Origin of the sequence: Streptomyces sp. NPDC058291 (genome assembly GCF_042880855.1) — a bacterium.
Classification (GTDB): domain Bacteria; phylum Actinomycetota; class Actinomycetes; order Streptomycetales; family Streptomycetaceae; genus Streptomyces.
Genome location: NZ_JBHVYK010000042.1, coordinates 8,111 through 63,059, shown reverse-complemented (window position 1 = coordinate 63,059; position 54,949 = coordinate 8,111). Strand labels below are relative to the sequence as shown.

The following is a 54,949-nucleotide window of genomic DNA, read 5'->3' as shown; positions in this document are numbered from 1 at the left end:
GGACGACGGCTCAGGACGCCCCAGGACGGCGGACGACGGCCGGGGACGGGCCGCGGCGCGGACGCCGGACTCGCCCCTTCGTCGGACGCGCCCCTCCGTCGGACGACTCTTCCGGCGGACGCACTCTTTCGGCGGCCGCGACCTCCCGGCGGCCGCGACCTCCCGCCGGACGCGCCGGGACGTCTCCGTACCCGGGCACGCCGAACCGCCGTACGCGCAGGTGCGTACGGCGGCGGGGGTTACGGGGTCACGCCTTGACGGGCGCCGGAGCCGCGTCCACGGTCCGGCCGGCGAGCTCGTGACTGATCTTCCGCTCGACGAAGAAGGCGGCCGTCGGGATCGTCCCGGCCAGCAGCACCCAGAGCTGCTTGCCGACCGGCCACTTCGCCTTGGAGCCCAGGTCGAAGGCGAAGATCAGGTAGACGACGTAGAGCCAGCCGTGCGCGATGGCGACGACGCGGGTGAAGTCCGCGGCGCCGTCCACGTCCAGGCCGTACTTGGCGATCATGCTCAGGCACAGCAGCACCAGCAGGACACCGGTGACGTAGGCCAGAACGCGGTAGCGGGTCAGCACGCTCTTTTTCATGAGGACGAGCGTAACCACCGGTTTTGGGGCGATCTTGCCCGGGTGGGCCCGTCGCGCGGCGGTCAGTCCTCGAAGTCGTGCGCCGCCACCCGCAGCGGCCGCAGCATCGCGAAGATCTCCCCGCACTCCTCCGCGTCGTACACCCCGAGCCCGAAGTCCATCGCCATCAGGTCGCGGGTGGCCGCCTCCACGACCTCACGCCCCTTGTCCGTGATGACGGCGAGGGTGCCGCGTCCGTCATGGGGGTTGGGGCGCTTGTCGACCAGGCCCGAGCGCACCAGCCGGTCGACGGTGTTCGTCACCGAGGTGGGGTGTACTTGGAGCCGCTCGCCGATCTTCGACATGGTCAGCTCGCCCTCCTTGGAGAAGGTGAGCAGCACCAGCGCCTCGTACCGTGCGAACGTCAGGCCGTACGGCTTGACCACGGCGTCCACCTCGGCGAGCAAAATCTGGTGCGCGCGCATGATCGAGGTGATCGCGGACATGGACGGCACGTTCCCCCAGCGCTGCTTCCAGAGCTCATCGGCGCGGGCGATGGGGTCGAAGGGGAGACTGAGCGGTTTCGGCACGCCTCCAGACCTTACCGGCCGGTCACATCGCGGTCAGCCCCGTCTCGCCCTTCGGTCCGCCGGACCGCCCGGGCCGACAGCACGCAGCACACCGCCCCGACCGCGCCCGCCCCGCTGACCGCGGCCGCCACGCCCACGAGCTCCGCGGCCACCCCCGCCAGCGCCATGCCCACGCCCTGGAACGTCATGAGACCGGCGGTGAGCAGTGTCATGGCCCGGCCGCGCAGCTCGTCGGGCACGTCCCGGACGATCCACTGGTCGAGACCCAGGGTGTACGCCGAGCCGGCGCCCGAGACCACCAGCAGGAGCAGCGAGACGGCGAGACCGGGGTGGAAGGCGTAGCCGAGGTAGGGCAGCAGGGTCACACGGACGAGCGGCAGGGCGACGCGCTCGCGGCTGACGGGACGCAGCCGGGCCCCCGCGAACAGCTCGCCGGCGACCGTGCCGACCGGCAGCGCGCACATCAGCAGGCCGAGGCCGGCGGATCCGGCGCCGGTCGGCGAAGGTCTCGGCGGAAGCGTCGCCGGAGGGCACCTCCGTCAGTAGAGGCTGCGCAGGCCGAGGACGTCGCCCTTGCCGAGGGTGCGGGCGGCGGTGGAGCAGGCGAACGAGCTCGCGTACATGGTGAGGTTCTCGTGCCCGGCGCCGGAGTGCCCCAGGCCGAAGACGTGTCCGGCCTCGTGCGTGGCGACGCTGCGCAGGTCGTAGGCGTCCGTGCACGCGCCGGACGGGTCGTCGGTGAACGCGTAGTCGTGGGTGTTGAAGCGGACGTCGGCCTCCAGCAGCTCGTCGGGGCCGTGGGACGCCGGCCGGCTCCACGAGCAGGTCGTGGCGACGGCTTCGGGACCGATGTCGCCCGCGTCCCACACGCTCAGACCGTCCCGGCGCACGCAGCGGGCCTCGTGGTCGATGCCCGCCTCCTTGGCGGTGGTCGACAGGTACCTGACCCTGGCGTCGACGGTGTCCTCGTAGCCGCAGTCGTTTCGGACGGCGGTGATGGCGGCGAGGCCGGCCGCGATGGCGCGCCGGGCCTCACCGCGGGAGAGGTGGGCGGGCAGGGGGCCGTCGCCGAGGAACCACTCGTACGTGCCGTACTCCTTGCGCCCGGCGGTGGAGTACGCGACGTCGGCGCAGGGCGCGGGGGCGTCGGCCCGGCGGCGCGGGCGGGCGGCCGCGTGCTCCGCCTCGTAGGCGTAGGAGACCGTGCCGTCGGCGGCGACCGCCAGGGTGAAGCCGTGCGCCGAACCGTCCGCGGTGAGCGCGTCGACGCTGACCGTGGTGCCGGGTTCGGGGACCGCCAGGCCCGCGCCGTCGTGGGTGACCACGCGGCCGACGGCGAGGCAGTCCCGTACGGACGAGCCCGCGGGCAGGTCCGCGACGGTCAGCTCGCCGCGGGCCAGGGCGCAGGGGGGCGTGCGGGGCGCCTCCCCCACGCAGACCGCCGACAGCGATGCCGTCAGCGCGAACGCCGTGATCGCCCTGCCGAAAGACCCCGGCCCGCGCCGCCCTGCCACCGCACACTCCCCTTCAGGCGCCGCGCCGCCGCGCGGAACATGATCGACCAGGGAGACACTAGCCACGCGGCGCGGGCGGCAATCCCGCCTCTCCGCATCCGTTCGGGTGACCGGCCGGACGGGCTGTCCGGGGCGGCTACGGCGCCAGGTGCCGTTCCACGGTCGTCACCTTGGAGGTCAGGCCGTCGGTCACGCCGGGGCGGATGTCCGCCTTCAGGACCAGGGAGACCCGGGGGGCGCGTTCCTCGACGGCGGCCACGGCACGCCTGACGACGTCCATCACCTCGTCCCACTCGCCCTCGACGGAGGTGAACATGGCGTCGGTGCGGTTCGGGAGGCCCGACTCGCGGACGACGCGGACGGCTTCGGCGACGTAAGCGCCGACGTCCTCGCCGACGCCCAGCGGGGTGACCGAGAAGGCGACGATCACGCGTTCACCACGCCTTCCTTGCGGGCGCGGGCGACGATGACCGCGTCCTCCGCCTCCCGGCGCAGCCTGCGCTCGGCGACGAGACCGCCGCCGGGGACGACCGAGTACGCGAAGTAGCGCGCGGCCGTCTTCTTGTCCCACTTGGCGCGGTTCCAGGCGTCCAGCCAGAAGAGCACGTACAGGATGAACAGCACGCCGTGGATCGGGCCGAGGATCCGGGCCACGTCCACGCTGGACGTGATCGTGTACTTGATGATCGTGCAGACCGCGAGAATGATCCAGGAGATGCCTTCCGGCACGGAGATCAGGCGCAGTCGGCGGATGGCGGAGGCGGTCTTCAGGTCCACGGGTCACCTTCGGGGAGGTACGAGGCGGGGCGTCGGGCAGGGCCGTTTGTGAATGCACGCACAAGCGTTCGTCCATTGTGGCAAACAGTCCCCCTAAGGGTGCGATCAGGGTCGCTGTCCACCCCTGGGTGCTGTTGTGCGCACCCGGGTGGCGGATACCTTTCGCAGCGTGGCGATGTTTCGACTCCAAGGCAGCAAGGTGCTCGCCGTCGACATGACCGGGGACGCCGTGAAGGCGAAGAACGGCTCGATGGTCGCGTACGACGGGCAGATGGCCTTCAAGAAGCTCAGCGGCGGCGGTGAGGGCATCCGGGGCATGGTGACCCGGCGGCTCACCGGCGAGCAGATGACCGTGATGGAGGTGAGGGGGCAGGGGACGTGCTGGTTCGCCGACCGCGCTTCCGAGATCAACCTCGTCCAGCTCCAGGGCGACAAGCTGTACGTCGAGTCGAGCAACCTGCTCGCGACCGACGCCGGCCTGCGGACGGGCACGAGTTTCACCGGATTGCGCGGCGCGACCCAGGGCAACGGACTGTTCACGACGACCGTCGAGGGGCACGGCCAGGCCGCGATCACCTCGGACGGGCCGGCGGTGGTGCTGCGCGTCAGCTCGCAGTACCCGCTGACCGTCGACCCCGGGGCGTACATCGCGCACCAGGGCGACGTCCGGCAGTCCTTCCAGTCGGGTGTGACGTTCCGCACCTTCATGGGCGAGGGCGGCGGCGAGGCCTTCCAGATCCGGTTCGAGGGGAACGGCCTGGTGTACGTCCAGCCGAGCGAGCGCAACACGATCGCGGGAGATGTGTGACATGACCTTCCGCGAGATCAACTCCAAGATCGTCGAGGCGACGGTCGTCCCCGGTCAGCGCCTCTTCAGCCAGCGCGGCGCGATGCTCGCGTACCGCGGCGAGGTGTCCTTCACGCCCAACGTCCAGGGCGGCCAGGGCGGGGTGATGTCCATGATCGGGCGGCGGCTCGCCAACGAGGACACCCCGCTGATGACCGTCGAGGGCAGCGGGACGGTCCTCTTCGGGCACGGCGGCCACCACGTCCAGGTCATCCGGCTCACCGGCGACACGCTGTACGTCGAGGCGGACCGGCTGCTCGCCTTCGAGGGGACGCTCCAGCAGGGCACGATGTTCCTGGGCTCGCAGGGCGGGGTCATGGGCATGGTCCGCGGCCAGGTCAGCGGGCAGGGGCTGTTCACCACCACGCTGAAGGGGCAGGGGGCCGTCGCCGTGATGGCCCACGGCGGGGTCTTCGAGGTCCCGATCACCCCGCAGCGCCCGGTCCACGTCGACCCCCAGGCCTACGTCGCCCACCACGGCGACGTCCGCAACAAGCTGTCGACCGCGCTCGGCTGGCGGGACATGGTGGGCCGCGGCTCCGGCGAGGCGTTCCAGCTGGAGCTCAGCGGCAGCGGTGCGGTGTTCGTCCAGGCGTCGGAGGAGAAGCTGTGAGCATGTACGGGGCTCCGGGCGGCGGCCCGACGGTCTACGACCCCATGACCCTGCCGGTCGACGACAACGTGAACAGCTACACCTTCTGCGTGGAGCTCAAGGGGAGCCAGTGGTTCCTGCAGAAGGGGAAGATGATCGCCTACTACGGGTCGATCGACTTCAACGGCGTCGGACACGGCCGGCTGGACCGTCTGGTGCGCACTTCCTTCCATTCGCCACTGCACGCGAGCGACTGGGTCGTGGCGGAGGGCTCGGGGAAGATGCTCCTCGCCGACCGGGCCTTCGACGTGAACTCGTACGACCTCGACGACGGCAATCTGACCATTCGCTCGGGCAATCTGCTCGCTTTTCAGCCAAGTCTGTCGCTCAAGCAGTCGATCGTGCCGGGATTCCTGACGCTGATCGGAACCGGAAAGTTCGTGGCCGCGTCCAACGGTCCGGTGGTGTTCATGGAACCTCCCCTCCGGGTGGACCCCCAGGCGCTCGTCGGGTGGGCCGACTGCCCCTCCCCGTGCCATCACTACGACCACGGGTACATGACGGGCGTGATGGGCGGCCTACGTGCACTGACGGGCCTGGGCGGGGCCTCCGGCGAGGAGCACCAGTTCGAGTTCGTGGGCGCGGGGACGGTCCTGCTGCAGTCGACCGAGATCCTGATGGCGGAGCAGGCGACCGGGGCGGTTCCGCACGAGCCGGGAGTGCCCGGCTCGGGTGGGCACGGCGGGCCCGGAGCGCAAGCCGGCGCACCGCGCCTTCCCGGACAGCTGGGGGACCTCCAGCGTCGCTTCGGGCTGTGAGCGGTAGTCTGCGGAGTGTGACATCGAACGCGTGCGCACCGTCACACCGCCCTCACTAGTTCACCTTTCAACATTTTAGGTAGACTTCATTTATGGAGACCGAAACGGCCACTCGGTGGCTGACCGACGCGGAGCAGTGCGCCTGGCGCACCCATCTGGAGGTCAACAGGCTGTTGACGTACCAGCTCGAAAAGGATCTGCAGCCGTTCGGCCTGACCATGAACGACTACGAGATCCTCGTGAACCTCTCCGAGTCGGAGGGCTTGCGGATGCGGATGAGCGATCTCGCGTCCGCCACCCTCCAGTCCAAGAGCCGCCTCTCGCACCAGATCACCCGCATGGAGAGCGCCGATCTGGTGCGCCGTGAGAACTGCGAGTCGGACCGCCGTGGCCTGTACGCGGTCCTGACGGAGCACGGCATGGAGACGATGCAGAAGGTCTCGCCGCACCACGTGGACTCGGTGCGGCGGCACTTCATCGACCTGCTCTCCCCCGAGGCCCTGGCGGAACTCTCCAAGGCCCTGAAGCCCGTCGCGGAACACCTCCGCGGGCACCGGGGACGTCCCTAGACAGCCCCCTGGCCGACGGCGGCCCGGCCAAGCGGTCGGGTGGTGCGGTCGGGCCGAGCGGCCGGGTGGTGCGGCCGGGTGGTGCGGCCGAACAGGGGACACGGCCGGGCGGTCAGGGCCGGCGATCGGAAGGCGGAACCCGAACAGGGCTCCGCCTTCCGGCGTCACTCCGCCGGCCGCACGAGGGCGCCGCTGCGGCGTGGTCGGGCAGGTTGGCCGACGTCCGCCCCCAGGCGCTGCCGTGATCCGGCCACCGCCACGGACTCCGGCCCGCACGAGGTCCTCGCCCGCGCCCGCCGGGACGAGCGGCTCGGGGGCGGACGCGATAGCGACCCCTTGCGCGGGCCCGGGACCTCCCCTGCGGCGCCCCGGCGACGCCTGGCGTCCTGCGCCGGGACCGCGCTGCGCTCACCCCTCCGTGAGGCCCGCCACCAGTTCGTCCGCCGCGCGGTAAGGGTCCAGGGACCCGCTGACGATGCGTTCGGCGAGGGCGCTCAGCCGGCGGTCGCCGTGCAGGTCGCCGATGCGCTCCCGCAGGGCGGTGACGGCGATGGTCTCGACCTCGCGGGCCGCCCGGGAGCGGCGCCGTTCGGCGAGGACGCCGCGCTCCTCCATCCAGGCGCGGTGCTTCTCCAGCGCCTGGACGACCTCGTCGACGCCCTCGGCTCGGGAGGCGACCGTCTTCACGATGGGCGGCCGCCAGTCGCCGGGGGCGCGGGCCTCGCCGAGCCCGAGCATGTGGTTCAGCTCGCGCGCGGTGGCGTCCGCGCCGTCCCGGTCGGCCTTGTTGACGACGTAGACGTCGCCGATCTCCAGGATCCCGGCCTTGGCGGCCTGGATGCCGTCGCCCATGCCGGGGGCGAGCAGCACGACGCTGGTGTCCGCCTGGGAGGCGATCTCGACCTCCGACTGGCCGACGCCGACCGTCTCGACCAGGATCACGTCGCACCCCGCCGCGTCCAGCACACGGATCGCCTGCGGGGCCGCCCAGGCGAGGCCGCCCAGGTGGCCGCGGGTGGCCATGGAGCGGATGTAGACGCCCGGGTCCGAGGCGTGCTCGGACATCCGGACGCGGTCGCCGAGCAGCGCGCCGCCGGAGAACGGCGAGGACGGGTCGACGGCCAGCACGCCGACCCGCCTGCCCTGCTTGCGGTAGGCGGTGACCAGCGCGGAGGTCGTGGTGGACTTGCCCACGCCCGGCGAACCGGTCAGACCCACCACGTAGGCGTTCCCGGTGAGCGGGGCCAGCGTCGCCATGACCTCCCTGAGCTGCGGGGACGCCCCCTCGACCAGGGAGATCAGCCGGGCCACGGCCCGGGGGCGGCCTTCCCTGGCCTGGGCGGCCAGCGAGGAGACGTCCTGCATCACAGCTCCGTTCAGCTCCGTTCAGCTCCGCCCGTCTCCGGCCGGATTCGTTCAGCTCCGGCCGGATCCGGTCGTCCGGTCCGACCATGGCCGTCCGGTCCGACCATGGCCGTCCGGCTCGACGACGGCTCAGGCCTTGGCCACCCGCACGATGAGCGCGTCCCCCTGACCGCCGCCGCCGCACAGCGCGGCCGCGCCGACGCCGCCGCCCCGGCGCTTGAGCTCCAGCGCCAGGTGCAGGACGAGACGGGCGCCGGACATGCCGATCGGGTGGCCCAGGGCGATGGCGCCGCCGTTGACGTTCACCTTTTCCGTGGACACGCCGAGGTCCTTCATTGACTGGACCGCGACGGCGGCGAAGGCCTCGTTGATCTCGATGAGGTCGAGGTCGGCGACCTCCAGGCCCTCCTTCTTCAGCGCGTGCAGGATGGCGTTGGAGGGCTGGGACTGCAGCGAGTTGTCCGGCCCGGCCACGTTGCCGTGGGCGCCGATCTCCGCGATCCACTCCAGGCCGAGTTCCTGCGCCTTGGCCTTGCTCATGACGACCACGGCCGCCGCGCCGTCGGAGATCTGCGAGGCGGAGCCCGCGGTGATCGTGCCGTCGCGGGTGAACGCCGGACGCAGCTTGCCCAGCGACTCCGCCGTGGTGTCGGCGCGGATGCCCTCGTCCTTGCTGAAGACGACCGGCTCGCCCTTGCGCTGCGGGATCTCGACCGGGGTGATCTCGGCCTCGAAGACACCGTTCTTCTGCGCCGCGGCGGCCCTCTGATGGCTCAGCGCGGCGATCTCGTCCTGCTCGGGACGCGCGATCCCGAGCCGGGCGTTGTGCTTCTCCGTGGACTCGCCCATCGCGATGTTCTCGAAGGCGTCGGTCAGCCCGTCGTGCGCCATCGCGTCGAGCATCTCGATGGCGCCGTACTTGAAGCCCTCGCGGGACTTGGGCAGCAGGTGCGGGGCGTTGGTCATGGACTCCTGGCCGCCCGCCACCACGATGTCGAACTCGCCCGCGCGGATCAGCTGGTCCGCGAGCGCGATCGCGTCGAGGCCCGACAGACACACCTTGTTGACGGTGAGCGCCGGGACGTTCATCGGGATGCCGGCCTTGACGGCGGCCTGCCGGGCCGGGATCTGGCCCGCGCCGGCCTGCAGCACCTGGCCCATGATCACGTACTGCACCTGGTCGCCGCCGATCCCCGCGCGGTCGAGGGCCGCCTTGATCGCGAAGCCGCCGAGGTCGGCGCCGGAGAAGGACTTGAGGGAGCCCAGCAGTCGTCCCATGGGCGTGCGCGCGCCCGCGACGATCACCGAGGTCGTGCCGTTGGAGCCAGTCGATCCAGTCATGAGCTGCGATTCCCCTTACCGGCCCTGCACAGGCCGAGGAGTGAACGAGGGTTTACTTCGAATGTACTGAGTGGCACTCCGTGCCGTCATCGGGCCGTCAGTGTGATCGCGCGCACGTTGCGTAACCACCTCCGGCGCGCTGCACTGACACCATGCTGACGCGAATCGACCACATCGGGATCGCCTGCCACGACCTCGACGCGACCGTCGAGTTCTACCGTTCCACCTATGGCTTCGAGGTGTACCACTCCGAGGTCAACGAGGAGCAGGGCGTGCGCGAGGCCATGCTCAAGATCAACGAAACGTCCGACGGGGGCGCCTCCTACCTGCAGCTCCTCGAGCCGACGCGGGAGGACTCCGCCGTCGGCAAGTGGCTCGCCAAGAACGGCGAGGGCGTCCACCACATCGCCTTCGGTACGGCGGATGTGGACGGCGACGCCGCGGACATCCGCTCCAAGGGCGTACGCGTTCTGTACGAAGAGCCCCGACGCGGCTCCATGGGGTCACGAATCACCTTCCTGCACCCCAAGGATTGCCACGGAGTACTGACAGAACTGGTCACATCGGCCCCGGTTGAGTCACCTGAGCACTGACCCTCGTACATATGGGCCGGTAGGGTTGGGCTCGGTCGCCGCTCACACCGGGGCGACCCGGTCCTGCCGCACGGCGGCGGGACGCAGCCGGGGTCCGGGTGTCGGGGGACGAGCGTCGGGGCAGCAGCCCATGCTCCGTCGTTGATCTGACACCATTCCCCGGGAGCCCCGTTCGGCGGATGGACGGAGCTCGTTCGGGAAGCTTGCGACCAGGGACGGATGGGACCGCGCAGTGCGGGGCTACGAGAGCCAGGAGCGGGAACCGGCGGCTGACGTCGACCACCTGACTCGGTTCGAAGCCGAGATGAAGCGGCTGAAGACCGAGCGGGAAAAGGCGATTCAGCACGCCGAGGACCTCGGCTACCAGGTCGAGGTGCTGCGCGCCAAGTTGCACGAGGCGCGTCGCACCATCATGTCCCGGCCCGCCTTCGACGGCGGCGACCTCGGGTACCAGGCCGAACAGCTGCTGCGCAACGCGCAGATGCAGGCCGACCAGTTGCGCCAGGACGCCGAGCGCGAGCTCAGCCAGGTGCGGGCGCAGACCCAGCGGATCCTGCAGGAGCACGCCGAGCAGGCGGCCCGGCTGCAGGCGGAGCTGCACCAGGAGGCGGTCACCCGCCGCCAGCAGCTCGATCAGGAGCTCGCCGAGCGCCGGCAGAACGTCGAGTCGCACGTTAACGAGAACGTGGCCTGGGCCGAACAGCTGCGCGCCCGCAGCGAGGCGCAGGCCCGCCGGCTGCTCGACGAGTCGCGGGCGGAGGCCGAGCAGGCCCTGGCCACGGCCCGCGCCGAGGCCGAGCGGGTCGCCTCGGAGGCGCGCCAGCGGCTCCAGGCCGACGCCGAGGCGGCCCGCGCGGAGGCCGAGCAGCTGCTGCTGCGCGCCCGCACCGACGCCGAGCGGCTGCTGAACGCCGCCTCCGCCCAGGCCCAGGAGGCCAGCGACCACGCGGAGCAGCTGCGCACCTCCACGGTCACGGAGTCCGACGCCGCCCGCCGCCAGGCCGGCGAGCTCAGCCGCGCCGCCGAGCAGCGCATGTCCGAGGCCGAGGAGGCGCTGCGCAAGGCGCAGGCCGAGGCGGACAAGGTGCTCGCGGAGGCGAAGGCCGCCGCCGAGAAGGCGCTGGCCGGCGCGGAGGCGGCCAAGGAGCAGCGCACCCGTACGGCCAAGGAGCAGGTCGCCCGGCTGGTCAGCGAGGCCACCAAGGAGGCCGAGACCACCAAGGCGGACGCCGAGCAGCTCGTCGCCGACGCCCGCGCCGAGGCCGAGAAGATCGTCGCGGAGGCCTCGGAGAAGGCCCGCACGCTCACCGCCGAGGAGAGCGCCACCCAGCTGTCGAAGGCGGCGAAGACCGCCGAGGACGTCCTCAACAAGGCGCAGGAGGACGCCCAGCGCACCACGAAGGCCGCCGCCGAGGAGGCCGAGCGGATCCGCCGCGAGGCGGAGACCGAGGCCGACCGGCTGCGCGCCGAGGCGCACGACATCGCCGAGCAGCTCAAGGGCTCGGCGAAGGACGACACCAAGGAGTACCGCGCCAAGACGGTCGAGCTGCAGGAGGAGGCCCGCCGGCTGCGCGGCGAGGCCGAGCAGCTGCGCGCCGACGCGGTCGCCGAGGGCGAGAAGATCCGCGGCGAGGCCCGCAGGGAGGCCGTCCAGCAGATCGAGGAGGCGGCCCGGTCCGCCGAGGAGCTGCTGTCCAAGGCGAAGGCCGACGCGGACGAGCTGCGCCAGAAGGCCACCTCGGACAGCGAGAAGGTGCGCACCGAGGCCATCGAGCGCGCCACCGCCCTGCGCCGGCAGGCCGCCGAGGTCCTGGAGCGCACTCGCGCGGAGGCCGAGCGCTCCCGCGAGGAGGCGGTGGAGCTCGCCGAGACCATCACCTCCAACGCCGAGCAGGCCGCGCGCGAGCTGCGCGAGGAGACCGAGCGGGCGATCGAGGCGCGGCAGGCGGAGGCCGCCGAGGAGCTGACCCGGCTGCAGACGGAGGCGGAGGCCCGCCTCGCCTCCGCCGAGCAGGCGCTGACGGACGCCCGGGAGGAGGCCGCGCGGATCCGCCGCGAGGCCGCCGAGGAGACCGACCGGCTGCGCTCGGAGGCCGCGGAGCGGATCCGTTCCCTGCAGCAGCAGGCCGACGCGGAGGCCGACCGGCTGCGCAACGAGGCCGCGGCCGACGCGTCCGCCTCGCGCGCCGAGGGCGAGGCCGTCGCCGTACGGCTGCGTTCCGAGGCCGCCGCCGAGGCGGAGCGGCTGAAGTCGGAGGCGCAGGACACCGCGGACCGGGTGCGCGCGGAGGCGCAGGCCGCCGCCGAGCGGCTGGCCGCGGAGGCGTCCGAGACACTGGCCGCCGCGCAGGAGGAGGCCGTCCGGCGCCGGCGCGAGGCCGAGGACCTCCTCGGCTCCGCCCGCCAGGAGGCCGGCCAGGAACGCGAGCGGGCCCGCGAGCAGAGCGAGGAGCTGCTGGCCTCCGCCCGCAAGCGCGTGGAGGAGGCGCAGACCGAGGCCGTCCGCCTGGTCGAGGAGGCGGACCGGCGTGCCACCGAGATGGTGTCGGCGGCCGAGCAGCACGCGCAGCAGGTGCGCGACTCGGTGGCCGGGCTGCACGAGCAGGCCCAGGAGGAGATCACCGGGCTGCGCTCCGCCGCCGAGCACGCGGCGGACCGCTCCCGGCGCGAGGCCGAGGAGGAGGCGGACCGGGTCCGCGCCGACGCCTACGCCGAGCGGGAGCGGGCCGCCGAGGACGCGGGCCGGGTCCGGCGCGAGGCGAACGAGGCGTCTCAGGCCGCTCAGGAGCTGGCCGAGCGGACCGTCGGCGAGGCGATCGCCGAGGCGGAGCGGCTGCGCTCGGAGGCGTCCGCGCACGCCCAGCGGGTACGCACCGAGGTCTCGGACGCCATCGCGCAGGCCGACCAGGACGCGTCGCGCACCCGGGCGGACGCCCGCGACGACGCCAACCGCATCCGTTCGGACGCGGCGACGCAGGCGGACACCCTCATCACCGAGGCGCGCAACGAGGCGGAGCGCCTGCAGAACGAGACGGTCGCCGAGGCCGAGCGGCTGCAGTCCGAGACGGTCGCGGAGGCCGAGCGGCTGCGGGCGGAGTCGATCGCGAAGGCGGAGAAGCTGATCTCGGACGCGTCCGGCGACGCCGAGCGGCTGCGGGCGGAGGCAGCCGAGACGGTCGGGTCCGCGCAGCAGCACGCGGAGCGGATCCGGGCCGAGGCGGAGCGCGTCAAGGCGGAGGCGGCCGCGGAGGCCGACCGCCTGATGAGCGTGGCCCGCGAGGAGGCCGACTCGACGCTGGACGAGGCCCGCAAGGAGGCCAACAAGCGGCGTTCCGAGGCGGCCGAGCAGGTCGACACCCTCATCACGGAGACCGCGGCCGAGGCGGACAAGCTGCTCACCGAGGCGCAGCAGCAGGCGCAGAAGACCACCGCGGACGCGGAGGCGCAGGCCGACTCGATGGTCGGTGCGGCCCGCAGCGAGGCGGAGCGGCTGGTCTCCGAGGCGACCGTCGAGGGCAACTCCCGGGTGGAGAAGGCGCGTACGGACGCCGACGAGCTGCTGGTCGGCGCCCGTCGGGACGCCACCGCGATAAGGGAGCGGGCGGAGGAACTGCGCGACCGCATCACCAGCGAGATCGAGGCGCTGCACGAGCGGGCCCGCCGCGAGGCCGCCGAGACGATGAGGTCGACCGGGGACCGCTGCGACGCGCTCATCAAGGCGGCCGAGGAGCAGCTCGCCAAGGCGCAGGCCAAGGCGAGGGAGCTGGTGTCGGACGCCAACTCCGAGGCCGGCAAGGTCCGTATCGCCGCAGTGAAGAAGGCCGAGGGGCTGCTCAAGGAGGCCGAGCAGAAGAAGTCGACGCTGGTGCGCGAGGCCGAGGAGCTCAAGGCCGAGGCGATCCGCGAGGCGCGGCGCACGGTCGAGGAGGGCAAGCGCGAGCTGGAGGTCCTGGTGCGCCGGCGCGAGGACATCAACGCCGAGATCTCACGGGTCCAGGACGTGCTGGAGGCGCTGGAGTCGTTCGAGGCGCCGGCCGGGGGCAAGGACGGCGGTGTCAAGGCGGGTGCCGCCATCGGAGCCCCCCGATCGGGTGGGAAGTCCTCGGACGGCTAGCGAAATGTGTGAAGTGCGTTAAAGTCTTGGGCCTTTGAGTGGACCGTTGGCAAGCGGTCCGCCGCCGAGCCACCCAAAAGGGGTGTCATTCTCCAGATCAAACACGCATACGCTCGATGACACACCGCAAAGGCCCCTAGGATTCCACCTATCACCTCACCGGTCTCATTCGACAGGAACCCCATGAGCGACACTTCCCCCTACGGCTTCGAGCTTGTGCGGCGTGGGTACGACCGCGCTCAGGTGGACGAACGCATCTCGAAGCTCGTCTCCGACCGTGACAGCGCTCTGGCCCGTATCACTGCTCTGGAAAAGCGCATCGAGGAGCTCCACCTCGAGACGCAGAACGCCCAGGCTCAGGTAAGCGACGCGGAGCCGTCGTACGCCGGTCTCGGCGCGCGTGTCGAGAAGATCCTCCGCCTCGCCGAGGAAGAGGCCAAGGACCTGCGCGAGGAGGCCCGTCGCGCGGCCGAGCAGCACCGTGAGCTGGCGGAGTCCGCGGCCCAGCAGGTGCGCAACGACGCGGAATCGTTCGCTGCGGAGCGCAAGGCCAAGTCCGAGGACGAGGGCGTCCGGATCGTCGAGAAGGCCAAGAGCGACGCGTCGCAGCTGCGTTCCGAGGCGCAGAAGGACGCGCAGTCGAAGCGTGAGGAGGCCGACGCCCTCTTCGAGGAGACCCGCGCGAAGGCCGCGCAGGCCGCCGCCGACTTCGAGACCAACCTGGCCAAGCGCCGCGAGCAGTCGGAGCGCGATCTCGCGTCCCGTCAGCAGAAGGCGGAGAAGCGTCTCGCGGAGATCGAGCACCGCGCCGAGCAGCTGCGCCTGGAGGCCGAGAAGCTGCGCACCGACGCCGAGCGTCGCGCGCGTCAGACCGTCGAGACGGCGCAGCGCCAGGCCGAGGACATCGTGGCCGACGCCAACGCGAAGGCCGACCGCATCCGTTCGGAATCGGAGCGCGAGCTGGCGGCTCTCACCAACCGCCGCGACTCGATCAACGCTCAGCTGACGAACGTCCGCGAGATGCTCGCCACGCTGACCGGCGCCGCGGTGGCCGCGGCCGGCACGCCGTCCACGGACGACGAGCCGATCTCCCGTGGGGTTCCGGCGCAGCAGTCCCGGTAACGTCCGGGAGTACGGCGTCCGAACATCGGTGAAGCCCTTTGCCACTCCGGTGGCAGAGGGCTTTGTCGCGCTTTAGCGTGGCCGCATGATCGAGCTCGAGGGCCTGACGAAGCGGTACGGCGAGAAGGTGGCGGTGAACGACCTCACCTTCACCGTCAGACCGGGCATCGTCACGGGCTTCCTCGGTCCGAACGGCGCCGGCAAGTCCACCACCATGCGGATGATGCTGGGCCTGGACCGGCCGTCCGCCGGGGACGTGCGGATCGACGGGCAGCACTACGACCGACTCAAGGACCCGCTGAAGTTCATCGGCGCGCTGCTGGACGCCCAGGCGGTGCACGGCGGGCGCAGTGCCTTCAACCATCTGCTGTGCCTGGCGCAGAGCAACGGCATCCCGCGCAGCCGGGTGCACGAGGTGCTGGACACCGTCGGTCTGACGGCGGTGGCGAGGAAGAAGGCCAAGGGGTTCTCGCTGGGCATGGGCCAGCGGCTGGGCATCGCGGGAGCGCTCCTGGGCGATCCGCGGATCCTGATGTTCGACGAGCCGGTCAACGGGCTCGACCCCGAGGGCATCCACTGGATCCGCACCCTGATGAAATCGCTGGCCGCGCAGGGACGGACGGTGTTCGTCTCCTCCCATCTGATGAGCGAGATGGCGCTGACGGCCGACCATCTCGTGGTGATCGGGCAGGGCCGGCTGCTCGCCGACACCTCCATGGCCGACTTCATCGCGCAGAACTCGCGGTCCTACGTGCGGATCCGCACCCCGCAGCGCGAGCGGCTGCTCGACGTCCTGCACGGCGCCGGGATCACCGTCGTGGAGACCGGCAACGGCTCGCTGGAGGTGGACGGCGGCAAGCCCGAGCACATCGGGGAGCTGGCCGCGCAGCACCACATCGTGCTGCACGAGCTGAGTCCGCAACAGGCCTCGCTGGAGGAGGCGTTCATGCAGCTGACCGCGGAGTCGGTGGAGTACCACGCGCACACGGACCCGCACGTGGACGCGTACCCGGACGCACACGCCGACGCGCCGCCACGACAGCAGCAGTGGGGCGACGACTGGACGAGGAGCTGACGATGGCGGCGAACCAGGTCATCCGGTCCGAATGGACCAAGATCCGCTCGGTGGCGTCGACGGTGTGGACGCTCTCCCTCGCGGTGGTCGTCACGGTCGCCCTCGGCATGCTGATCTCGGCGCTGTCGGACAACGACTTCGACCACATGAGCCGCAACGACCGGATCTCCTTCGACCCCACGTTCGTCAGTTTCGCCGGGATGAGCCTCGGCCAGCTCGCGATGATCGTGTTCGGGGTGCTGGTCGTGTCGAACGAGTACAGCACCGGCATGATCCGCACCTCGCTGGCCGCGGTGCCGCAGCGCGGCGCCTTCCTGTTCAGCAAGATCGCCGTGGCCGGCGGGCTGGCGTTGGCCGTCGGGCTCGTCACCAGCTTCGTCACGTTCTTCCTCGGGCAGGCCATGCTCGGCTCCCACCGGGCGTCGATCGAGGACAGCGGGGTCCTGCGGGCGGTCATCGGCGGTGGCCTGTACATGACCCTCATCGGGGTGTTCTCCATGGGTGTGGCGACGATGCTGCGCTCGCCGATGCTGTCGCTCGGCATCCTGATGCCGTTCTTCTTCCTGATCTCGAACATCCTCGGCAACGTCTCGGCGACGAAGAAGATCGGCCGGTACCTGCCCGACCAGGCCGGCAGCAGGATCATGCGGGTGGTGACGCCGATCGACGACGACACCCCGTACGGGCCCTGGGGCGGGTTCGCCATCATGGCGCTCTGGGTGGTCGCCGCGCTGGCGGGCGGTTATCTGCTGCTGAAGAAACGTGACGCCTGACGCTTCGGTCTTTGCTTTCATTTGAGCGGAACCGTCAGCGCCCCGATATCCTCCTAACCCTTACGGGGGCGTGCGCCCTGCTGTCCTGATCCTTTCGATGGGTGCGGAGCATGATCGAAGCAGTCGGCCTGACCAAGCGCTACGGCGACAAGACCGCTGTTCACAACCTTTCCTTCCAGGTACGGCCCGGCGCCGTGACGGGTTTCCTCGGACCGAACGGCTCGGGCAAGTCGACGACCATGCGGATGATCCTCGGCCTGGACAATCCGACCGCGGGCTCGGTCACGATCGGCGGCTATCCGTACCGCAGGCTGCCGAACGCGGCCCGCCAGGTGGGCGCCCTGCTCGACGCCAAGGCGGTGCACGGAGGCCGGCACGCCCGCAACCACCTGCTGTGCCTGGCCCAGCTGTCGGGTATCCCGGCCCGCCGGGTCGACGAGGTGCTCGGCGTCGTCGGCCTCCAGGACGTGGCCAAAAAGCGCTCCAAGGGGTTCTCCCTGGGCATGGGCCAGCGGCTCGGCATCGCGGCCGCGCTGCTCGGCGACCCGCAGGTGCTGCTCTTCGACGAGCCCGTCAACGGTCTCGACCCCGAGGGCATCCTGTGGGTGCGCAACCTGATGAAGTCGCTGGCCGCCGAGGGGCGCACGGTGTTCGTCTCGTCCCACCTGATGAGCGAGATGGCGCTGACCGCGGACCACCTGATCGTCATCGGCCGCGGACAGCTGCTCTCCGACATGAGCGTGACCGACTTCATCTCGGCCAACTCCGCCGACTTCGCGCGCGTGCGCACCCCGCACACCGACCCGCAGCTGCGCGAGAAGCTGGCCTCGGCGCTCACCGAGGCCGGCGGCCATGTGCTGCCCGAGCAGGACGGCGCGCTGCGGGTGACCGGTCTGCCGCTGCCCCGCATCAGCGACATCGCCCACGACTCCGACGTACGCCTGTGGGAGCTGTCGCCGCACCAGGCCTCGCTGGAGGAGGCGTACATGCGGATGACGCAGGGGGCCGTCGACTACCGGTCGACCGTCGACCAGAAGGCCGGGCTGCAGCAGCCGCTGCCGCCCGGCGCGCAGCCGCCGATGCCCGTGCCGGGCCAGGGCCAGCCGGGCTGGTACGCCCCGCCGCCCCCGCAGCAGGGCTACGGGCCCCCGCAGCCCGCCCCGACGGCCCCCTACGGGGCGTACGGCGCTCCCGGCGCGCCCGGGGCGGCTCCCGGCCCCGGCGGAGCCAACCCGTACGCGGCGCCCGCGCAGCCGACCGCCCCGGCACAGGCCCAGGCACCGGCCCAGCCCGCCCCGGCGGCGAGCCAGGCCCCGGCGCCCGCCCCGGCACAGGCCCCGGCCGTCCCCGCCACCCCCGCCCCCGACGCCGACCCGACCAAAAAGTCCGAGGACGCCCGATGAGCACCCCGCAGCACCAGTCGCCGCAGACCGCGCCCGCCTGGCAGGGCGCGCCCGGTCCCTCGTACGCACCGGCCGGCCCCGGCTACACCTCGCCGATCCCGATCGTGCGCACCCACCTCGGGCACGCCGTCGCCTCGGAGTGGACCAAGATCCGGTCGGTGCGCTCCACGATGTGGACGCTGGGCGTGTTCGTGCTCCTGGTCGTCGGCATCGGCCTGCTGGCCGGCGCGGTGGTCGCCGCGAACGCCTCCGAGAGCGACCTCGCGGGCGAGACCGCCCTGTCGTTCGGGTTCTTCGGGCTGCTGCTGGGCAGCATGTGCGTCATCACGCTGGGCGTGCTGACCACGGCCTCGGAGTACGGCACCGGCATGATCCGCACGACCATGGTGGCCTGTCCGTCGCGCGGCCGGGTCCTCGCGGCGAAGGCCGTCGTCTTCTTCGCCGTCGCCTTCGGGGTGACGCTCCTGTCGTCCGGCCTCGTCGCCCTCGTCCACGTGGGGATGCTGAGCGAGGCCCGGCAGCCGACCGGCGAGGAGTGGCTGAAGGCCACCTTCGGCGTGTCCCTCTACGTCGCGCTGCTCGGGCTGCTCTCGCTGGCCGTCGGTTCGATCATCCGGCACTCGGCCGGCGCGATCACCGTCATGATCGGCCTCCTGCTGGCCCCGCTGGTCATCGCGATCTTCATGTTCTCGTCCTCGCTGGAGAACCTGCGCCAGGCCCTGTTCGAGTACTCGATCCCGAACCAGATGAGCGTCTTCTACTCGACCTCGCTCAGCGAGAGCGGCCCGAGCGGCTGGGACCCGCTGTGGATCGCGCTGGGCGTGACCGCCGTCGCCCTCGGCGCCGCCTTCGCCCTGCTGGAGAAGCGGGACGTCTGACCCCCGCGAGGCCGGGCCGATCCGCCGGGTCCGGGGCTAGAACCTCGGCGCGTGACGGGACCGCCGCACCCCCGGGGTGCGGCGGTCCCGTGCGTTCCAGCACGCCTTGTGCCAGTGCCGGCGGTCGTCGACGCCCGCGTGTTCGGGCCAGGAGACGACGTGCGGGACGCCGTCGGGGATCATCTGGTCGCAGCCGGGGCACCGGTACGCCTTGCCCTGCGCGCTCGAACCGGCCACGTGCCGCACGCTCCACCGCTCGCCCTGCCAGGCCTCCGCCGACTGCCAGCCGCCGTAACGGCTCGCGGAGTCGTCCTCGGCGCTCCGGCCGGACGAGCTCTCACCCTTGGGTCGGTTGCGACGCGGGGACACGGGACACCTCACGGGGCTATACAGGAAGCGGGCTCGGCGTCCAGCGTACGCGGCCCGGACCGGGCTCCCCGTGGGTCGGCCGCCCCGCAAGTCGCCCTGCCGGACGCCGCATTCTGCAGACAATCCGCAAATCCCTTCGCCAGGCCGTGTCCTCGGCACGTGTCGGACGGTTATGCCCAGCGGGGGAGCTCCGCGTCGGGAGCCAAGGAAGCGGGAATGTCCATGCGTGTCGGAAGTTTCGTGTTGGGAGCCCAGTTCCCCGGCCAGGGCCAGGGAGAGGCGCTGCACCGTGCCGTCCGTTCGGCCGAGGTGGCCGAGGAGGCGGGTCTGGACTCGGTCTGGCTGGCCGAGCACCACTTCGTGCCGTACGGCACGTGCCCGTCGGCGGTCACGCTCGCCGCCCTGCTGCTGGGCCGCACCCGGCGGATCCGGGTCGGCACTGCGGTCAGCGTGCTGCCCACCGTCCACCCGGTGGCCCTCGGCGAGCAGGCCGCCCTGCTGCACCTGACGAGCGGCGGCCGCTTCTCGCTGGGCGTGGGCCGCGGCGGGCCGTGGGTCGACCTGGAGGTGTTCGGCTCCGGTCTGGCGGCGTACGAGCGGGGGTTCCCCGAGTCCCTGGATCTGCTGCTGCGCTGGCTGCGCGAGCCTTCGGTGGGAGCGGACGGCGAGCGTTTCCGCTTCCGCGAGGTCCCCGTGGTGCCCAGGCCGTCGGAGGCCCTGACCGACGCGGCGGGGCCGGAGGTCGTCGTGGCGTGCACCTCGCCGGCCAGCGTGCGGCTGGCCGCCGAGCGCGGACTGCCGATGCTGCTCGGGATGCACGTCGGGGACGAGGAGAAGGCCGAGATGGTCGCCCAGTGGCGGCGCTGCGCGCGCGCCGCCGGGCGCTCCGGGGACGAGATCCGTGACGCGGCACACGTCTCGGCGGGCGTCTGCCAGATCGCGGACCGTCGCACGGACGCGATGGAGACGCTGGTGAAGGCGATGCCGGGCTGGCTGAAGCAGGGCCTGGACGCGCATGTGACGGTGGACGGCCGAGCCCGCAGCATGCGGGACCCGGTGGCGTACACCGAACTGCTCTGCGGGCTGCACCCGGTGGGCTCCCCGCGGTTGTGCGCCGACCGCCTCGCGGCGACCGGCGAGCGCACCGGCATCTCGCGCTTCGCTCTGCTCGTCGAGGGCTCCGGCGACCTCGCGGCCACGGAGGAGAACGTACGGCGGCTGGGCTCGGAGGTGCTCCCCCACCTCCGGTGAACAGCCCAGCCGACCGCGAGGCCTGCCGCTCCCGTGTCTTGTGGAACTCCCGCGTCAGGAGCGGCAAGCGACAGCTTCACAGGTTCAGCAGTCCCGGAATTCCGGGGACTGGTTCAGCACCTGGCTGCGGACCGAGGTGAAGCGGCTGAGCTTCTCGTCGACAGCCGAGCCCAACGGGAACACCGCCACCCGGTGGCAGTTCTGGAACGCCAGCCGCACACCGAAGTGCCGCTGCAGGGCACCCCGTATGGCGTCACTCGCGAGCGCGCGCAGCAACTGGCCGCGTGCCTGCTCGTCCGGCGGGGGCGTCTGGTTGTCGGCGAAGTCTCCGCCGTCCACCTTCAGCTGGGCCACCAGGGAGCTGACCATCTCCCATGCGTAGGGCAGGGAGGTCCGGACGCAGTCGACGAATTCTGCTTCGTCGACCTCGCCTCGCTCGGCCTGTTCGAGTAGGGCCGGTGAGACGTCGAGCGACATGGGTACTCCTCTCGCACCCCCAAGGACAACAGGGGTTGCCGGACAGGGAAAGGGAGTCCGCATGCCGAAACACCGCACACGCTGAGTACACGCATCGCGACCTCCCGTTCACTACGGTAGGCAACGGACCGTGACGGCACCAGGAGAATGGGCACATAGGGAACCCCGGTTGGGCACACAATCGGCCACTGTCGCGTGCCCGTCGAACGATCTTTTTCCAGGGCGAATCGCTTGGGAGCGGGGGCGTCGGATAGCGTTGCGCCCCATGCGTCTCGTCATCGCCCGGTGCTCCGTCGACTACGCCGGCCGGCTCACCGCCCATCTCCCCTCCGCCCCCCGTCTGATCCTGGTGAAGGCGGACGGCAGCGTCTCGATCCATGCGGACGACCGGGCCTACAAGCCCTTGAACTGGATGTCGCCGCCCTGCACGCTCAAGGAGGGAACGGGCGACGACGAGGGTGTGTGGACCGTCGTCAACAAGGGCGGCGAGAAGCTCATCATCACGATGGAGGAGATCCTCCACGACTCGTCGCACGAACTGGGCGTCGATCCGGGCCTGATCAAGGACGGCGTGGAAGCGCACCTCCAGGAGCTGCTCGCCGACCGCATCGAGACCCTCGGCGAGGGCTACACCCTCATCCGCCGCGAGTACATGACCGCCATCGGGCCGGTCGACATCCTGTGCCGCGACGCGGACGGGCAGACCGTCGCGGTGGAGATCAAGCGGCGCGGCGAGATCGACGGGGTCGAGCAACTGACGCGCTACCTGGAGCTGTTGAACCGCGACCCGCACCTCGCGCCGGTGCGGGGCGTCTTCGCGGCCCAGGAGATCAAGCCCCAGGCCCGGGTGCTGGCCACGGACCGGGGCATCGGCTGCGCGGTCCTCGACTACAACGCCCTGCGCGGCATCGAGGACGACAAGCTGCGCCTGTTCTGACCGCGTCCCGCCTGTACACGACGAGACGGGCCGGGTTCCTGGCAGGGGAACCCGGCCCGTCTCGCATGCCCGTGGGCTCAGATCACCTGGTCCGGCGACGCCGACGGGCCGGTGCCCCCGACGGGTCCGGCGGAGGTGAGGGAGCTGCCCGGCGGGGACGACATGGAGTTGCTCGCCGAGTTCGAGGTGGCGCCGGTCGGCGTCCCGCTCTCCGAGGGCGGCGGGGTCGACGAAGAGGAGTCGCTCGGCGTGGGTGACGCCGACTGTGACGCGGACGGCGACGTCGAAGGCTGGGGAGTGGTGCTCGGCGACGAGGAAGGCCTGGGCCTGCCGGACGGCGAGCCCCCGTGCCCGGGGCCGGGCGAACCGGTGGCGTCCGAGGAGGGTTCGGGCGTCCCCGTCCCGGTGCCCGTCGGCGTCGGGTCGTCCGAGGTGCCCATCGTGCCGTCCGGACCGGGGTCGGTCGGAGCGCTGGTCGCCACGCCCGCGCCGGAGGAGGCTCCGCCGTCGCCGGGGGTTTCGGAGTTCAGGTCGTCGCCGTTCTGGCCGGCGTCGGCGGTCGGGTTGACGCCTACCCGGTCGGAGGGGTTGTGGGCGTCGTTGTCGGACGTCGCGCCGAGGGTCACCACCGTGCCGAGCACGGCGACGAGCAGCGCGCCTGCGCCGGCCGCGACCAGATTGCGCTTGGCCAGGCCCTTCAGGCCGCCGCGGTCGTGCCGGTTACGGGCCGGCGGGCCGGACGGCTCGTGCCGGGCGACGAGGGTGTCGGTCCGCGGCGCGGCTGCCGGGAGCGCCGCCTGGATGCCGCGCGGCGGGGACGCCGGCCCCTCCTGGCGCGCGGCGGGCGTCTCCTCGCCGTCCGTCGGCATCGCCGCCGCCGTCACCAGGCCGGGGATGTCGCCGGACGCGTCGGCGACCAGGGCGAGGGCGCGGCGGCCGGCCACGGTTCCGCGCTTGTCGGCGATGGCCCCGCGCAGGGCGAGGGAGGCCTCCAGTTCGGAGCGGGCCCGGCCGACGTCACCGGTGCACAGGGCGAGGACGCCCATCTCGTGGTGGAAGTAGGCGCGGTCGGCGGACTCGCCCGCCAGTCGGGCGGCCTCGGCGCCCTCGTGCAGGGCGCTCTCCCAGGCGCTCCAGTGCAGGCCGGCGGCGAACGCGGGCGCGGCGGTGCGGGCGAGCCGGACGGCGGTGGCCTCCTCGCCCTCGACGGGGCGGGTCGTGCCCGGGACGACGGCGGCGAGGGCGGCGAGCACGGCGTCGGCCTCGGCGCACACCCGCTCCGGCGTGACCGAGGGGTGGCCGGCCCACCAGGCGTAGTGCTGGGCGGCGGTGTGCGCGCGGGCCTCGACGTCGTCGGCGTATCCGGCGGCCTCCAGCTGGGTCCGGACGCCGACGGCGAGCCGGTAGCGGGCGCCGACCGGGGAGACGAGCCCGCAGGCGGCCAGCTCGCCGAGGGCCGCGTCGGCGTGGGTGTCTCCGACCAGGGCCGGCAGATGGGCCTCGTGCGGGACCTCGCCGCCGAGGGCGACGGCGAAGCGCAGCGTGGCGCGGGCGGAGGCGCTGAGGCGGGCGGCGAGCAGCGGCGCGGGCGCGGCGGCCTCGCCGAGCGAGGGCAGGGGTATCTCCTCCGCCTCGCCGGCCCCGGCGACGGCGTCGACCGCGCCGGTGCGCGGCCGGGCGTCCTCGAAGACGCCGAACGCGTCCACGGCGTCGGCCTCGGCGCGCAGCCGGTCGCGCTGCGAGAGCAGGGCGCCGGCCTGGACGAACCGCAGCGGCAGCCCCTCGGACTCGAACCAGAGGTCGCCGGCCCAGTTGGCCTCCTCCTCGGTGAGCACGCGGCCGACGGCCTGCTCGATGACCTCGACGCCGCCGGCGCGGTCGAGCCCGGTGAGGGCGACCTCCTCGACGGCGGACTCCGCGGAGGGCGCCGGGGCGTGTGGGGCCGCGCCGAGGAGGAAGGCGCATTCGGGCGTCGCGTCGAGGAGCTCGTCGAGGGCGGCGCCGCCGAGGTCGAGGTCGTCGACGACGACGACCGCGCCGACCTCGCGGACGAGGGCGCGCAGTTCGTCGTCCCCGGGACGGTGCCGGGGGGCGTCGTGGACGGCGTGGAAGAGGTCGTGCAGCAGGTCTGAGGCGGTGCGGTTGAGGCCGGAGAGGCGGACGACGCCGTCGGGGGCGAGGTCCTCGCAGTCCTCGGCGACGAGGTCGAGCAGGCTGGTGCGGCCGGAGCCGGGGGCGCCGGTGACCCGGACGGAACGGCCGCGGGCGAGCAGGCGGACCAGTTGTTCGCGTTCGTCCTGGCGGCCCTGGAGCGGCCGGGCGGAGCGGGCCGGTCCGGAGGGCGCGGGCGGCCGGGCGGCGCGCTCGGCCTCGGCGCGCTGTTCGGATGTGCGTTTGACGGGCTGTTCGGTTCCCTGCGCCCCGGGCGGGCGCCGTTCTATCTCGCTGCCGTCCACCGGGTTGACGGTGAGCAGGTGTTCGCCGACGACGAGCCGCACCGTGCGGGCCAGGGCCGGCTGGTGCTGGCCGAAGTCGGGTGTGAGGGGATCCCTGGAAGGGCGCGAGCGCGGAGCTTTCCCGTCGCTGTCATGGCCGTGCTCCTCGGGTCCCCGCGTGTTCGGGTCCATAGGTTCGAGCCCCCAAGAGCGTCGTGTGGCGGTAGCCCCTCCCGGCCTTGCTGCACACTTCGCTGTCGCTTCTGGTCCGGTGCCCGCTCGAGGCTGAAGGCGGCGGGCAGACGAACCGTAAACCTTCGCACAGTATCTGCGACAGCCCGGGGTGCCGTGCGGCCCGAAGCGTCACGGTCTCGTGAGGATTGCGCCCGTCACGCCTTTCCCGCGCAGGCCACGGCCCCCTCGGGTCACACCCGGGGCAGCGACTCCACGCCGATGCCGCCCTCGATCGCGAGGATGCGGTGCAGCCGGGTGGCCACCAGGAGGCGTTGCATCTGCGGGGGTACGCCGCGCAGCACCAGCCGTCGGCCGCAGCGGCCCGCCCGTCGGTGGACGCCCATGATGACGCCGAGTCCGGTGGCGTCCCAGGAGTCCAGTTCGGACAGGTCGAGCACCAGGTCGCCGACTCCGTCGTCGACGGCCGTGTGCAGGGCCGTACGGGCGTCCGCCGCGCTGCGGACGTCGAGACGGCCCCCGACGACCAGCTCGACGTGGTCGCCCCTGATGTGCATAGCGCTCCCCTAAGCGTGCGTCTCGTGCTCCGCGGTGTGATGTCCGGTCGTGCGTTGCATCCTCTGACTGCGTGAAGCGGCCGGAGGTTGCCGTCTGTGAGCGAACCGATACCGAATTCACCCGCAGGGGTGAGGCCCGTGGGGCCTGTGCGGTGTGGCGCCTGTAGAAGCCCTGCCCGCTCACGCGTCCGATGTCACCGGCGTTCAACCATCCGGCGCAGCCGTTCCGGCTGCCTGTCCGGTTGCCCGTCCAGGTACCTGTCCGTATGCCTCTCGGCCGGAGATTAGCGGTCGTGAGGCGCTGTGTGACCGGTTAGTAACGCGTTTCACGTCTCAGGGCGTGAGACGCCGGTCACGTCGTCAAATCCTGTCCGATTCCCCCCGATTGGACGGGAAGTGACCCCGGGCCCGGGGCAGTGACGAAGGGAACGGAACGCATCGCCGGGGACGGTCTAGATTGGCCGCATGGTCAATCTGACGCGCATCTACACCAGGACCGGCGACCAGGGCACCACCGCCCTCGGCGACATGAGCCGGGTCGCCAAGACCGACCTGCGGATCGCCGCGTACGCCGACGCCAACGAGGCGAACGCGGTCATCGGCACGGCCCTCGCGCTGGGCGGGCTCGACGAGGAGCTCGTCGCGGTCCTCACCCGCGTCCAGAACGACCTGTTCGACGTGGGCGCGGACCTGTCCACGCCGGTGGTGGACGACCCCGCCTACCCGCCGCTGCGGGTCGAGCAGTTCTACGTGGACCGGCTGGAGGCGGACTGCGACCGCTTCAACGAGCGGCTGGAGAAGCTGCGGTCGTTCATCCTTCCCGGCGGCGCCCCGGGCGCGGCCCTGCTGCACCAGGCCTGCACGGTCGTCCGGCGGGCCGAACGCTCCACCTGGGCGGCGCTGGAGGCGCACGGCGAGGCGATGAACCCGCTGACCGCCACCTACCTCAACCGGCTCTCGGACCTCCTCTTCATCCTGGCCCGCACGGCCAACAAGGCCACGGGCGACGTGCTGTGGGTGCCGGGCGGCGAACGCTGACGGGGTGCGCCCAGGGCGCGGCGGAACGATCGAAGGGCTAGCCGAGGTTGGCCGGTTCCCGCTCCGGTTCGCCCTTGGGTCGCTTCTTCGGGAAGAGGGTGTAGCTCGCGGCGATGACGAGGTTGACGCCGACGACGAACAGCATCCGCTGCTGCCACGCCCGCAGCGAGTCGGTCCCGCCGTCCCCGCCGACGTACCAGACCGCCGCCTGGAGCAGTGCGGCAGCGGTCAGCGCGGCGAGGATCCAGCGGGCGGCGACCTTCCACTCGTGAACGGCGCGGTCCGTGCCGTACTTCGGCGGGCGCACTGGCGGCGGGCCGCCGGCGAAACGGTGGGCGACCCGGGCGTCGACCCACCTGATCGTGGAGGGGCCGAGGCCCACGGTGAAGCCGATGTAGACGGCGGCGAGGCCGTGCCGCCAGTCCGGCTCCGCGCCGTTCTCGAGGTCGACCGCGGTCACGGCGAACAGCACGACCTCCAGCAGCGGCTCGCACAGCAGCAGGGCCAGGCCCGTCCTCGGCATCCGGAACACATACCGGAAGGCCGGCCCGGCGGCCAGCAGCACCCAGAAAGCCACCTCGCAGGCGACGATCAGCGCGACGATCACGGTTCGCTCCTCTCGGTCACCCTCCCAGGCTCCCGCCGCCCGGGCTCGCCTTCGTCATCGTCGAAGACGAACCGCCGGTACATCGAAAGATGCAGTTCGGGACCGTCCCCGGGGAGCAGGCGCCCGGAGCGGGGGGCGTGTTGGATGGAGGGCATGCCCGCACGACGACTGCCCCGGCCGCACCGTTTCGACGTCTGCGTCGCGGTCGGCGGACTGCTCGGCGGCCTGCTCCTGGCGGCCATCGGACTGGGCACCCGGCGCTCCGACGATCCGATCACCGTCTTCGACGGTCCCTGGCCGGTGCTGCTGCCGCTCACCGTGATGGCCGGCTGCGAACTGCTGCGCCGGGCGGCCCCGCGCACGGCTGTGATCGTCGCCGCCGTCGCAGTCACCGCGGACGTCGTCACCCAGGGCAGCCTGTCCACCGTGCTGATGTTCACCGACGTCATGTACGCGGCCGTCCTGTACGGCCCGCTCGCCTCCGCCCGCCGCATCCAGTGGATCACCGGGCTGCTCACGGTGGCGGGGACGCTGGTGCCGTTCGCGGTGTGGCGGGTGCCGGAGGCGCTGCTGATCGGCGTGGTCGTGGGCATCGTCGCGTACGGGCCGGCCGCCACCGGCTGGATCGTGCGCGATCACCGTGACGCCGCCGAGGCCGCCCGGCTGCGGGCCCAGCAGACCGCGCTGCTCGCCGAGGCGGACCGCGCCCAGGCGGTCACGGCCGAGCGGGCGCGGATGGCGCGGGAGTTGCACGACATGGTCGCCAACCACCTCTCCGCGATCGCCATCCACTCGACGGCGGCCCTCTCGCTCGACTCTCCGGACACCTCCAGGCAGGCCCTGACCGTCATCCGCGAGAACAGCGTGGCAGGGCTGGCGGAGATGCGGCGGCTGATCGGGATCCTGCGCGACGGCAGCGGGGACCGTGAGCCGGCCGCCGCTCCCACCCTCGACGGTCTGCGGGCTCTGGTCGACGGCGCCCGCGCCAACGGACTCGACGTCAGCCTCGACGCCGATCACGGCGCGGTCCCCACTCCCGTCGAGTTCGCCGCCTACCGCATCGTCCAGGAGTCGCTGACCAACGCCCTCAAGCACGCGTGTCCCGGCCGGGTCACCGTCGACCTCGTCCAGCGCGACGGCGTCCTCGATCTGCGGGTCCGCAGTCCGTACGGTCACCGGGACGGGCCACGGGCCCCGGGCTCGGGCGCCGGGCTCGTCGGGATGCGGGAGCGGGCGGCGCTGCTCGGCGGCACGTTCGCCGCCGGTCCGGAGGGCTCGCGCTGGAGCGTGCACGCCGTTCTGCCCCTCGTCGAAGGAGAGTCCGCATGAGCTCGGCCATCCGTGTCCTGGTCGCCGAGGACCAGTCCGCCGTCCGCGCGGGACTCGTCCTCATCCTGCGCAGCGCGCCCGACATCGAGGTGGTCGGCGAGGCGGCGGACGGCGAGCAGGCGGTGGCGCTGGCCCGGGAGCTGCGTCCCGACCTGGTGCTGATGGACGTTCAGATGCCGCGTCTCGACGGGGTGTCGGCGACCCGGAAGGTGGTCGAGGAGGGCCTCGCCGACGTGCTGGTGCTGACCACCTTCGACCTCGACGAGTACGTGTTCGGTGCGCTGCGCGCGGGCGCGGCCGGGTTCCTGCTGAAGAACACGGAAGCGAGGGATCTGCTGGCCGCGGTCCGCACGGTGGCCGCCGGGGAGGGGCTGATCGCCCCGGCCGTCACCCGTCGTCTGATCGCCGAGTTCGCCGCGCGGCCGGTCCGCGCGGCGACCGCGCGTCCCGCCGCGCTCGACTCGCTGACCCGGCGGGAGCGCGAGGTGCTGGCCTGCCTGGGCCGCGGGCTGTCCAACGCGGGGATCGCCGAGCGCCTGGACATGGCGGAGGCGACGGTGAAGACCCACGTGAGCCGGCTTCTGGGAAAGCTGGAGCTGCGCAGCAGGGTCCAAGCAGCCGTGCTGGCACAGGAGTTGGGCATGCAGACCGGGCCCGAGTGACATCCGCGGGCCATCCGCGGATCAGCCGTAGACCGCCCGGAAGCCGTGCGGGAGCCGTCCGGAGGGCGGTCCGGGGTTTATTGTCGCGCACTGGTCCAGACCTATTGACCTGTGGTCCAGACCTTTCTATTCTCGCGGCACCGTGGGTGTGAAGGCTCAGTCACGCCCCCCGACTCCCCCCGAGGAGGCGCAGGATGCGCTTCAGACACAGAGCCGCGGCAGGGTTCGCGACGCTGTTGCTCCCGCTGGCCGGCCTGGTGGGCCTCGCCGGCCCAGCCCAGGCCGCGACGACCGCCACCGCCACCTACACCAAGGCCTCGGACTGGGGCACCGGTTTCGAGGGCAGGTGGACGGTGAAGAACACCGGCACCGCCGCCATCAGTTCATGGACGGTCGAGTGGGACTTCCCCTCCGGCACGTCCGTCACCTCGGCCTGGGACGCCGACGTCACGTCCTCCGGCCTCCACTGGACCGCCAAGAACAAGTCCTACAACGGCTCCCTCGCCCCCGGCGCCTCGGTCACCTTCGGCTTCAACGGCGCGGGATCCGGCTCGCCGTCCAACTGCAAGCTCAACGGCGGCGGCTGTGACGGCACGACGGTTCCGGGCGACACCGCCCCGTCCGCCCCGGGCACCCCGACCGCGTCCGCCGTCACCGACACCTCGGTGAAGCTGGCCTGGTCTGCCGCCACCGACGACAAGGGCGTCAAGAACTACGACGTCCTGCGCGACGGCGCCAAGGTCGCCACGGTGACGACGACCTCCTACTCCGACACCGGTCTCACCGCCGGCACCGACTACTCCTACACCGTCCAGGCCCGCGACACCGCCGACCAGACCGGACCGGCCAGCGGCGCGGTCGCCGTCCGCACCACCGGCGGCGGCACCACTCCCCCGACCACCGGCGACAAGGTCAAGCTCGGCTACTTCACCGAGTGGGGCATCTACGGCCGTAACTACAACGTCAAGAACCTGGTGACGTCCGGCTCGGCCGCCAAGATCACGCACATCAACTACGCCTTCGGCAACGTCACCAACGGCCAGTGCGCTATCGGCGACTCCTACGCCGACTACGACAAGGCCTTCACCGCCGACCAGTCCGTCAGCGGCGTCGCCGACACCTGGGACCAGCCGCTGCGCGGCAACTTCAACCAGCTGCGCCAGCTGAAGGCCAAGTACCCGAACATCAAGGTGCTGTGGTCCTTCGGCGGCTGGACCTGGTCCGGCGGCTTCGCCCAGGCCGCCGCCAACCCGGCCGCGTTCGCGCAGTCCTGCTACAACCTGGTCGAGGACCCGCGCTGGGCCGACGTCTTCGACGGCATCGACATCGACTGGGAGTACCCCAACGCCTGCGGTCTGTCCTGCGACACCAGCGGCGCCGCGGCCTACAAGAACCTGATGCAGGCCCTGCGCGCCAAGTTCGGCACGGGCAACCTGGTCACCGCGGCCACCACCGCGGACGGCTCCTCCGGCGGCAAGATCGACGCCGCCGACTACGCGGGCGCCGCCCAGTACGTCAACTGGTACAACGTGATGACGTACGACTTCTTCGGCGCCTGGGCGGCCCAGGGCCCGACCGCCCCGCACTCGCCCCTCACCTCGTACAGCGGCATTCCGACGGCCGGGTTCACGACCGCCGACGCGATGGCCAAGTTCAAGGCGAAGGGCGTGCCCGCGAGCAAGCTGCTCATCGGCATCGGCTTCTACGGGCGGGGCTGGACCGGCGTCACCCAGGACGCCCCGGGCGGCACGGCCACCGGCCCGGCGGCCGGCACCTATGAGCAGGGCATCGAGGACTACAAGGTCCTCAAGACGTCCTGCCCGGCCACCGGCACCGTCGCCGGCACGGCCTACGCGAAGTGCGGCGGCAACTGGTGGTCCTACGACACCCCGGCCACCATCGCCGGGAAGATGGCGTGGGCCAAGAGCCAGGGTCTGGGCGGCGCGTTCTTCTGGGAGTTCAGCGGCGACACCGGCAACGGAGAGCTGGTGAGCGCCATCAACAGCGGACTTTCGTGAACGAGTTCGCCTGACCGTGTGACCGCATGACCTTCACCCTCTCCCGGGTCTCCTTCCGGGGGAGGGTGAAGGCGCTCACGCCACGTTGACCCGCTGGCCGGGCGGGGCCGCCTCCAGCCAGGCGAGAAAACCGGTCAACGCGTCCTCGCTCATGGCGAGTTCGAGGCGCGTGCCGCGGTGCAGGCAGACGAGGACCACCGCGTCGGACAGCAGCGCCAGCTCCTCCTCGCCGTCGGGAAGCCGTCGGCCGGCCACCTCGATCGAGCCCCGCTCCAGGACCCGGCGCGGACGGTAGGCGTAGGAGAAGACCCGGTACCACTCGATGCGGTCGCCGTTGTAGCGGGCGACGCCGTAACTCCAGCCTTTTCCGCTGGTGTCCGGTTCCTCGGCGACGTCCCAGCGCAGCGAACAGTCGAAGGTGCCGCCGGAACGCTGGATGAGTCTGCGACGCAGGCCGAAGACGAAAAGCCCCAGCACCATCAGCGCCACGACGATTCCGCACACAGTCAGAGCGAGGACCATCGACACCGACCTCCTCGTCTCCTGGGTACCGAAATAGGTAACGGAACGGAAAAAACATCCATATCTGCCTCAGCCGCGGTCGGCGCCGGATTGCTCCGGAACCGACCGCGGCTGAGTGACGTCATGCGGCTGTGCCCTGGGTCAGCGCGAGGCCGCCGCACGCAGTCGTACGTCCGCGCGGCGCTCGGCGGCGGCGTCGCCCTCCGCCTTCGCGCGCTCCAGCTCCCGCTCCACGCGCTGGACGTCGATCTCGTCCGACAGCTCGGCGATCTCGGCCAGCAGCGACAGCTTGTTGTCCGCGAACGAGATGAAACCGCCGTGCACCGCGGCGACGACCGTTCCACCATCACTCGTACGGATGGTCACCGGGCCCGACTCCAGCACACCGAGCAGCGGCTGGTGACCGGGCATGACGCCGATGTCGCCGGACGTGGTGCGCGCGACGACCAGGGTGGCCTCGCCGGACCAGACCTCTCGGTCGGCCGCGACCAGCGCGACGTGCAGCTCAGCAGCCAAGGTGGCTCCTCGGGTCACCACCCGGCGGATTCTGCCGGGTGTTGGTTACAAGTCTAATGGGCGTGGCAGAGGGGGCGGGACGCGCCCGCCCCCTCAGACGTGAGCCGGAGGGCTCACTGCGAACTCAGGGAGTTCAGGAGACGCCCAGCTCCTTGGCGTTGGCCTTCAGGTCCTCGATGCCACCGCACAGGAAGAACGCCTGCTCCGGGAAGTGGTCGTACTCGCCGTCGATGATCGCGTTGAACGCGGTGATCGACTCGTCCAGCGGGACGTCCGACCCGTCGACGCCGGTGAACTGCTTGGCGACGTGGGTGTTCTGGGACAGGAAGCGCTCGACGCGACGGGCGCGGTGGACGGTGAGCTTGTCCTCCTCGCCCAGCTCGTCGATACCGAGGATCGCGATGATGTCCTGGAGGTCCTTGTACTTCTGCAGGACCGTCTTGACGCGCATCGCCGTGTTGTAGTGGTCCGCCGCGATGTAGCGGGGGTCCAGGATGCGGGACGTGGAGTCCAGCGGGTCCACGGCCGGGTAGATGCCCTTCTCGGAGATCGGACGGGAGAGAACCGTCGTCGCGTCGAGGTGGGCGAACGTGGTGGCCGGGGCCGGGTCGGTCAGGTCGTCCGCGGGGACGTAGATCGCCTGCATCGAGGTGATCGAGTGACCGCGGGTCGAGGTGATGCGCTCCTGGAGGAGACCCATCTCGTCGGCCAGGTTCGGCTGGTAGCCCACCGCGGAGGGCATGCGGCCGAGCAGGGTCGAGACCTCGGAACCGGCCTGGGTGAAGCGGAAGATGTTGTCGATGAAGAACAGCACGTCCTGCTTCTGCACATCGCGGAAGTACTCCGCCATGGTCAGACCGGCCAGCGCCACGCGCAGACGGGTACCCGGGGGCTCGTCCATCTGGCCGAAGACCAGGGCGGTCTTGTCGATGACGCCCGAGTCGGCCATCTCCTCGATGAGGTCGTTGCCCTCACGGGTGCGCTCGCCGACACCGGCGAACACGGAGACACCGTCGTGGTTGTTGGCGACGCGGTAGATCATCTCCTGGATGAGCACCGTCTTGCCGACGCCGGCGCCGCCGAACAGGCCGATCTTTCCACCCTTGACGTACGGGGTGAGAAGGTCGATGACCTTGACGCCGGTCTCGAACATCTCGGTCTTCGACTCGAGCTCGTCGAAGCGCGGGGCCTTGCGGTGGATGGACCAGCGCTCGCCGTCGTACTGCTCGTCGACGTTCAGCACCTCGCCGAGGGTGTTGAACACCTTGCCCTTGGTGAAGTCGCCGACCGGGACGGTGATGCCCGTGCCGGTGTCGGTGACCGGGGCCTGGCGGACCAGACCGTCGGTGGGCTGCATCGAGATCGTGCGGACCAGGCCGTCACCCAGGTGCTGGGCGACCTCCAGGGTCAGCGTCTTCTTCTCGCCGGCGAGGGCCGGGTCGGCCACCTCGACGTGAAGGGCGTTGTAGATCTCCGGCATGGCGTCGACGGGGAATTCCACGTCGACGACCGGGCCGATGACCCGGGCGACGCGGCCCGTGGCAACGGCCGTCTCAACTGTCGTCGTCATTACCTGTCACTCCCCGCGGTCGCGTCGGCCAGGGCTGCGGAGCCACCGACGATCTCGCTGATTTCCTGGGTGATTTCGGCCTGGCGGGCCGCGTTGGCAAGCCGGGAGAGCGTCTCGATGAGCTCGCCCGCGTTGTCGGTGGCCGACTTCATCGCGCGCCGCGTGGCGGCGTGCTTGGAGGCCGCCGACTGGAGAAGCGCGTTGTACACGCGGCTCTCCACATAGCGCGGCAGCAGGGCGTCGAGGACGTCCTCCGCCGACGGCTCGAAGTCGTACAGCGGAAGGATCTCGCCCTTCGGCGCCGACTCCTGGGCCACCTCGTCGAGGCTGAGGGGCAGCAGACGGTCGCCGAGCGCCGTCTGCGTCATCATCGACACGAACTCGGTGAAGACGATGTGGAGTTCGTCCACGCCGCCCTCCGCCGTGTCCTTCTCGATGGCCTCGATCAGCGGACCCGCGACCTTCTTCGCGTCCGCGTAGGTGGGCTCGTCGGTGAAGCCCGACCACGACTCCGCGACCTCGCGCTCACGGAACTTGTAGTGGGCCAGACCGCGGCGGCCGACGATGTACGTGTCGACCTCCTTGCCCTCCGACTCCAGGCGCGCCGTCAGCTGCTCGGCGGCCTTGATCGCGTTGGAGTTGAAGGCGCCGGCCAGTCCGCGGTCGCTCGTGAGGAGCAGCACCGCGGCACGGGTCGCCGTCTCCGCCTCCGTGGTCAGCGGGTGCTTGGTGTTGGAACCGGTACCGACCGCCGAGACCGCGCGGGTGAGCTCGGTCGCGTACGGCGCGGAGGCCGCCACCTTGCGCTGCGCCTTGACGACGCGCGAGGCGGCGATCATCTCCATCGCCTTGGTGATCTTCTTGGTCGCGGTGACGGATCGGATGCGACGCTTGTAGACCCGGAGCTGGGCTCCCATGAGTCAGGTCCCTTCCTTACGTCACTTGGCCGCGGCCGGGGCGTCCTCGCCGAGAAGCTTGCCGTCCGAGGTCTCGAACTGCTTCTTGAACTCGGCGATGGCGTCGGCAATGGCGGTGAGGGTGTCGTCCGACATCTTCGCGCCCTCCTTGATGGAGGTCATGAGGCCCTGCTCCTTGCGGTGCAGGTAGTCCAGCAGCTCCTTCTCGAAGCGGCGGACGTCGGAGACCGGGACGTCGTCCATCTTGCCGGTGGTGCCGGCCCACACGGAGACGACCTGGTCCTCGGTCGGCATCGGCTGGTACTGCGGCTGCTTGAGCAGCTCGACCAGGCGCTGACCGCGCTCCAGCTGCGACTTCGACGCCGCGTCCAGGTCGGAACCGAAGGCGGCGAACGCCTCCAGCTCGCGGTACTGGGCGAGGTCGAGGCGGAGCCGGCCCGAGACCTGGCGCATGGCCTTGTGCTGGGCGGAGCCACCGACGCGGGAGACCGAGATGCCGACGTTCAGGGCCGGACGCTGGCCGGCGTTGAACAGGTCGGACTCCAGGAAGCACTGGCCGTCGGTGATGGAGATGACGTTGGTCGGGATGAACGCCGAGACGTCGTTGGCCTTGGTCTCGACGATCGGCAGACCGGTCATCGAGCCGGCGCCCAGGTCGTCGGAGAGCTTCGCGCAGCGCTCCAGCAGACGGGAGTGCAGGTAGAAGACGTCGCCCGGGTAGGCCTCGCGGCCCGGCGGACGGCGCAGCAGCAGCGACACGGCGCGGTAGGCGTCGGCCTGCTTCGAGAGGTCGTCGAAGATGATGAGGACGTGCTTGCCCTCGTACATCCACTGCTGACCGATGGCCGAACCGGTGTACGGCGCCAGGTACTTGAAGCCGGCCGGGTCGGACGCCGGGGCGGCGACGATGGTCGTGTACTCCAGCGCGCCGGCCTCTTCGAGGGCGCCACGCACGGAGGCGATGGTCGAGCCCTTCTGACCGATGGCGACGTAGACGCAGCGGACCTGCTTCTTCGGGTCGCCGGTGCGCCAGTTGTCACGCTGGTTGATGATCGTGTCGACGGCCAGGGCGGTCTTGCCGGTCTGGCGGTCGCCGATGATCAGCTGACGCTGACCACGGCCGATCGGGGTCATCGCGTCGACGGCCTTGTAGCCGGTCTCCATCGGCTCGTGGACCGACTTACGGGCCATGACACCGGGAGCCTGAAGCTCCAGGGCACGGCGGCCGGACGTCTCGATCTCGCCGAGGCCGTCGATCGGGTTGCCGAGCGGGTCGACGACCCGGCCCAGGTAGCCCTCGCCGACGGCGACGGACAGGACCTCTCCGGTGCGGGTGACCGGCTGGCCCTCTTCGACGCCGTTGAACTCGCCGAGGATGACGGTACCGATCTCGCGCTCTTCGAGGTTGAGCGCGAGACCGAGGGTGCCGTCCTCGAACCTCAGCAGTTCGTTGGCCATGGCCGAGGGGAGGCCCTCGACCTTCGCGATGCCGTCGCCGGCAAGGGTGACCGTACCGACCTCCTCGCGCGAGGCCGCGTCCGGCTTGTACGACTGGACAAAGTTATCCAGCGCGTCCCGGATCTCCTCCGGCCGGATCGTGAGCTCCGCCATCTGGGTTCCCTGCTCTCCTTGTTGGGCCCGAAGTTTCACTTTGGGGGGATGGGGACTCCCCCCTGGAAGAGGTGAATCCTCTGCACGGCCCAACCAGGGCCGCCATCAGTTCGTACTGCGGTCTTGCGTTGCTGCTAGCTCGCCATGCGGCGGGCGACGTCCTCGATGCGGTCCGCGAGGGAGCCGTTGATCACTTCGTCGCCGACCTGCACCCGGATCCCGCCGAGGACCTCGGGGTCCACGTCGAGGTTGAGGTGCATCCTGCGCCCGTAGAGCTTCGCGAGGGCCGCGCCGAGGCGCTGCTTCTGCGGGTCGCTCAGCGGCACCGCCGAGGTGACGACGGCGACCATGCGGTCGCGGCGCTCCGCGGCGAGCTTGGACAGGGACTCGAGGCCCGCTTCCAGGCTACGTCCACGCGGCGCGGTCACCAGGCGCGTCACCAGTCGCTCGGTGGCCGCGTCGGCCCGGCCGCCGAGCAGGCTGCGCAGCAGCTCGCTCTTGGCCGGGACGGTGGCCTTCCGGTCGGTCAGTGCGGCGCGCAGCTCGGTGTTGGAGGAGACGATCCGCCCGAAGCGGAACAGCTCGTCCTCGACGTCGTCGAGCGTGCCGGCCTTCTGCGCGGCGGTGAGGTCGGCGATGTTCGCCAGCTCCTCCAGCACGTCCACCAGGTCGCGGGACTGCGACCAGCGGGAGCGCACCGTGCCGGCCACCAGATCGGCGGTGGGGCCGCTGATCTGGCTGCCGAGCAGGCGCTGGACCAGCTCGGCCTTGCGGTCGGCGGCCTGCGCCGGGTCGGTGAGGACCCGACGCAGCGAGATCTCGCCGTGGAGCAGCGCCGTGACGGACGCCAGCTCCTGTGCGAGCAGCGCCGCGTCCACGGACGTGGAGTCCGTCAGCGCGTCGAGACGCTCACGGGCTGCTGCGAATGCCTCGCGGCTCGCTCCGTGTGCGGTCATCGAGACGCCTCGGCCTTCTCCTCGAGCTCGTCGAGGAAGCGGTCGATGACGCGGCTCTGCCGGGCGTGGTCCTCGAGGGACTCGCCGACGAGCTTGCCGGCCAGGTCGGTGGCGAGCTTGCCGACGTCCTGACGCAGCGCGGACGCGGCGGCCTTGCGGTCGGCCTCGATCTGGCTGTGTCCGGCGGCGACGATCTCCTCGCGCTGGCGCTGGCCTTCCGCACGCATCTCCGTGATGAGCGCGGCGCCCTGCTCCTGCGCCTCCTGGCGCAGGCGCGCGGCCTCGTGACGGGCCTCGGCGAGCTGTGCCTTGTACTGCTCCAGAACGCTCTGGGCCTCCGTACGAGCAATCTCGGCCTGTTCGATCCCGCCCTCGATGGCGTCGCGACGCTCTTCCAGAACCTTGTTGATGTTCGGAAGGAGCTTCTTGCCCAGGACGAAGAACACGATCGCGAACGCGATCAGACCGATGACGAGCTCGGGGATCTCCGGGATCAGAGGATTCTGGGCCTCCTCCTCAGCCGCGAGTTGCAGCAAGGGCGAGATCACATCAGTTCCTTCCGTGGAATTCTCTCGTCAGCGCAGACGCGGATCAGGTGCTCGGGTAGACGAAGCCCATGACCAGACCGATCAGGGCGAGCGCCTCACAGAGCACGAAGCCGAGGATCTGGTTCTGACGGATCAGGCCGGCGGCCTCGGGCTGGCGGGCCAGGGCCTGCGTGCCGTTACCGAAGATGATGCCAACGCCGACGCCGGGACCGATGGCCGCGAGACCGTAGCCGATTGCAGCGAGGTTGCCCTTGATCTGGACCGCGGCGAGGGTGTCGAGAGCGGACATGCCGTAACTTCCTTCTCTTTACACAGGCCGGTGGGGGTTGGCCACCGGAAGTTCAGGGGTGGGTGGTGCGGGTGCTCAGTGGTGCTCGGCGAGCGCGCCCTGGATGTAGCTGCAGGACAGGAGGATGAAGACGTAGGCCTGGAGGGCCTGGATGAACAGCTCGAAGACCGTCATCACGAGGACCATCAGGAACGAGACCGCCGAGTAGGCGATGCCGATGCCGTTGAGCAGGTACCAGGTTCCGATGGTGAAGATCAGGATCAGAACGTGGCCGGCGAACATGTTCGCGAAGAGCCGGACGGCGTGCGTGAACGGCCGGATGAACACGTTCGACAGGAACTCGAAGAACATGACCATCGGGAACACCGGGCCGAGCGAACGGTCGTAGCCGGTGATGTTCTTGAAGCCACCGACGAAACCGTGCCGCTTGAAGGTGATGCTCATCCACAGGACGTAGACCAGAGCGGCGAGACCGGCCGGGAAGGCGATCACGGCGGTGGCCGGGAACTGGGCGATCGGGATGATCGACCACAGGTTCATGATCCAGATGAAGAAGAACAGCGCGAACATCAGCGGGACGTACTTCTCGCCCTCGCGCTTGCCGATCGTCTCGTAGACGACACCTCGGCGTACGAAGTCGTAGCCGGCTTCGCCGACCATCTGGAGCTTGCCGGGGATCAGCTTCGGCTTGTTGAAGGCCGCCCAGAAGAACCCGATGACGACGACGGTGCTCACCAGCGAGAGCAGCATCGGCTTGTTGAACTCGATGCCGCCGACGGTGAAGAGCGGCTCGAACATGAACGAGTGCAGGCCGGGGGTCGGGAAACCGCACCCGTCGAAAATATGACAGTCGGTCTCGAAGGCGAGCGTCTTGGCGTTACTCACCGCGAGCTCCTTCAGCGTGGCGCATGGGTACGGCAACCTCGATGTGTCGGCGCGGCCTGCGACCGCGGGACGGCACTGGACTGGACTTGCGGATAAGGGGGCGGCGACTGGGCTCCGAACCGTGAGACGTCACAGGCACGCTTGCCGCCCGCGCCAGCTCTGCCGCAGTTGTGGCGAGACCATAGCAAAAGAGCGGAAGGCCCTTTACACCGGCCCTACAGGTCACGACGACGTCCGGGCGGAGTCCGGCTCGACGTAGAGGATCTTGGCCTTCATGTGCGAACGCACCTGAGCCGCGATCCACACGAGGGTGGCGGCGAGCAGGGTGAACGCGAAGCATTTCGGATCGAAGACCGAGGTCCCCTTGAAAGTGATCAGGATGATCATCAGCAACAGGATCTGCGTGGTGTAGAGCAACAACCCCATCGACTGGAACAGATGAGGGAACTGGCGCGCGGTACGCAACAGCACCACCAGTCCGCCTCCCATGAACAGCACGACGAGCAGCACGCCGAAGACGGCGCCGAGCGCTCCCTTGCCGCCGGCGACGGCGGCGCTCACCGCGACTCCCGCCACACCCGCGACAGCGGTGGGCAGGGCACAGTGCAGGAGCGTTCGTACGTCGTTGGACTGCATGGCGGCAACTCCGCAATCAAGGGGGGCAGGGTGTCGTCATGGACGAGCGTAGTCCCGGCAGGAGGGGCGAGAGACCTCACGCCGCCTCGCTCCGACGGACCGGCATGGTGCGGTCCATCGGCTCTGTCCGGGGGTACTCGTGAACCGTATCACAAACTATTTGATGAGGTCTTTACCTACTGGGTGTGCTCGCTGTCACACATGAGAGTGACAGTGCGCGTCTGGGCGGGATCGCGGGGAGCTTGTCTGGTATTGGCCAGGTTTGCCCTCCCGCAATTCCCCCACGACTTGGCAATGCTCTAGTCAGATTCTTACCTTGTCGGCGGTGAGATGGAGGCCCGGGCCGCCCTCGGATCCTGACCGCCGGGAGGGGCCCTGGGAGGGGGCGCTCACGCTCGCGCCCCTACGCCCGCTCGCGCTCCTGCGTCCGCGTCCGCGCGGCCCGCTCCGACAGGGCGGTGCTGCCGTTCAGCTTGCGGTGGGGGCCCGGCTCGCGGGCCGGGACCGTCTCCGGCGTCCGCTCGACCGGCGCCGCCGCCACGGCCGGCGAGGCGGCGGAGGCCGTCACGGCCTCGCTCGCCGTCCCCGCCCGCCGCCGGTAGCGCGGCGGGACGAAGGCCTCGGCCCAGCGCGGCGTGCGCGGCGTGAAGCGCGGCAGCAGAAGCAGTCCCAGGCCGACCGCGCTGAGCGCCACCACACCGAGGACGATCCACATGGAGGCCGAGTTGACCGAGTAGGCCAGCGCGCCGAACGCGATCAGCGCCGACCAGAAGTACATGATCAGCACCGCGCGGCTGTGCGAGTGGCCGATCTCCAGCAGTCGGTGGTGCAGATGCCCGCGGTCCGCCGCGAAAGGCGACTGACCGCGCCAGGTGCGGCGCACGATCGCCAGGACGAGGTCGGCGGCCGGGATCGCGATGATCGTCAGCGGCATCACCAGCGGGATGTAGACCGGCACCATCTGGTGGACGGCGTTGCGCTCGGACCCGGAGAACAGCTTCATGACGTCGGGGTCGACCTGGCCCGTGATGGAGATCGCGCCGGCGGCCAGCACCAGCCCGATCAGCATCGAGCCCGAGTCGCCCATGAAGATCCGCGCCGGGTGCATGTTGTGCGGCAGGAAGCCCAGGCACATGCCCATCAGGATCGCCGCGAACAGCGTCGCCGGAGCGGCGGCCTCGATGCCGTACGAGTACCAGATGCGGTAGGCGTACATGAAGAACGCGGCCGCCGCGATGCACACCATGCCGGCCGCCAGGCCGTCGAGGCCGTCCACGAAGTTCACCGCGTTGATGGTGATGACGACCAGCGCCACCGTCAGCAGGGTGCCCTGCCACTGGGTCAGCGCGACCGTGCCGACGAGCGGGATGGGCAGCCACAGGATCGTCAGACCCTGCATGACCATGACGCCGGCGGCGATCATCTGACCGCCCAGCTTGATCAGCGCGTCGATCTCGAACTTGTCGTCCAGGACGCCGATCAGCCAGATCAGCGCCGCGCCCGAGAGCAGGGCGCGCGGCTCGTTCGACTTCTCGAAGACCTCGTTGAGGTTGGTGAGATGGTCCGCGACCAGCAGACCGGCGCACAGGCCGAAGAACATGGCGATCCCGCCGAGCCGCGGAGTGGGTTCCCGGTGCACGTCACGGGCCCTGATCTCCGGCATCGCTCCGGCCACGATCGCGAACTTGCGTACCGGCCCGGTCAGCAGATACGTCACCGCGGCCGTGATGCAGAGCGTCAGCAGGTATTCACGCACGGGCTTCCCCACAGGTCTCGCTGGCCATCTCAGTCCCACACCCTAGCGATCGTCGGCCGCACGGCGCATACGTGTGAGGACTGCCGGGTACTGAGGATGGTTTCACGCAAGCCTGTGTGCGGGGGCGCACGGGGGTGTGCGAGACAGCGCGCACACGGCACGCGTACCCCCGGTTCAGCCGGGATACGGCGGAAACGCCAGGGCCAGCTCGCGGGCCTCCTCGCGGGCCTTCCTGCCCTCGGTCTCGTTGCGCACCACCCCCGCCAGCAGCGCCGCGATCCGCCTCATCTCCTGCTCCCCCATGCCCTGGGTGGTCAGCGCGGCGGTGCCCAGGCGCAGGCCGCGCGCATGCGGGTGCGGCAGGGCGCAGCAGTCCAGCACCATCCCGGCGGCCGCGAGGAGCCCCCGCGCGGCGCGGCCGTCCACGCCGAGGGGGGCGGGGTCGGCGGTGATGAGGTGGGTGTCGGTCCCGCCGGTCGTGACGGTGAGTCCCTCACTCTCCAGAGCGGCCGCGAGCACCCTCGCGTTGGCGACCACCTGATGGGCGTACGCGCGAAACGCGGGCGTCGCCGCCTCGCCGAACGCGACCGCCTTCGCGGCGACGGTGTGCATCTGCGCGCCGCCCTGCGTGAACGGGAACACGGCGCGGTCCACCCGTTCGGCGAGGTCGCCGCCGCACAGGATCATCCCGCCGCGGGGTCCGCGCAGCACCTTGTGCGTGGTGGCGCAGACGACGTCGGCGTACGGCACGGGACTGGGCGCCGCTCCCCCGGCGACGAGACCGATGGGGTGGGCGGCGTCGGCGATGAGATAGGCGCCGACCTCGTCGGCCACCTCGCGGAAGAGGGCGTAGTCGATGTGGCGGGGATAGGCGATGGACCCGCACACGATCGCCTTGGGCCGGTGGCTGCGGGCCAGCGCGCGGACCTGTTCGTGGTCGATGAGCCCGGTCTCCGCGTCCACCCCGTAGGGAACGAAGTCGAACCAGCGCCCGGAGAAGTTGGCGGGCGAACCATGGGTCAGGTGGCCGCCGTGCTGCAGCCCGAGGGCGAGGACCGTGTCGCCGGGCCGCAGCAGCGCCGCGTAGGCGGCCAGCACTGCCGAGGACCCCGAGTGGGACTGGACGTTGGCGTGCTCGGCCCCGAACAGCTCCTTGGCCCGGTCCACGGCGACGCGCTCGGCAACGTCGACGATCTCGCAGCCGCCGTGGTGGCGGGCCCCGGGATACCCCTCCGCGTACTTGTTGGCGAGCGTCGAGCCCAGCGCGGCCAGCACGGCGGGCGAGGCGAAGTTCTCCGCGGCGACCAGTTGCAGCGTGGACGCCTGCCGCTCCCGTTCCCCGAGCAGGATCTCGGCCAGCTCGGGATCCTGCCGGCGCAGGACATCGGCCTCGGGGACATGGGTGACCGACATGGGGCGCTCCGGGGCGACGACGGTGACGTACGTCCAATGTAGGCCCGGGGCGGGTGGCGCGCGCGGTCTCCGCACCCTCCCGTGGGACGGGTGCGCGGCCCCGGCGTCCTGGCGGGGCGCCGGCGGGCGCTAGGTGGTCGTCGCGGGGACGCCGGTGAGCGCTGTGACGACCGGGTCCAGCGCCTGGTGTATCTCGTCGCCGATCGAGCGGAAGAACGGCAGGGGCGCCCCGTACGGGTCGTAGACCTCGTCCGCCTCCAGTGTCGGGGCCAGGAGCCACCCGCGCAGCGCCGCCGCGGCGCGGACCAGGGCCCGGGCGCGCATCACGACGCCCTCGTCCACCGGGGGCAGGGTGGCCGGGTCGATGGCGTTCACCAGGCGGGTGAACTCCTTCAGGGTGAACGTGCGCAGGCCCGCCGAGTGGCCCATGGAGATGACCTGGGCGCGGTGGTCGCGGGTCGCCGTCAGGACCAGGTCGGCCATGATGACGTGCTCGTCGAGCAGCTCCCGGCCGGTGAAGCCGGAGGCGTCCGCGCCGAAGTCGGCCAGCACGGTCTCCGCGTTGGCCTCCATGGGCGCGCCCTCGTGGCCCCAGGTGCCCGCGCTCTCCACGATCAGCCCGCCCCCCAGCAGCCCGAGCCGCTGTGACACGAAATGCCGGGTCAGCCGCTCGGTGATGGGCGAGCGGCAGACGTTTCCGGTGCTGACGTGGAGGATGCGGAAGGTGTCGCGCGGATACCCGAACGTCGTCGTCTGCTCCGCGGCACGTTCCCCGTTGCCTATGCCACGCCCCGCGTCAGGGGCTGTCAATTCGCCACCTCGAGGTCGGGTACGACCTTGCGCAGCTCGTCCGCGGAGATCGCGCCGGCACGCAGCAGCAGCGGCGTCTCGCGGCTGACGTCGACGATCGAGGAGGGCACGTTGCCGGGGGTCGGGCCGCCGTCGAGGTAGACGGAGACGGAGTCGCCGAGCATCTCCTGGGCGGAGTCGCAGTTCTCCGGCGAGGGGTGGCCGGTGAGGTTGGCGGAGGAGACCGCCATCGGGCCGACCTCGGTGAGCAGCTCGATGGCGACCGGGTGCAGCGGCATCCGCACGGCGACCGTGCCGCGGGTGTCGCCCAGGTCCCACTGCAGGGACGGCTGGTGCCTGGCGACGAGCGTCAGCGCGCCCGGCCAGAACGCGTCGACCAGTTCCCAGGCCATCTCGGAGAAGTCCGTGACGAGGCCGTGCAGCGTGTTCGGGGAGCCGATGAGGACGGGGGTGGGCATGTTGCGGCCCCGGCCCTTGGCGGCCAGCAGGTCGGCGACGGCCTCCGAGGAGAACGCGTCGGCGCCGATCCCGTACACCGTGTCGGTCGGGAGGACCACGAGCTCGCCACGGCGCACGGCGGACGCGGCCTCGCGCAGACCGGTCACGCGGTCGGTCGCGTCGTTGGTGTCGTATCGCCGTGCCATTAGCGGGCCTCCTCGTACACGAAGTACCTGTGCGCGTCTGCGCGCGCGTCCTGCTGCGGGTCGAAAGTATCGGGCACGACGCTCACGGCATCGCCCTGCGGGCGGTGGCGAAGCGCGGCCGGTTGTTGAGGTCGGGGTGGTCGGCCGCGTCGGCCCAGCCCCGTTCCTCGGTGAAGATCCACGGCACCTGGCCGCCCTGGGTGTCGGCGTGCTCGATGACGACGACGCCGCCGGGGCGCAGCAGCCGGTGTGCGGTGCGCTCGATGCCGCGGATCAGGTCGAGGCCGTCCTCGCCGGAGAACAGGGCGAGTTCGGGGTCGTAGTCCCGGGCTTCGGGGGCGACGTACTCCCACTCGGTGAGCGGGATGTACGGCGGGTTGGAGACGACCAGGTCGACCTGGCCGTCGAGGTCGCGGAAGGCGTCCAGGGCGTCCCCCTGCCGCAGGTCGACCCTGGACCCCTCCATGTTCTTGCGCGTCCAGCGCAGGGCGTCCTCGGACAGTTCCACGGCGTGCACGCGCGAGCGCGGCACCTCCTGGGCGAGGGCGAGCGCGATGGCGCCGCTGCCGGTGCACAGGTCCACGATCCGGGGCTCGACGACGTCCATGGCGCGCACGGCGTCTATGGCCCAGCCGACGACCGACTCGGTCTCGGGACGCGGCACGAAGACGCCGGGGCCGACCTGGAGCTCCAGGTACCGGAAGAAGGCCCGCCCGGTGATGTGCTGCAGCGGCTCGCGCTGCTCGCGCCGGGCGATGACCTCCCAGTAGCGGGCGTCGAAGTCGGAGTCCTGCACGGAGTGGAGCTGACCGCGCTTCACGCCGTGCACGAATGCGGCGAGCTCCTCCGCGTCGTTGCGCGGCGAGGGCACGCCGGCGTCGGCCAGCCGCTGGGTGGCCTGAGCTACCTCAGCGAGCAGCAGACTGCGGGGGCTTGGGGGGCGTCCCCCAAATGATTGCTGCACGCGCGTCCTCCGTGTCGTCCTCGTCGTGCGTACGTCCTACATCGCCTACGCGGCCGCGAGCTTGGCGGCCGAGTCCGCGTCGACGCACGCCTGGATCACCGCGTCGAGGTCGCCGTCCAGGACCTGGTCCAGGTTGTAGGACTTGAAGCCGACCCGGTGGTCCGAGATGCGGTTCTCCGGGTAGTTGTACGTGCGGATCTTCTCGGAGCGGTCGACGGTGCGGACCTGGCTGCGCCGGGCGTCGGCGGCCTCCCGCTCCGCTTCCTCCTGCGCCGCCGCCAGCAGCCTGGAGCGCAGGATACGCATCGCCTGCTCCTTGTTCTGCAGCTGGCTCTTCTCGTTCTGGCAGGAGGCGACGACTCCGGTGGGAAGGTGCGTGATGCGCACGGCGGAGTCGGTGGTGTTGACGGACTGGCCGCCGGGACCGGACGACCGGTAGACGTCGATGCGCAGGTCGTTGGCGTTGATCTCGACGTCGACCTCCTCGGCCTCGGGCGTCACGAGCACGCCGGCGGCGGAGGTGTGGATGCGCCCCTGGGACTCGGTCGCGGGCACCCGCTGCACCCGGTGCACGCCGCCCTCGTACTTCAGCCGCGCCCACACGCCCTGCCCGGGCTCGGTCGCGCCCTGGCCGCCCTTGGTCTTCACGGCGACCTGGACGTCCTTGTAGCCGCCCAGCTCGGACTCGGTGGCGTCGATGATCTCGGTCTTCCAGCCGACGCGCTCGGCGTAGCGCAGGTACATCCGCAGCAGGTCGCCGGCGAACAGGGCCGACTCGTCGCCGCCCGCGCCGGCCTTGATCTCCAGGATGACGTCCTTGTCGTCGGACGGGTCCCGGGGCACGAGGAGCAGCCGCAGCTTCTCGGTGAGCTCCTCGCGCTGCTTCTCCAGCTCCTTGACCTCGGCCGCGAAGTCCGGGTCGTCGGCGGCGTACTCGCGCGCGGTCTCGACGTCCTCCCCGGTCTGCTTCCAGGAGCGGTACGTGCCGACGATGGGGGTCAGCTCGGCGTAGCGCTTGTTCAGCTTGCGCGCGTTGGCCTGGTCGGCGTGGACCGACGGGTCGGCGAGCGTCTTCTCCAGGTCGGCGTGCTCTCCGAGCAGCTCCTCGACGGCCTCGAACATGGTGGGCTCCTGAAATGACGAACGGGGGGAAGGGCGGGCGACCAAAAACGCCGGTCCCGGCGTGCCCCGGACGGGGACACTGCCGTGGACCGGCGAAGAGGGGCTCGCTACTTCGTGGAGCCGGCGGCGGCCTTGCCGAAGCGGGCCTCGAAGCGGGCCACACGGCCACCGGTGTCGAGGATCTTCTGCTTGCCCGTGTAGAACGGGTGGCACTCGGAGCAGACGTCGGCGCGGATGTTGCCGCCCTCGATCGTGCTGCGGGTGGTGAACGACGCGCCACAGGTGCAGCTGACCTGCGTCTCGACGTACTCGGGGTGAATGTCGCGCTTCAAGGTGTCTCCTAGTTTCGGGAGGGCGCCGGGTCGCTGCCGCGGGATACGACGAGCGTGAACCGGAGCCGACGTACCAGTCTGCCAGGACTGGCCGCATCCCCCAAAACCGGGGGGTGGGGCGATCTATTCCCGGGGGCCGGAAGAGGGAGGGCGCGGCGACGAGTCACGAGCCGCGGGCCGTGATCGCCGGCGAGGATGTGCGGCGACGGGACCACGGGCGACCTGCCCGCCGTCGGCGATTCGGCCCGGAGGCCGGGACCTCGTCCTCACCGCGGCGCGCGGCCGCGCCCTGCCGGCGCAGGGCCCGGGAGACCGGGCTGCCGTCCCGCCACGGCGCGGGCCGGGACTCCTGGCCGGGCGCGGGCCCACGAGGGGCCCCACGCCTGCCTCACGGCTGCCTCACGCCGTCTACGACGACGTGACGACCCCGGCCGCCTCGCCCGTCGCGTTGCCCGCTGTGGCCGCCGCGGGAATGGGCCGGTCGTTCTTCAGGGCCGCCCAGACCTGCTTGGCCTTCGTCTCCGAGACGATGACCCGGTTGGGGTTGGACGGGTCGTACAGGACCGGCATCGTGACCATGTTCATGTTGGTCGCGCTGATGCCCTTGAGGCCGTTGACGAACGACATCAGGGAGTTCAGCGAGGCGAGGTGGGAGTCGGTCGTGACGGCCTTGGTGGCGGTGTCGGCGAGGCCGTACAGCTTCGTGCCGCTGTTGAACAGGCCGACGTGCTTGACCTGGTCGACGAGCGCCTTGATGAAGGCCTGCTGGAGCTGGATGCGCCCCAGGTCGGAGCCGTCGCCGACGCCGTGCCGGGTGCGGACCAGGCCGAGGGCCTGCTCGCCGTCGAGGGTGTGCGCGCCGGCCTTGAGGTCCAGATGGCTGTCGGGGTCCTTGATGGCCTTGGTGGTGGTGACCCGGACGCCGCCGAGTTCGTCGATGAGCTTCTCGAAGCCGGAGAAGTCCACTTCGAGGTAGTGGTCCATACGGACGCCGCTGATCGACTCGACCGTCTTCACGGCGCAGGCCGCGCCGCCCGTCGAGTACGCCGAGTTGAACATCGCGTCGGACGCGGCGTCGTGCCCGACGCCCTTGGCGTCCGTGCAGGCGGGGCGGTCGATGAGCGTGTCGCGTGGGATGGAGACCACGCTGGCCTTCTTGTGGCCCTTGTACACGTGAATGATCATCGCCGTGTCGGAGCGGGCGCTGCCGTCGTCGGCGCCGCCGCCCAGCTTCCGGTTGGCTCCGGAGCGGGTGTCCGAGCCGAGGACGAGGATGTTCTCGGAGCCGTTGTCGGCCTTGGTGGGCCGGTCCGTGCCCAGCGCCTGGTCGATGTCGACGCTCTTGATGTTGCCGTTGAGCTTGAAGTACAGGTAGCCCACGCCCGTGCCGCCCAGCACGACGATGCCCGCGGCGGTCCACGCGGCGATCAGCAGCCCCTTGCGCCTGCCCCGCTGTCTGCGGTGGCGCGGGCCGTTGCTGCCGTCGGCCCCGCTCGTTGTGCCGGCCTCGCCCGGTATGCCGGGCTCCGGCGTGCTCTCGGCGGACATGCGCTCCTCGGTTCTCGTTCGACCTCACCATCGTCACTCCGCCGGGTCAGACGGGGAAACTCGGGACAGGGTTGCACGAACGCCCCGTGTCCGGACCGCGAGCGGACGGACACGAAGCGTCACGCAGGTGAGCGCGGACGCCCGCGCTCACCTGCGGTTTCAGCCGAGGCGTCGTACCGCGCGAGGTGCGCGCCGAGCGGTATGCCTGCGGAAAAGATCACACCGCCCGTGCTGCCGTCGCCCCGGTACGGCAGGAGCGGGCCGACGGGCGCTCCGGCAACGGAAAGGGCCGCCCCTCGAAAGTGAGGGGCGGCCCTTCTCCACCGGTCTGCGGCGACGGTCGTCAGTCGTTGTTGTTGCCCGGCGACGGCGTCGTCTTCTGGATCTGCAGCAGGAACTCGCCGTTCGACTTCGTCTGCTTCATCTTGTCGAGCAGCAGCTCGATCGCCTGCTGCTGGTCGAGCGCGTGCAGCACCCGGCGCAGCTTCCAGACGACGGCCAGCTCGTCGTTGCCGAGCAGGATCTCTTCCTTACGGGTGCCGGACGCGTCCACGTCCACCGCCGGGAAGATGCGCTTGTCGGCGAGCTTGCGGTCGAGCTTGAGCTCCATGTTGCCGGTGCCCTTGAACTCCTCGAAGATCACCTCGTCCATGCGGGACCCGGTGTCCACCAGCGCGGTGGCGAGGATGGTCAGCGAGCCGCCGTCCTCGATGTTGCGGGCCGCACCGAAGAAGCGCTTCGGCGGGTACAGGGCGGTCGAGTCGACACCACCGGACAGGATGCGGCCGGAGGCGGGCGCGGCGAGGTTGTACGCACGGCCCAGACGCGTGATCGAGTCGAGCAGCACGACGACGTCGTGGCCCAGCTCCACCAGCCGCTTGGCGCGCTCGACGGCGAGCTCGGCGACCGTGGTGTGGTCCTCGGCGGGACGGTCGAAGGTCGAGGAGATGACCTCGCCCTTGACCGACCGCTGCATGTCGGTGACCTCTTCCGGACGCTCGTCGACCAGGACGACCATCAGGTGGCACTCGGGGTTGTTGTGCGTGATCGCGTTGGCGATCGCCTGCATGATCATGGTCTTGCCGGTCTTCGGCGGGGCCACGATCAGACCGCGCTGGCCCTTGCCGATCGGCGACACGAGGTCGATGATCCGGGTGGTCAGCACGCCCGGGTCCGTCTCCAGCCGGAGGCGGTCCTGCGGGTAGAGCGGGGTCAGCTTGTTGAACTCCGGTCGGCCGCGGCCGTGTTCGGGCGCCATGCCGTTGACGGAGTCGAGACGGACCAACGCGTTGAACTTCTCGCGCCGCTCGCCTTCCTTGGGCTGGCGGACCGCGCCGGTGACGTGGTCGCCCTTGCGCAGGCCGTTCTTGCGGACCTGGGCGAGGGAGACGTAGACGTCGTTCGGACCCGGCAGGTAGCCCGACGTCCGGATGAAGGCGTAGTTGTCGAGGATGTCCAGGATGCCCGCGACGGGGATCAGGACGTCGTCGTCGGCGAGCTGCGGCTCCGGGGTGCCGATCTCGTCGCGCCCGCGACGGCCGCGGCGGTCGCGGTAACGGCCGCGACGGCCACGCCGGCCGCCCTCGAAGTCGTCGTCGTCCTGCGGGCCGTTGTCACGCTGCTGGCGGTCCTGACGGTCCTGCCGGCCGCCACTCTGCTGCTGACCCTGCTGCTGGCCGCCACGCTGCTGCTGGCCGCCCTGCTGGTCGTCGCCCTTGCGGCGGTCGCCGCGCTCCCCGCGGTCGTTGCGGTCGCCACGGTCGCGGCCGCGCTCACGGCGGTCGCGGCGGCGGCCCTCGGCGCCGTCGGCGTCGTTGCGGGCGTCGCCCTGCGGCTGGCCCTGGGCCTCGCTCTGCGCCGGGGCGGGCGCCTCGGTCTTCGCGGCGCTCTTGGCCTCGGCGACGACCGTCTCCGGGCTGCCCGCGTCGGCGGTGGCGCGGCGGCGACGGCGCTCGACGGGGGCTTCTCCGCCGGCCGGCTGGCCCGGGATCTCGATCTGCTGCTGGGCCACGGCCTTCTCGGCGGGGGCCTCGGCCGGGGCGGCGTCCGCCTTCTTCTCGGCGGCCTCACCCGTGCGGGCCTTGGAGGTGGCGCGGCGCTTGGGCTTGGTCTCGGCGGCGTCCGCCGAGGCGGTGGCCTTCGCGGGGGCGGCGTTGCCCGCCTGCGCCTCCTTGATGACCTCGATCAGCTGGCTCTTGCGCATCCGCGCGGTGCCCCTGATACCGAGTCCGGATGCGACCTGCTGCAGCTCTGCCAGCACCATGCCGTCGAGGCCGGTACCGCGGCGCCGCCGGGAGCCCGCACCGGTGGCAGGCGCGGAGGCGTCCGTGGCGGGCGCGGCAGCGGTCTCCTCGACACGTGCGCCCATCAGATCGGTGGTGTCGCTCACGAAGGGTCCTTCCCTGGAGCGGACGTCGGCCTGTCTGGCTCGGCGACCGTTTGTGCTGTCCGACTTCGGTCCTTGCTGTGGCGAAGCCGGGGCGGTGGTCCGCCAAAGCGGCGGAAGAGTGTGTGCTGGTGATGGCGCTACCGCGACGAGCCGTGACACCCAGTGTCACGCGGCGTGGTCGCACCGATTCCGGAGCGTGCCCCGAAAACCGCTCAGCGTCGCTGCACGGCGTACTGCCCAGGTACGACGTACGGAACGCAGTGCGGTTTGGGAAGCTCCCGGAAGAATGTCTGTCCCGAAGGGGGACACAAAGCACCTCGCCATGGTGGGGTCGGGTGCAGACTTGAGATTAACACTACCGGATCCAACAAACATTCCCCCTCTCGAAATCCGGCAACCGTGCACTTCTAGATGTCGCCGGAGGGCGCCAGGGGCAGCACGCTCGCCCCTCGCAGGTCCAGGGCCAGGCGGTTCGCGGCCCAGTCCGCGCCGGCCGAGGCCTCGATCTTGTCGGCCGTCCCCGCGTCGGCCAGGGCCATCACGGTGGGTCCGGCGCCGGAGATCACCGCGGGGATGCCGTCGGAGCGCAGCCGCTCCACCAGTGCCGCGCTGTCCGGCATGGCCGGCGCGCGGTACTCCTGGTGCAGCCGGTCCTCGGTGGCCGGCAGCAGCAGTTCGGGGCGTCGCGTGAGGGCCTCGACGAGCAGTGCGGCCCGGCCCGCGTTGGCGGCGGCGTCGACGTGCGGGACGGAGCGCGGGAGCAGTCCGCGCGCGGTCTCGGTGAGCACCGGTTTCCCGGGCACGAAAACCACCGGAACGATGGAATCGGCGGGCTCCATCCTGATGGCCCGCGCGGCGCCCGCCTCCATCCAGGACAGGGTGAACCCGCCGAGCAGACAGGCCGCGACGTTGTCCGGATGCCCCTCGATCTCGGTCGCGAGCTCCAGCAGACCCGCGTCGTCGAGCTTGTTCTCGCCGCCTATGGTCACCGCGCGCGCGGCGACGATGCCGGCGCAGATCGCGGCCGACGAGGAGCCGAGGCCCCGGCCGTGCGGGATGCGGTTGGCGCAGACGATCTCGAGGCCGCGCGGCTGACCGCCGAGGACGTCGAAGGCCGTGCGCAGGGACCGGACGAGGAGGTGCTTCTCGTCCCGGGGGAGTGTCTCGCTGCCCTCCCCCGCGATGTCGATGTGCAGCCCTGAGTCGGCCACCCGGACGACCACGTCGTCGAAGAGTCCCAGCGCGAGGCCGAAGGCGTCGAAGCCCGGGCCGAGGTTGGCGCTGGTGGCGGGGACGCGCACCCGGACGGGGGCTGCGCGGAAGGCGGGACCGGCCATCTCGCGATGACTCTCCTTGAGCTGCGGAACTGTCGAATGAGATGCGATGCGATGCGTAGATGAGGACCCGGGACCGCGGCGGCGACGCGGCACTGCGGCATATGCGGCGGGCGGGTTGTGTACAGCCTATCGAAGGAAGGTTCTGCGGCGACATAGGGCGCACAGGAGGCGCACGATGCGTGTCGTAAGCCCCCTGTGCCCCCACCGGAAAACTCCCCGGCCGGCCGCCCGGCGGGTCGCCGCAGTCGCCGGGCGGCGGGGTCTCCGGCTGGTCGTCCGCGGCGCGCCGGGAACCGCCCGGGCCCCGGGACTGCCGGACTGCCGGACTCCCGGACTGCCGGACTGCCGGACTGCCGGACTGCCGGACTGCCGGACTGCCGGACTGCCGGACTGCCGGACTGCCGACGGGATGCTCGCGCGGCCGCCGGGGGGTGGGAGAGCCTGGATCACCGAGATTGCGCAGGTCGCCGGGGGACGGAGCCGACCTGCGAGCCGATCCGCGCCCCGACCTGCGAGCCGATCCGTGATCCGGCCTTGGGGTCGGCCCGTGATCCGGCCTTCGAGTCGGCCCGTGATGCGGCCCCGGAGTCGGCCTTGGAGTCGGCCTGCGGACCGCTCACAGGTCGTCGTCGGGAGAACCGAGACCGGTGGTGCCGGTCGTGTCGCTCAGGCGAGCCCGAGGCGCTCGGCTGCCGTCGCCGCGTCGACCGGGACGGTGACCGGCTGCGGGGCGCCGGCGACGGCCCAGTCGGGGTCCTTCAGACCGTTGCCGGTGACGGTGCACACGATCCGCTGCCCCGGGTCGACCTTGCCCTGCTCGGCCGCCTTCAGCAGACCGGCCACGGACGCGGCGGACGCGGGCTCCACGAAGACACCCTCCTGAGCGGCCAACAGCCGGTACGCGCGCAGGATCTCACGGTCCGTCACCTCGTCGATGAAGCCGCCGGACTCCTCCTGCGCGGCCAGGGCGAACTTCCAGGAGGCCGGGTTGCCGATACGGATCGCGGTGGCGATCGTCGACGGGTCCTTGACGACCTCGCCGCGCACGATGGGCGCGCTGCCGGACGCCTGGAAGCCCCACATGCGGGGCGTCCGTGCGGCGATCTTGTCGGCGGCGTACTCCTGGTACCCCTTCCAGTACGCGGTGATGTTGCCCGCGTTGCCGACCGGCAGGACATGGATGTCGGGGGCGTCACCGAGCATGTCCACGATCTCGAAGGCGGCCGTCTTCTGCCCCTCGATGCGCACCGGGTTCACCGAATTGACCAGCGCCACCGGGTAGTTGTCGCTCAGCGCACGGGCGAGCGTGAGGCAGTCGTCGAAGTTGCCGTCGACCTGGAGGATCTTCGCGCCGTGGATGAGCGCCTGCCCCATCTTGCCGAGGGCGATCTTGCCCTGCGGGACGAGGACGGCCGAGACCATCCCCGCGCGCACGGCGTACGCGGCGGCGGAGGCGGAGGTGTTGCCCGTGGAGGCGCAGATGACGGCCTGCGCGCCCTCCTCCTTGGCCCGCGTGATGGCCATGGTCATGCCCCGGTCCTTGAAGGACCCGGTGGGGTTGGCGCCCTCCACCTTGAGGTGGACCTCGCAGCCCGTGCGCTCGGAGAGCACCTGCGCGGGCACGAGTGGCGTGCCGCCCTCACGGAGTGTCACGACGGGCGTGCTGTCGGATACCGGCAGCCGGTCCCGGTACTCCTCGATGATTCCGCGCCACTGGTGGGTCATTGCTGGTTACTCTCCTTCAACCCGCATGATGCTTGCGACACCCCGCACGGTGTCGAGCTTGCGCAGTGCCTCGACGGTCCCGGTGAGGGAGGCGTCGGACGCGCGATGGGTGACGACGACGAGGGAGGCCTCGCCGCTTCCGTCCAGTCGGCCCTGCTGCCGCACGGTGTCGATGGACACGCCGTGCTCGGCGAAGACGGTGGCGACCTGGGCGAGAACGCCAGGCTTGTCCGCGACGTCGAGACTGATGTGATACCGGGTGACGACATCGCCCATCGGCGACACCGGCAACGCGGCGTACGCCGACTCGCCGGGCCCCGTCGCCCCGCTGAGCCGGTTGCGGCAGACGGCGACCAGGTCGCCGAGCACGGCGGAGGCGGTGGGAGCACCGCCGGCGCCGGGGCCGTAGAACATGAGCTGTCCGGCCGCGTCCGACTCGACGAACACGGCGTTGTAGGCGCCGCGCACCGAGGCGAGCGGATGGCTCAGCGGAATCATCGCGGGATGCACCCGCGCGGTGACCGAGGCCCCGTCGGCGGCCCGCTCACAGATGGCGAGCAGTTTGATGGTGCAGCCCATCTCCCGGGCGGAGGCGAAGTCGGCCGCCGTCACCTCGGTCATGCCCTCGCGGTAGACGTCGTCGAGGCGCACGCGCGTGTGGAAGGCGATCCCGGCGAGGATGGCGGCCTTGGCGGCGGCGTCGAACGCCTCGACGTCGGCCGTCGGGTCGGCCTCCGCGTAGCCCAGGGCGGTGGCCTCGTCGAGGGCCTCCTGATAGCCGGCGCCGGTGGAGTCCATCTTGTCGAGGATGAAGTTGGTGGTGCCGTTGACGATGCCCAGCACCCGGTTCACCTTGTCCCCGGCGAGGGACTCCCGCAGCGGCCGGATCAGCGGGATGGCGCCGGCGACGGCGGCCTCGTAGTAGAGGTCCTCGCCGTGCTCCTCGGCGGCGGCGTGCAGCGCGGCGCCGTCCTGGGCCAGGAGCGCCTTGTTCGCCGAGACGACGGACGCGCCGTACTCGAAGGCGGTGGTGATGAGCGTACGAGCCGGCTCGATGCCGCCGATGACCTCGACGACGACGTCGATGTCCCCGCGTTTGACCAGGGCGGTGGCGTCGGTGGTGACGAGGGCGGGGTCGATGCCCTCCCGGACCCGGGACGGCCGCCGCACCGCGACACCGGCGAGCTCCACGGGGGCCCCGATCCTGGCGGCGAGGTCGTCGGCGTGCGTCGTCATGATGCGCGCCACCTCTGAGCCGACCACTCCACAGCCCAGCAGCGCCACCTTCAGCGGACGCGTACGCATCATCCGACCTCGTTTCCTCATACCGTCTACGGATGTTTCCGGTTGACCCAGTCTCACTCACCGGACCGGACTTTCTGCCCCTGGTCCGGATCGTGAGACATCTATTTCATTTCCAGGGAACGTCAGACAGAAGATCTTCCGCCCGCCCGGGTGGCCGCCCGCCCGGGTGGCCGCCCGCCCGGGTGGCGGGTGGCCGGGTGGCGGTGGCCGGGTGGTGGCGGTTCGACCGACCGTCCCCCGACGGTCAACCGGACATCCTCCGCCCTACCCGTCCTCCGCCCTACCCGTCCGCCGCCCTACCCGTCCGCCGCCCTACCCGTCCGCCGCCCTACCCGTCCGCCGCCCT

General features: G+C 71.2%; 51 protein-coding genes and 1 pseudogene. 17 read left to right on the top strand and 35 right to left on the bottom strand.

Going from position 1 to position 54,949, the window contains the following annotated elements:
• Nucleotides 1-247: 247 nt before the first annotated feature.
• From ACFVYK_RS21725 to ACFVYK_RS21700, 6 genes and pseudogenes are all read right to left on the bottom strand, one after another.
• Nucleotides 248-586 carry a DUF3817 domain-containing protein gene (locus ACFVYK_RS21725; RefSeq protein WP_389776359.1) on the bottom strand — a complete coding sequence of 113 codons (339 nt, stop codon included), beginning with the start codon at nucleotides 584-586 and terminating at the stop codon, nucleotides 248-250.
• Nucleotides 587-648: 62 nt separating this feature from the next.
• The gene (locus ACFVYK_RS21720; protein ID WP_256917255.1) at nucleotides 649-1,155 is read right to left on the bottom strand and encodes a MarR family transcriptional regulator; all 507 of its coding nucleotides are present in this window, start codon (nucleotides 1,153-1,155) and stop codon (nucleotides 649-651) included.
• Between the two features lie 11 nt (nucleotides 1,156-1,166).
• Nucleotides 1,167-1,649, bottom strand: a pseudogene (locus tag ACFVYK_RS21715) (MFS transporter); the annotation flags it as partial.
• 45 nt (nucleotides 1,650-1,694) lie between these two features.
• Nucleotides 1,695-2,669, bottom strand: coding sequence for a matrixin family metalloprotease (locus ACFVYK_RS21710; RefSeq protein WP_389776356.1), 975 nt, complete (start codon nucleotides 2,667-2,669; stop codon nucleotides 1,695-1,697).
• Nucleotides 2,670-2,805: 136 nt separating this feature from the next.
• Nucleotides 2,806-3,099, bottom strand: a complete 294-nt coding sequence (locus ACFVYK_RS21705; protein WP_389776353.1) for an MTH1187 family thiamine-binding protein — start codon at nucleotides 3,097-3,099, stop codon at nucleotides 2,806-2,808.
• Entirely contained in the window at nucleotides 3,096-3,446 is a 351-nt protein-coding gene (locus ACFVYK_RS21700; protein ID WP_389776350.1) for a DUF3817 domain-containing protein, read from the bottom strand. The genes ACFVYK_RS21705 and ACFVYK_RS21700 overlap by 4 nt, the downstream gene beginning before the upstream one ends.
• A 175-nt stretch (nucleotides 3,447-3,621) precedes the next feature.
• Here ACFVYK_RS21700 and ACFVYK_RS21695 point away from each other — a divergent pair, with 175 nt between their 5' ends.
• The 4 genes from ACFVYK_RS21695 (at nucleotide 3,622) to ACFVYK_RS21680 (ending at nucleotide 6,272) form a co-directional block, all read left to right on the top strand.
• The gene (locus ACFVYK_RS21695) at nucleotides 3,622-4,254 is read left to right on the top strand and encodes an AIM24 family protein (protein WP_389776377.1); all 633 of its coding nucleotides are present in this window, start codon (nucleotides 3,622-3,624) and stop codon (nucleotides 4,252-4,254) included.
• Nucleotide 4,255: 1 nt separating this feature from the next.
• Complete coding sequence (locus ACFVYK_RS21690) at nucleotides 4,256-4,906, top strand: AIM24 family protein (RefSeq protein WP_389776374.1); 651 nt, start codon at nucleotides 4,256-4,258, stop codon at nucleotides 4,904-4,906.
• 2 nt (nucleotides 4,907-4,908) lie between these two features.
• Nucleotides 4,909-5,703 carry an AIM24 family protein gene (locus ACFVYK_RS21685; RefSeq protein WP_389776371.1) on the top strand — a complete coding sequence of 265 codons (795 nt, stop codon included), beginning with the start codon at nucleotides 4,909-4,911 and terminating at the stop codon, nucleotides 5,701-5,703.
• A 92-nt stretch (nucleotides 5,704-5,795) separates the two neighbouring features.
• On the top strand, nucleotides 5,796-6,272 hold the full coding sequence (locus ACFVYK_RS21680) for a MarR family winged helix-turn-helix transcriptional regulator (RefSeq protein ID WP_389776348.1): 477 nt from the start codon (nucleotides 5,796-5,798) through the stop codon (nucleotides 6,270-6,272).
• Between the two features lie 408 nt (nucleotides 6,273-6,680).
• On the opposite strand, the gene meaB is transcribed toward ACFVYK_RS21680, so the two are convergent.
• Together meaB and ACFVYK_RS21670 are read right to left on the bottom strand one after the other, a co-directional pair.
• Nucleotides 6,681-7,637, bottom strand: a complete 957-nt coding sequence (meaB, locus tag ACFVYK_RS21675; RefSeq protein ID WP_389776346.1) for a methylmalonyl Co-A mutase-associated GTPase MeaB — start codon at nucleotides 7,635-7,637, stop codon at nucleotides 6,681-6,683.
• A 129-nt stretch (nucleotides 7,638-7,766) separates the two neighbouring features.
• Nucleotides 7,767-8,978: an acetyl-CoA C-acetyltransferase gene (locus ACFVYK_RS21670; protein WP_389776343.1), complete on the bottom strand. Its 1,212-nt coding sequence runs from the start codon at nucleotides 8,976-8,978 to the stop codon at nucleotides 7,767-7,769.
• A 152-nt stretch (nucleotides 8,979-9,130) separates the two neighbouring features.
• Here ACFVYK_RS21670 and mce point away from each other — a divergent pair, with 152 nt between their 5' ends.
• From mce to ACFVYK_RS21635, 7 genes are all read left to right on the top strand, one after another.
• Entirely contained in the window at nucleotides 9,131-9,571 is a 441-nt protein-coding gene (mce, locus tag ACFVYK_RS21665; RefSeq protein ID WP_389776340.1) for a methylmalonyl-CoA epimerase, read from the top strand.
• Nucleotides 9,572-9,803: 232 nt separating this feature from the next.
• Nucleotides 9,804-13,685 carry a polarized growth protein Scy gene (scy, locus tag ACFVYK_RS21660; RefSeq protein WP_389776337.1) on the top strand — a complete coding sequence of 1,294 codons (3,882 nt, stop codon included), beginning with the start codon at nucleotides 9,804-9,806 and terminating at the stop codon, nucleotides 13,683-13,685.
• Nucleotides 13,686-13,868: 183 nt separating this feature from the next.
• Complete coding sequence (locus ACFVYK_RS21655; RefSeq protein ID WP_020131158.1) at nucleotides 13,869-14,807, top strand: cellulose-binding protein; 939 nt, start codon at nucleotides 13,869-13,871, stop codon at nucleotides 14,805-14,807.
• Nucleotides 14,808-14,892: 85 nt separating this feature from the next.
• On the top strand, nucleotides 14,893-15,882 hold the full coding sequence (locus tag ACFVYK_RS21650; protein ID WP_389776335.1) for an ABC transporter ATP-binding protein: 990 nt from the start codon (nucleotides 14,893-14,895) through the stop codon (nucleotides 15,880-15,882).
• A 2-nt stretch (nucleotides 15,883-15,884) separates the two neighbouring features.
• A complete protein-coding gene (locus tag ACFVYK_RS21645) occupies nucleotides 15,885-16,655 on the top strand; it encodes an ABC transporter permease (RefSeq protein WP_389776332.1) in 771 nt (256 codons plus the stop codon).
• A 110-nt stretch (nucleotides 16,656-16,765) separates the two neighbouring features.
• On the top strand, nucleotides 16,766-18,058 hold the full coding sequence (locus ACFVYK_RS21640) for an ABC transporter ATP-binding protein (RefSeq protein ID WP_389776330.1): 1,293 nt from the start codon (nucleotides 16,766-16,768) through the stop codon (nucleotides 18,056-18,058).
• Nucleotides 18,055-18,936 carry an ABC transporter permease subunit gene (locus ACFVYK_RS21635; protein ID WP_389776328.1) on the top strand — a complete coding sequence of 294 codons (882 nt, stop codon included), beginning with the start codon at nucleotides 18,055-18,057 and terminating at the stop codon, nucleotides 18,934-18,936. The genes ACFVYK_RS21640 and ACFVYK_RS21635 overlap by 4 nt, the downstream gene beginning before the upstream one ends.
• 36 nt (nucleotides 18,937-18,972) lie before the next feature.
• On the opposite strand, the gene ACFVYK_RS21630 is transcribed toward ACFVYK_RS21635, so the two are convergent.
• Nucleotides 18,973-19,305: an ATP/GTP-binding protein gene (locus ACFVYK_RS21630; protein ID WP_389776326.1), complete on the bottom strand. Its 333-nt coding sequence runs from the start codon at nucleotides 19,303-19,305 to the stop codon at nucleotides 18,973-18,975.
• 222 nt (nucleotides 19,306-19,527) lie between these two features.
• On the opposite strand from ACFVYK_RS21630, the gene ACFVYK_RS21625 reads away from it, so the two are divergent.
• Nucleotides 19,528-20,556, top strand: coding sequence for an LLM class flavin-dependent oxidoreductase (locus tag ACFVYK_RS21625; protein ID WP_389776368.1), 1,029 nt, complete (start codon nucleotides 19,528-19,530; stop codon nucleotides 20,554-20,556).
• 84 nt (nucleotides 20,557-20,640) lie between these two features.
• On the opposite strand, the gene ACFVYK_RS21620 is transcribed toward ACFVYK_RS21625, so the two are convergent.
• Complete coding sequence (locus tag ACFVYK_RS21620; protein ID WP_389776324.1) at nucleotides 20,641-21,033, bottom strand: SCO5389 family protein; 393 nt, start codon at nucleotides 21,031-21,033, stop codon at nucleotides 20,641-20,643.
• A gap of 265 nt (nucleotides 21,034-21,298) precedes the next feature.
• Between ACFVYK_RS21620 and nucS the strand changes: the two genes are divergently transcribed.
• A complete protein-coding gene (gene nucS, locus ACFVYK_RS21615; protein ID WP_389776322.1) occupies nucleotides 21,299-21,970 on the top strand; it encodes an endonuclease NucS in 672 nt (223 codons plus the stop codon).
• Nucleotides 21,971-22,047: 77 nt separating this feature from the next.
• Here nucS and ACFVYK_RS21610 read toward each other — a convergent pair whose 3' ends face one another.
• The gene (locus ACFVYK_RS21610) at nucleotides 22,048-24,597 is read right to left on the bottom strand and encodes an ATP-binding protein (protein WP_389776320.1); all 2,550 of its coding nucleotides are present in this window, start codon (nucleotides 24,595-24,597) and stop codon (nucleotides 22,048-22,050) included.
• 233 nt (nucleotides 24,598-24,830) lie between these two features.
• Nucleotides 24,831-25,154 (bottom strand): STAS domain-containing protein, encoded by a 324-nt coding sequence (locus ACFVYK_RS21605; protein WP_020131168.1) that lies wholly within the window; start codon nucleotides 25,152-25,154, stop codon nucleotides 24,831-24,833.
• Between the two features lie 465 nt (nucleotides 25,155-25,619).
• Here ACFVYK_RS21605 and ACFVYK_RS21600 point away from each other — a divergent pair, with 465 nt between their 5' ends.
• The gene (locus ACFVYK_RS21600; protein WP_389776318.1) at nucleotides 25,620-26,192 is read left to right on the top strand and encodes a cob(I)yrinic acid a,c-diamide adenosyltransferase; all 573 of its coding nucleotides are present in this window, start codon (nucleotides 25,620-25,622) and stop codon (nucleotides 26,190-26,192) included.
• Nucleotides 26,193-26,229: 37 nt separating this feature from the next.
• On the opposite strand, the gene ACFVYK_RS21595 is transcribed toward ACFVYK_RS21600, so the two are convergent.
• Nucleotides 26,230-26,799, bottom strand: a complete 570-nt coding sequence (locus tag ACFVYK_RS21595; protein ID WP_389776315.1) for a hypothetical protein — start codon at nucleotides 26,797-26,799, stop codon at nucleotides 26,230-26,232.
• A gap of 153 nt (nucleotides 26,800-26,952) precedes the next feature.
• Here ACFVYK_RS21595 and ACFVYK_RS21590 point away from each other — a divergent pair, with 153 nt between their 5' ends.
• The 3 genes from ACFVYK_RS21590 to ACFVYK_RS21580 all read left to right on the top strand — a co-directional run bounded on the left by ACFVYK_RS21590 (nucleotide 26,953) and on the right by ACFVYK_RS21580 (nucleotide 30,808).
• Entirely contained in the window at nucleotides 26,953-28,128 is a 1,176-nt protein-coding gene (locus ACFVYK_RS21590) for a sensor histidine kinase (RefSeq protein WP_389776313.1), read from the top strand.
• On the top strand, nucleotides 28,125-28,790 hold the full coding sequence (locus ACFVYK_RS21585) for a response regulator (protein WP_389776310.1): 666 nt from the start codon (nucleotides 28,125-28,127) through the stop codon (nucleotides 28,788-28,790). Before ACFVYK_RS21590 ends, ACFVYK_RS21585 begins: the two co-directional genes overlap by 4 nt.
• 194 nt (nucleotides 28,791-28,984) lie before the next feature.
• Entirely contained in the window at nucleotides 28,985-30,808 is a 1,824-nt protein-coding gene (locus ACFVYK_RS21580; RefSeq protein ID WP_389776308.1) for a glycosyl hydrolase family 18 protein, read from the top strand.
• A gap of 75 nt (nucleotides 30,809-30,883) precedes the next feature.
• Here ACFVYK_RS21580 and ACFVYK_RS21575 read toward each other — a convergent pair whose 3' ends face one another.
• The 22 genes from ACFVYK_RS21575 to ACFVYK_RS21470 form a co-directional block, all read right to left on the bottom strand.
• On the bottom strand, nucleotides 30,884-31,330 hold the full coding sequence (locus ACFVYK_RS21575) for a DUF2550 domain-containing protein (RefSeq protein ID WP_389776306.1): 447 nt from the start codon (nucleotides 31,328-31,330) through the stop codon (nucleotides 30,884-30,886).
• 141 nt (nucleotides 31,331-31,471) lie between these two features.
• Entirely contained in the window at nucleotides 31,472-31,846 is a 375-nt protein-coding gene (locus tag ACFVYK_RS21570; protein WP_057584029.1) for a F0F1 ATP synthase subunit epsilon, read from the bottom strand.
• Nucleotides 31,847-31,979: 133 nt separating this feature from the next.
• A complete protein-coding gene (gene atpD, locus ACFVYK_RS21565; protein WP_389776304.1) occupies nucleotides 31,980-33,416 on the bottom strand; it encodes a F0F1 ATP synthase subunit beta in 1,437 nt (478 codons plus the stop codon).
• Nucleotides 33,416-34,333, bottom strand: a complete 918-nt coding sequence (locus ACFVYK_RS21560; protein ID WP_389776301.1) for a F0F1 ATP synthase subunit gamma — start codon at nucleotides 34,331-34,333, stop codon at nucleotides 33,416-33,418. The genes atpD and ACFVYK_RS21560 overlap by 1 nt, the downstream gene beginning before the upstream one ends.
• Nucleotides 34,334-34,354: 21 nt before the next feature.
• On the bottom strand, nucleotides 34,355-35,944 hold the full coding sequence (gene atpA, locus ACFVYK_RS21555) for a F0F1 ATP synthase subunit alpha (protein ID WP_389776298.1): 1,590 nt from the start codon (nucleotides 35,942-35,944) through the stop codon (nucleotides 34,355-34,357).
• A 134-nt stretch (nucleotides 35,945-36,078) separates the two neighbouring features.
• Nucleotides 36,079-36,900 carry a F0F1 ATP synthase subunit delta gene (locus ACFVYK_RS21550; protein WP_389776295.1) on the bottom strand — a complete coding sequence of 274 codons (822 nt, stop codon included), beginning with the start codon at nucleotides 36,898-36,900 and terminating at the stop codon, nucleotides 36,079-36,081.
• Nucleotides 36,897-37,448 (bottom strand): F0F1 ATP synthase subunit B, encoded by a 552-nt coding sequence (locus ACFVYK_RS21545; RefSeq protein ID WP_389776292.1) that lies wholly within the window; start codon nucleotides 37,446-37,448, stop codon nucleotides 36,897-36,899. Before ACFVYK_RS21545 ends, ACFVYK_RS21550 begins: the two co-directional genes overlap by 4 nt.
• A 43-nt stretch (nucleotides 37,449-37,491) precedes the next feature.
• Entirely contained in the window at nucleotides 37,492-37,737 is a 246-nt protein-coding gene (locus tag ACFVYK_RS21540; protein WP_109002602.1) for a F0F1 ATP synthase subunit C, read from the bottom strand.
• A gap of 75 nt (nucleotides 37,738-37,812) precedes the next feature.
• Nucleotides 37,813-38,622, bottom strand: coding sequence for a F0F1 ATP synthase subunit A (gene atpB / locus ACFVYK_RS21535; protein WP_109002603.1), 810 nt, complete (start codon nucleotides 38,620-38,622; stop codon nucleotides 37,813-37,815).
• Between the two features lie 222 nt (nucleotides 38,623-38,844).
• A complete protein-coding gene (locus ACFVYK_RS21530; RefSeq protein ID WP_389776288.1) occupies nucleotides 38,845-39,258 on the bottom strand; it encodes a hypothetical protein in 414 nt (137 codons plus the stop codon).
• A 403-nt stretch (nucleotides 39,259-39,661) separates the two neighbouring features.
• Complete coding sequence (locus ACFVYK_RS21525) at nucleotides 39,662-41,014, bottom strand: MraY family glycosyltransferase (RefSeq protein ID WP_389776286.1); 1,353 nt, start codon at nucleotides 41,012-41,014, stop codon at nucleotides 39,662-39,664.
• A 174-nt stretch (nucleotides 41,015-41,188) separates the two neighbouring features.
• The gene (gene glyA, locus ACFVYK_RS21520; protein ID WP_389776283.1) at nucleotides 41,189-42,427 is read right to left on the bottom strand and encodes a serine hydroxymethyltransferase; all 1,239 of its coding nucleotides are present in this window, start codon (nucleotides 42,425-42,427) and stop codon (nucleotides 41,189-41,191) included.
• A gap of 129 nt (nucleotides 42,428-42,556) precedes the next feature.
• Nucleotides 42,557-43,237: a protein-tyrosine-phosphatase gene (locus ACFVYK_RS21515; RefSeq protein ID WP_389776281.1), complete on the bottom strand. Its 681-nt coding sequence runs from the start codon at nucleotides 43,235-43,237 to the stop codon at nucleotides 42,557-42,559.
• Entirely contained in the window at nucleotides 43,234-43,881 is a 648-nt protein-coding gene (locus tag ACFVYK_RS21510; protein WP_389776279.1) for an L-threonylcarbamoyladenylate synthase, read from the bottom strand. The genes ACFVYK_RS21515 and ACFVYK_RS21510 overlap by 4 nt, the downstream gene beginning before the upstream one ends.
• 82 nt (nucleotides 43,882-43,963) lie before the next feature.
• Nucleotides 43,964-44,803: a peptide chain release factor N(5)-glutamine methyltransferase gene (prmC, locus tag ACFVYK_RS21505; protein WP_069770011.1), complete on the bottom strand. Its 840-nt coding sequence runs from the start codon at nucleotides 44,801-44,803 to the stop codon at nucleotides 43,964-43,966.
• A gap of 87 nt (nucleotides 44,804-44,890) precedes the next feature.
• Nucleotides 44,891-45,967, bottom strand: coding sequence for a peptide chain release factor 1 (gene prfA, locus ACFVYK_RS21500; RefSeq protein WP_389776276.1), 1,077 nt, complete (start codon nucleotides 45,965-45,967; stop codon nucleotides 44,891-44,893).
• Between the two features lie 107 nt (nucleotides 45,968-46,074).
• The gene (gene rpmE, locus ACFVYK_RS21495) at nucleotides 46,075-46,299 is read right to left on the bottom strand and encodes a 50S ribosomal protein L31 (protein ID WP_256908612.1); all 225 of its coding nucleotides are present in this window, start codon (nucleotides 46,297-46,299) and stop codon (nucleotides 46,075-46,077) included.
• Nucleotides 46,300-46,707: 408 nt separating this feature from the next.
• On the bottom strand, nucleotides 46,708-47,847 hold the full coding sequence (locus ACFVYK_RS21490; protein ID WP_389776273.1) for an LCP family protein: 1,140 nt from the start codon (nucleotides 47,845-47,847) through the stop codon (nucleotides 46,708-46,710).
• Between the two features lie 343 nt (nucleotides 47,848-48,190).
• Nucleotides 48,191-50,236: a transcription termination factor Rho gene (rho, locus tag ACFVYK_RS21485; RefSeq protein ID WP_389776270.1), complete on the bottom strand. Its 2,046-nt coding sequence runs from the start codon at nucleotides 50,234-50,236 to the stop codon at nucleotides 48,191-48,193.
• Nucleotides 50,237-50,643: 407 nt separating this feature from the next.
• On the bottom strand, nucleotides 50,644-51,573 hold the full coding sequence (gene thrB, locus ACFVYK_RS21480) for a homoserine kinase (protein ID WP_389776268.1): 930 nt from the start codon (nucleotides 51,571-51,573) through the stop codon (nucleotides 50,644-50,646).
• 666 nt (nucleotides 51,574-52,239) lie between these two features.
• Nucleotides 52,240-53,298 (bottom strand): threonine synthase, encoded by a 1,059-nt coding sequence (gene thrC, locus ACFVYK_RS21475; RefSeq protein WP_389776265.1) that lies wholly within the window; start codon nucleotides 53,296-53,298, stop codon nucleotides 52,240-52,242.
• A gap of 6 nt (nucleotides 53,299-53,304) precedes the next feature.
• Entirely contained in the window at nucleotides 53,305-54,603 is a 1,299-nt protein-coding gene (locus ACFVYK_RS21470; protein ID WP_389776364.1) for a homoserine dehydrogenase, read from the bottom strand.
• Nucleotides 54,604-54,949 lie beyond the last annotated feature (346 nt).

Bases quoted from the DNA above. Each gene is read 5' to 3' on its own strand.
- ACFVYK_RS21725 (WP_389776359.1), bottom strand. From the start codon at position 586: ATGAAAAAGAGCGTGCTGACCCGCTACCGCGTTCTGGCCTACGTCACC.
- ACFVYK_RS21695 (WP_389776377.1), top strand. From the start codon at position 3,622: ATGTTTCGACTCCAAGGCAGCAAGGTGCTCGCCGTCGACATGACCGGG.
- ACFVYK_RS21690 (WP_389776374.1), top strand. From the start codon at position 4,256: ATGACCTTCCGCGAGATCAACTCCAAGATCGTCGAGGCGACGGTCGTC.
- ACFVYK_RS21685 (WP_389776371.1), top strand. From the start codon at position 4,909: ATGTACGGGGCTCCGGGCGGCGGCCCGACGGTCTACGACCCCATGACC.
- ACFVYK_RS21680 (WP_389776348.1), top strand. From the start codon at position 5,796: ATGGAGACCGAAACGGCCACTCGGTGGCTGACCGACGCGGAGCAGTGC.
- meaB (WP_389776346.1), bottom strand. From the start codon at position 7,637: ATGCAGGACGTCTCCTCGCTGGCCGCCCAGGCCAGGGAAGGCCGCCCC.
- ACFVYK_RS21670 (WP_389776343.1), bottom strand. From the start codon at position 8,978: ATGACTGGATCGACTGGCTCCAACGGCACGACCTCGGTGATCGTCGCG.
- mce (WP_389776340.1), top strand. From the start codon at position 9,131: ATGCTGACGCGAATCGACCACATCGGGATCGCCTGCCACGACCTCGAC.
- ACFVYK_RS21655 (WP_020131158.1), top strand. From the start codon at position 13,869: ATGAGCGACACTTCCCCCTACGGCTTCGAGCTTGTGCGGCGTGGGTAC.
- ACFVYK_RS21650 (WP_389776335.1), top strand. From the start codon at position 14,893: ATGATCGAGCTCGAGGGCCTGACGAAGCGGTACGGCGAGAAGGTGGCG.
- ACFVYK_RS21645 (WP_389776332.1), top strand. From the start codon at position 15,885: ATGGCGGCGAACCAGGTCATCCGGTCCGAATGGACCAAGATCCGCTCG.
- ACFVYK_RS21640 (WP_389776330.1), top strand. From the start codon at position 16,766: ATGATCGAAGCAGTCGGCCTGACCAAGCGCTACGGCGACAAGACCGCT.
- ACFVYK_RS21635 (WP_389776328.1), top strand. From the start codon at position 18,055: ATGAGCACCCCGCAGCACCAGTCGCCGCAGACCGCGCCCGCCTGGCAG.
- ACFVYK_RS21625 (WP_389776368.1), top strand. From the start codon at position 19,528: ATGCGTGTCGGAAGTTTCGTGTTGGGAGCCCAGTTCCCCGGCCAGGGC.
- ACFVYK_RS21620 (WP_389776324.1), bottom strand. From the start codon at position 21,033: ATGTCGCTCGACGTCTCACCGGCCCTACTCGAACAGGCCGAGCGAGGC.
- nucS (WP_389776322.1), top strand. From the start codon at position 21,299: ATGCGTCTCGTCATCGCCCGGTGCTCCGTCGACTACGCCGGCCGGCTC.
- ACFVYK_RS21610 (WP_389776320.1), bottom strand. From the start codon at position 24,597: ATGGACCCGAACACGCGGGGACCCGAGGAGCACGGCCATGACAGCGAC.
- ACFVYK_RS21605 (WP_020131168.1), bottom strand. From the start codon at position 25,154: ATGCACATCAGGGGCGACCACGTCGAGCTGGTCGTCGGGGGCCGTCTC.
- ACFVYK_RS21600 (WP_389776318.1), top strand. From the start codon at position 25,620: ATGGTCAATCTGACGCGCATCTACACCAGGACCGGCGACCAGGGCACC.
- ACFVYK_RS21590 (WP_389776313.1), top strand. From the start codon at position 26,953: ATGCCCGCACGACGACTGCCCCGGCCGCACCGTTTCGACGTCTGCGTC.
- ACFVYK_RS21585 (WP_389776310.1), top strand. From the start codon at position 28,125: ATGAGCTCGGCCATCCGTGTCCTGGTCGCCGAGGACCAGTCCGCCGTC.
- ACFVYK_RS21580 (WP_389776308.1), top strand. From the start codon at position 28,985: ATGCGCTTCAGACACAGAGCCGCGGCAGGGTTCGCGACGCTGTTGCTC.
- ACFVYK_RS21575 (WP_389776306.1), bottom strand. From the start codon at position 31,330: ATGGTCCTCGCTCTGACTGTGTGCGGAATCGTCGTGGCGCTGATGGTG.
- atpD (WP_389776304.1), bottom strand. From the start codon at position 33,416: ATGACGACGACAGTTGAGACGGCCGTTGCCACGGGCCGCGTCGCCCGG.
- ACFVYK_RS21560 (WP_389776301.1), bottom strand. From the start codon at position 34,333: ATGGGAGCCCAGCTCCGGGTCTACAAGCGTCGCATCCGATCCGTCACC.
- atpA (WP_389776298.1), bottom strand. From the start codon at position 35,944: ATGGCGGAGCTCACGATCCGGCCGGAGGAGATCCGGGACGCGCTGGAT.
- ACFVYK_RS21550 (WP_389776295.1), bottom strand. From the start codon at position 36,900: ATGACCGCACACGGAGCGAGCCGCGAGGCATTCGCAGCAGCCCGTGAG.
- ACFVYK_RS21540 (WP_109002602.1), bottom strand. From the start codon at position 37,737: ATGTCCGCTCTCGACACCCTCGCCGCGGTCCAGATCAAGGGCAACCTC.
- ACFVYK_RS21530 (WP_389776288.1), bottom strand. From the start codon at position 39,258: ATGCAGTCCAACGACGTACGAACGCTCCTGCACTGTGCCCTGCCCACC.
- glyA (WP_389776283.1), bottom strand. From the start codon at position 42,427: ATGTCGGTCACCCATGTCCCCGAGGCCGATGTCCTGCGCCGGCAGGAT.
- ACFVYK_RS21510 (WP_389776279.1), bottom strand. From the start codon at position 43,881: ATGGCACGGCGATACGACACCAACGACGCGACCGACCGCGTGACCGGT.
- prfA (WP_389776276.1), bottom strand. From the start codon at position 45,967: ATGTTCGAGGCCGTCGAGGAGCTGCTCGGAGAGCACGCCGACCTGGAG.
- ACFVYK_RS21490 (WP_389776273.1), bottom strand. From the start codon at position 47,847: ATGTCCGCCGAGAGCACGCCGGAGCCCGGCATACCGGGCGAGGCCGGC.
- thrB (WP_389776268.1), bottom strand. From the start codon at position 51,573: ATGGCCGGTCCCGCCTTCCGCGCAGCCCCCGTCCGGGTGCGCGTCCCC.
- thrC (WP_389776265.1), bottom strand. From the start codon at position 53,298: ATGACCCACCAGTGGCGCGGAATCATCGAGGAGTACCGGGACCGGCTG.
- ACFVYK_RS21470 (WP_389776364.1), bottom strand. From the start codon at position 54,603: ATGCGTACGCGTCCGCTGAAGGTGGCGCTGCTGGGCTGTGGAGTGGTC.